Genomic DNA, 55,505 nt, shown 5'->3' on the forward strand with positions numbered 1-55,505 from the left:
TGGCACGTCTCCAAGTCTTATCCAATCCCTCAAGATAGTATTGGTATAACTGAGATTCTATATCCTGATAGGCAAAGTTTGAAAAATATAATGTCAGTGAGTTCTGTGTATGTTCAAGTGTCATGCGACCTGTATCGTCAAGCTTCGAGTTCAAGTCATTAGCCGAGTCCAGTCCGTCGTAGATAGAATTACCGTTTACATGAATATCACTTATATATACTTTGGATGCTGATTCATTTTCCTTGACATGTCTTTCATTTTCAGGATTCAGAACAACCAATCCGTAACAAGTTCCGAAAGCAATATTACCATTACTTAGCACCATTGCGCTGTTATCGGCACAGCTGTTGCTTTGTACGTTGTTGGTTAGAATATACTTCCTCACGTAGTTGTCTCTTGTATCTACTCGTGACAATCCTTCATCTGTTCCAGCCCAAATACAGCCGAAACGATCTTTTACTAATGAACGAACGTTGTTGTTGGATAGTCCCTCGGTCTTAGAAATCATTCTGAATGTCATCCTGTGTGGTCCTTTTGAAAAGTCGCATCTCACCAAGCCACCACCGACAGTACCAGCCCAGACAACATTGTCGCGGTCTGGCAAAATACAGTTGACCTCATCAACGGGGAATTTGCCGTTTATCACGTTGTATGCATAAAAATCATTATTGCTTATGTTGCGCTTATTGATATTTGCATAATAAAGTCCGTTGAATGTAGCTATATACATCTTGCCCTGAGGCGTAATTTTCATGTCGTGTATTCGGTTCTCGTTGAATTCTCCAGTGAGTAAGTTTTTTGCATTAAGAATTCCGGTATTACTATATCTTGTCATATAAATACCATATCCCCAACTGCCAATCCATATTCTGCCGTATTTGTCTTCTTCTACACTAAAGAAATCATTTGCATCAACATGTTTGCCATCTGCTCGCAAAATCATTTTCTTTCCGTTCAGATAAATGCCGTCACCACGTGTGGCAAGCCATTCGTTACCTTTAGAGTCAATAAAATAATCGTATATGCCGGCTTTCATCTTATGTTTGAAAGAGAAAGTCTTTGTCTTTTCATTAAAGCTGTATAGATTGTTGCACATGGTAGAGACGATTACATTTCCGCCCTTTCCCATGAAAATGTTTTTCATGTAGTTTGTCCAGTCACCTTTTTGCTTATAGTCAATCATGTAGTAGGCTGCATTATTGTCGGCAGGAGTTATTCTGCTCAATCCGGCATTTTCTGCACTAATCCAGATGCAGTCGGTATTGTCGGTCATAATGTCCAAAAGAAAATTGGAATGTATTATAGGGTTTTTGTCTTCGGCAGTGAAACGCTGCATTTCGCCGGTTCCATAATTATAGGTGAATAATCCTCCACCGTATGTCGCTATATAAAACAAGCCACTCTTAGCCCTGACAATTTTGAAGATACCGTTTTTCTCGTTAGTAGTTTGAAGGTTTGGTATCATCCTCAACATTCTGAAATCTCCAGTTGGTGGGAAAATCCATAGGTTGCCGCTCTTGTTGCCTACAAATTGATAGCCATCAATATATCCCTGCTGTGCACCCGCAGGTATTTGCAGTTTGTTGTCTTTCTCAAACATTCCGGCATTTATATCTAGCAGGAAAGTGTCATTATTGGTGAATATAATCCATTTTCCACGCCATACAATGGAACCTTTGATAGCTCCGATTCGTCCCATTACGGAAGCTAGCACGCATTTGTTTATCAGTTTACCGTTAGAATTGAATATGTAGGCTGTTTGGTTCTTTTTTGAAAATGCTAATATCTTATCTTTATATGAAATACATCCTAAAAACTCAATATTGCCTTCTAATGTTCGTGCTTTTCCATTGGGTGAAATGTTAACCATACCCTTAGTTGATGCAGCCCATATTGCATGCTTGTTGTCATCGCAAAGTTCTCTAATGTCGTCGCTATTAATTGCATGATTTTCTGCAGAGTAGTCTGTTACAGAAAATTTTCCATTAAAATATGTGATATGTCTTATTCCAGAAGTGTTGCTAAACATCCAAGTGTCACTTCCATAATGTTTTATTTTTCGATATGGTCGTTCGGTATCACCAATACCGGTATAGTCAACAAACTTGTTTTGTTTCAAGTCAAAACAAGCATGCGTGTATGTAGAAGTTCCAACCCATAGCAGGTTGTTCTTTTTGTCGATATATAATTGTCCTATGTGCTGTGTAAGACTTTTGTATCCGTTTTTGCCAAATCCGTTAAAGTTTACGAATCTATAGCCGTCATATCTTGTCAGTCCACTGGTTCCACCAACCCAGATGAATCCGTATGGGTCTTGTACCATAGCCTTTATCGTATTACCGGGCAATCCGTTTGTCGTGGAGATACTTTTTGCTTTGTATCTGTTTTCGGTATTTTCGGCATTGGTATTTGTGAATATTCCAGATAGGCATAATAATGTTAAACTGGCCAATAGTCTTGCTATCATAATGTTTTAATTGTCTAGTATTGTAGTTGGGCACAAAAATACTAAAAAAAAACGGAAACTGTACAAAAATACCGAGAATTGAATTATATTGCATTTCATGAATCAATTAATATAGCTTACTTTGCACTTAACAATCAAATAACAAATTACTAATGAAACCTTTTTTAAACCGGGTATTAACGTTAACTGTGATAATTATCTCATGCTGCGATGTCTTGTCTGCTCGTGAGAAGTTTAATTTCAATGAAGGTTGGTTATTAAAAATAGGTGATTGTAATGGGGCAGAACTTGTTAGAGCTGATGATAGTCGTTGGGCATCTGTATCTCTTCCACGTGCATGGAATGAAGACGAGGCTTTTCGCCTAGCATGTCACGATCTTTCTGATTCCGTGGTATGGTATCGCAAGCATTTTAATCTTGATAACATAAGCCGTCGCAAGTTCTTTATTGAATTTGAAGGCGTGAAATGGGCAGCTGATGTTTATATCAACGGTCATAAGTTAGGAATATCTGAGAATGGTGTTATGGCTTTCGGTTTTGACCTTACTCCTTATGTGAAGTCTGGTGATAATGTTATTGCCGTTCGTGTAGATAACAGTTGGAATTATCGTGAACGTGCCACTAATCAGCGTTATCAATGGAATGATAAGAATTTTAATGCCAATTATGGCGGTATACCTAAGAATGTATTTCTTTATTCTTCGGACTTACTTTATCAGACACTGCCTTTATACAGTAATCTGAATACTATCGGCACTTACATATATGGTTCTGATTATGATATTGCAGGGCATAAGGTGAAGGTGAATGTAGAAAGTCAGGTTCGCAATGACGATAACGTTCCACGCTCGTTTCGTTTCTTTGCAAATTTAATAGACCGTGATGGTAATAATGTTGGCTGTTTCGACGGCGAACGCTATACTTTGCAGCCTGGTGAAACTCGTATCTTAAAAGTTAGTGGATACATAAGCAATGTTCATTTCTGGAGTTGGGGATATGGTTATCTTTATACTGTAAATAGTGTATTGAAGTCTGATGATGGAAGTGAGATTGATAATGTTGCAACACGTACAGGATTTCGTAAGACTCGTTTTGCCGAAGGAAAGGTATGGCTTAATGATCGTGTGATATCCATTCATGGTTATGCTCAGCGCACAAGTAATGAATGGCCTGGAGTTGGAATGAGTGTACCGGCATGGCTTAGTGATTATAGTAACAAACTGCAAGTTGAAAGTGGCGGAAATCTTGTTCGTTGGATGCATGTCACACCTTGGAGACAGGATGTGGAAAGTTGTGACCGTGTAGGATTGATTGAGTCTATGCCAGCTGGAGACGCAGAACATGATGTTACGGGTAGAAGGTGGGAGCAACGTAGCATGCTCATGCGTGACGCTATCATATATAATCGTAATAATCCAAGCATCCTTTTTTATGAAGGAGGTAATGAGAGTATAAGCCGTGAACACATGATTGAGTTGAAGGCTATTCGCGACGAGTATGATCCTTATGGTGGTCGTGCTATGGGTAGTCGTGAGATGCTGGATATTGATGAGGCTGAGTATGGCGGTGAAATGTTATATGTTAACAAGAGCCGCAAGCATCCTATGTGGATGATGGAATATTATCGTGACGAGGGATTGCGCAAGTATTGGGATGAATACAGCTATCCTTATCACAAGGAGGGAGATGGTCCGCTTTATCGCAACGCTGCAGCTCCTGACTATAATCACAATATGGATATGTTTGCCGTAGGACAGGTAAAGTCTTGGTATGATTATTATCTTGAACGCCCTGGAACTGGTAGTCGTGTTAATGCAGGTGGAGCGAAGATCGTATTCTCTGATACCAATACCCATTGGCGTGGCGAAGCAAATTTCCGCACAAGTGGTGTTACTGATGCGATGCGCATACCTAAAGATGCATTTTATGCAATGCAAGTGATGTGGGACGGCTGGGTTACTCCAGAAAAGAACCATACTTATATTGTTGGACATTGGAATTATAATGCTGGTACCGTCAAACCTGTTTATGTCATTAGCAATGGCACAAGTGTTGACTTACTGCTTAATGGCAAGAAGATTGCAACAGGAACAAATAGTTATCGCTATCTATTTACCTTTGATAAGGTAGCTTATGAACCAGGAAAGCTGGAGGCTGTAAGCTATGATGCCAACAAAAAGGAATTATCAAGATACTCTATTGAAACAGCTGGGAAGCCGCATCATCTGAAACTTACGACTATACAGAATCCATTGGGCTTCAAGGCTGATGGTGCTGATATGGCTCTTATACAAGTTGAGGTTGTGGATAGTATTGGCAGACGTTGCCCGCTTGACAATAGAATGATTCATTGGAATCAATATGGTGAAGGTGAATGGATTGGAGGCATAGCTGCTTCTACAGAGAAAGGCAATTATATTCATCAGGTAAATCTTCCTGTTGAATGTGGCGTGGAACGCGTGCTTGTACGCAGTACAGTCAATGCTGGTAACATTTATTTATGTGTTGGGGCAAATGGATTGCCTATGATAAGCGATACTTTGAAAACTCTTCCTGTTGACAATATGAATGGTTTGAGTAAATACATACCTTCATTGATGTTAAGTGGACATCTTGATCGTGGCGAAACTCCGTTGACTCCTTCTTATAAAGATTTGAAGAATGAAATAAATATCGTCTCTGCCAATGCCGGAAGTAATTCCAACAGCGTGAAAAAGAGTTTTGATGATAACGAACTTTCTGAATGGAGCAGTGACGGAAAGCGTGAGAATGCTTGGGTTACCTATAACTTTGCTAATAAGGTAGCTATTGATGAAATAACAATAAAACTTACTGGTTGGCGCAGCAAGTGCTATCCACTGGCTGTATACGAAGGTAATAAAAAGGTATGGCAAGGTAGCACATACCCTACATTGGGATATGTACATATAAATATTTCAAATCCTCTGAAAAGTAATAAGGTGACTATTAAAATGCTTGGTCCTGCTATAGATAGTTCTAAGTATGGAGAGATTAAGGAACTTGCTGGAGGAAAGACGAATGAACTTGACTTCGCTTCATCAAAGAAAGACGATGTAAAACTGAGAATCGTGGAAGTTGATTTTCTGCAGTCAATAAAATAGTATAAATAAATTTATGTATATTTGCAAAAGTATTATTAATCGAACAAACAAAAATAAATCAATGAATGTAGTAAAGAGTATAAGAAAGACTGTGCTTGTGGTTGTTTTAGGTATGCTTGCCGGAAATGCGATGGCTGATAAATGGCCTGATGGTTCGCCAATGGATAAATGGTTTAGTGATACGACTCACGTAGATGTTACTACACTTGGTAAGCAGTATGTTATTACTGACTATGGAGTGCTTAATGATAGTAATGTTGTTCAGACTGAAGCTATACAGAAGGTGATAGATACAGCTGCTGCAAATGGTGGTGGAGTTGTTGTAATACCACAAGGTACGTTTCTTAGCGGTTCGTTGTTTTTCAAACCAAATACGCATCTTCATGTAAACGGTGTTTTGAAAGGCTCTGACCGCATAGCCGACTTTAGTATTGTTGATACTCGTATAGAAGGCGAGACTTGTAGATATTTTGCTGCGTTGGTAAATGCAGATCATGTTGATGGATTTACAATAACTGGACATGGAACAATAAATGGAAATGGATATAACTATTGGCGTGAATTTTGGATCAGACGTGACTGGAATCGTCAATGTACGAATAAGGATGCACAGCGTCCACGACTCACATATATCTCTAACTGTAAGAATGTAACTGTTCAGGATGTAAAACTTATTAATAGTCCATTTTGGACAAATCATGTTTATAAGAGCAGTCATGTGCGTTACTTGAATTGTTATATATATGCTCCTACAACTGGTGTGAAAGCTCCTAGTAGCGATGCAATAGATATAGATGCATGCACAGACCTAATTGTAAATGGATGCTATATGAACGTGAATGATGATGCTGTTGTTCTGAAAGGTGGTAAGGGAACTTTCGCGGATCAAGATTCTACAAACGGACCTTGCGAACGCATCTTGATACAGAATTGTCATTACGGAACAGTTCATGGATGTCTTACACTAGGTTCTGAAAGTGTGAACGATCGCAATATAATATTGCGCGACTGCGTTGCAGATAATGCCAATCGTGTGATTTGGCTTAAAATGCGTCCTGACACTCCACAACATTATGAATATGTAACGGTAGATAATGTAAGCGGAAATGTTGGCAGTTTTATTGTTGTTCGTCCTTGGTCTCAATTCTTTAATCCACAGAAGCGTGATGATATGCCGTTGTCGGAATGTAATAACATCACTATACGCAATATAAAAGCAAATTGTCGTAACTTCTTTGATGTTGGTACAAGTGACAAGTATCATCTGCTGTCATTCTCTTTTGTAAATGTGAATGTTACAGATGAGGCTAATGAATTTTCAAAAAGCTTAATTGATAATACATTTGTGAAGAACGTCGTTATTAACGGAAAGAAAATAAAATAAACCTAATAATAATAGTTTAATTATGAAAAGATTTGCATTTAAAATGTATCTTAAACCCGGTTGTGAAAAAGAATACGCACGCAGACATGCTGCTATTTGGCCGGAATTGAAACAGATGATTAAGGACTCAGGTGTGAGCAATTATAGTATTTTCTGGGATAAGGAAACCAACCTCTTGTTTGCTTATCAGGAGTGTTCAAAAGATACCAATAGCCAGGACACCGACAACGTAGACCCAATAACACAGAAGTGGTGGGATATGATGGCTGATATTATGGATACCAACAAGGATAACTCTCCTGTAAGCATACCGCTGGAGGAGTTGTTCCACATGGATTAAAATATAAATAGCCTGACGTATTCGCCAGGCTATTTTTCATTCTTATTGCTGTATGTATCTCTATTCCTGATTCTTTGTAACAAAGAAACATAATCCTTAATATCTTCCAGCTCTAGATTCTATCCAACCACCTAAAAGCATAAGCAAGTTATCTCTAGTTTTACTTGTTATAGCTTTTGCAGGGAAATCCATCTTTATACCTATAGAAACGCCTTGGCGTAATGATTCTTTCACGAATGTCTTTCGACCAACCATTGGTCCGTCTGTAAAGTGAGCGTTATATTCTGTGCTGCCTCCTAATGGGAAGCGTAGATCCCAATTACATGTCAATGAAAGCGTACTAATAAGACGAATGTCAAATCCAAATCTAGGAACAATACTTATTGGTGAGCATTTCACGTTCCAGTCTACATGTAAATGACTGTCAGGGTATCCTTCTGTAAGTTGATAATCTCCATTGCCTTTTCTGTCCCAGTTCACGAAGTTTGTGTATATACTTGCTCCGATATGTGGTTGGAAAATCCATTTCTTAGGAAAGAAATAAAATTTAGCTCCAGCTTGAAGACCCATTTGATTTACCTTTGCCAGACCAATTCCGTTTGAATAATCAGTAAGTATTCCGTTTTGTTCAAAATACACTCCACCAATCAAGGCAAGTCTGGGTTTTAAATAATAGTCTGCAGTAATAGCGAAAGTATTACCTTGATCGTCAGAAGGGTAAAAGTCACATGTTGTTTCATCATCATCCTGTAATGTCGTCTGTCCGAATTCCACTTGCAGTCCCCATTTCTTTTGTCCTTCTTCTTGTGACATACATGGCATTAATGTCAACAACGCCACGATTGTCAACACTGTTTTTTTAGTTTTACTAGTCATTGTTATTAATTTTGACGTGGCAAAGTTACATATTTTTAAATATTTAGCCAAACATTATAAATAATTCTTTGGGAATAGGGCATGTATAAACGTTATCTTGCTTGGATGTCTGTTGCAACATATTTGTATTATAATAACCTATTGCAATATAGGATGAATTTTACGAAGATATTCTAATACATCCTTGGAAGTATGAAACTGACCTTTAGATCTTTTTTCAATGTTCTTTAGAAATTCATTATCGTAAATGTCCATTAGAGTTTGTCCTGTAAATTTACAAACCGTTAATCGCATTCATTTGCATCAAGAAAACATATGCTTATACATAGACCTTTTAGTGTGTGTTTTTTGCTATATTTTTTTTGACGAAAAAACATACATAACATACATGTTTTAATGTAAGTGGCTTGTAGCCAGTATGTTGGCTAATGTATGTTTTTGCTTATCATACATGTATCCTACATTAGCCTTAAAGATTAAATACTGTTCTTTGTTAATTTAGGGGATGATATCTTCTATACATTTATTCTAATTTATTTTTTTTCTAGTAGACTGTCCAATTTTATTCCTTGAAGTCATCACCACAACAAGTTGATGAAGAGCTATAAATACAAGAAATTATAAGTAAATCAGTCAGCGTTTTGAAAATGAAATCACCTTTTTCGTTGCGCTGTTGAGTAATATGGGCCTTATCACTCTGCGGTGCATGTAGGATAACAGAGTGATAAGGCCCTTATTACTCTGTTTTATGTATGATATTGACTTATCATACATAAACTAATGCGTTGAATAATAGCTTGTTACGTCAAAACATGTAGGAAAACGGTACAAAACATTCAAAAAAAAATATGAAGAGAATTATCATAAGAAGCGGATTAATATACTTCTGCCGATAAAACATTGTCTTGGTGTCTTGAAAATAATAATAAAGATAGAATTTCTTAGTATAAAATTGAGAATAGTTAGATTTTTATTATATTTGCAGAACATTATCTTAATAAATTGTTATAATAATGGAAGAAGAGGAACTATTAACTTTTGAAAGTAATTGGGATTTATTTTTAAAATCTCATAAACCTTATGTTGAAGCTAGTAAGTCTAGTATTTTGCATTTGTTGAGAAGGGATATATATCGTTGTATGGGATATACTATAGAAAGCAATAAAAATAAAACGTGATTAAAGATAATAAAATTAGTGCTATAATATGGTCTAGAAGCGGAACTTGGTCTTCTTTGGGAACAAAGACTCCGTTAATCTCAAAAACGACCACAGATGTTTATAAACCTGAGTTATCATGAGTATTATAAAAGCATTCACTAGTTTTGCTATAGCCTTGACAACACTATGTTCTTGTTCAAACGAGGAAGAATATACTCCACAAACAGCATCTGCCATTTGCAACTCGTTAAACGTATCTTTGGTAGATAAGAGTGGCGAACCGATGAATTATGTTGACTTGCTTGCAAACGGAAACGTTTCTGTTACAGAAAAAGAGTCAAAGCGTAAAGCCAAGATTGAAATCGTTGAATATGAAGGCAAAAAAGTCTTAAGTTTCAGCGTAGATTTACCCGATGTAAAGTTTATGACGTTTAACGAGGACAGAACAGAGGGTATTGGCAAAGTAGACTTATTGATGAACATTAAAGGAACAGAGTTACCTTTGACTGTAAACTTTAAGTATCATGCATCATCAGACAAATCCGTGATTGGAACAAACTCTATGCGTATTCAATCTATAGAGTATGCAGGTAAGACAATTACGCCAACAGAGAAATTGAGCATATATTCCATTAAAATCAGTTATGATGGCAATAATACAATCATAGAATCTATGCTCTAATAGCATTGTTCCAAGATAATTAAGGAAGTGTAGACGAATTAATCATTTTTCTTAAAAGAGCTGGAGTTGACTGAAGGCCGTGGTAATGGTATTCCAACAATTCAGGATGAGTTGGCAAAGAATGATTCGCCACGAGCTACTATCGAAACCGACGCACAGCGTTCGTTCTTCTTAATAGATATTCCTGTTCATGAAGGATATGGAAATATTGTTGAGTTACACGATGCTAGTGTCAATGTTAACCAAAAGGAGTATGACATCTTGCGCTTCTGTAAAGAACCACAATCAAGGAGAGATATTTTTTCTCATATTGGTGTTATTTATCACTCAAAGAACTACACGAGATTTATAGAACCGTTGATAGAAATGGGCTTCTTGGAGCTTACAATACCAGATAAACCCAAAAGTCCGGATCAGAAGTTTAAACTGACGGACAAAGGGAACAACTTTATATCTTCAAACAAAGAATAGAAATAAAGTAATATTCTCTAATTCGTGAAGATGTTGTTACCAAGGTACTGATGGGTAACCATAGCTATCAATGAGTGGTGGTGGTGACACTTCTGATTGCGCAGCTTCGTGGTTATTATTAACCTTCAAAATTGATTTTAATTGATTTTTGTGGGGAATATGTGGGGAAAGGTTTAAACTGAAAAATAGCTAATCGCTTGTGTTTGAGTAATTTAGCGATTTGGTTTGCCATTAAATGGTACCCAGACCCGGGATCGACCCGGGATGGATTGCTTCACTGGTGTTTGAGACCAGCGCATCTACCGATTCCGCCATCTGGGCGTGACGTCTTTTGTTTAAGATGTTGCAAAAGAATATGATAGGCTTCAATAACAAGATTGCTCCTTTCTATATGCCATGTATGGATGTTGAGGAAATCGATGGTAAGCATGTACTTGTGATATGGGTACCAAGTGGTAATAATATTACTTAAATCAAGTTTGATGCGGCTTATTTTCTTGTGTAATCCGCAAAATGTGCGGCTTACTTTGTAATTTTAGCCGCAAAAGTTTGCTTCTCTCTATTTTATTATTTAAATTTGCGATTATAATTAGATTAAATATGTTTATTTACGAAAGAGAAAACTGGACAGATTTTCGTTGGGATGCTAACCAACTGATAGATCTCATGGCGCAAGTGAACCGTGAAACTGGTTTTCTTGCTGGAAGATTGAGTGCTATTGGATTTGATGCACAACTATCAACAGCCGCCGAAACTATTGCTAATGACATCGTAGCTTCATCGGCAATTGAAGGTATTATCCTTGATTCGTCTGAAGTGCGCTCTTCTGTAGCTCGAAAGTTGGGTATCGAAGTCGCCAACGAAAAGTCTCCAACACATTATGTAGATGGCATCGTAGAAATGATGCTTGATGCCACAGCTAATTATCTTGACCCGCTATCTGAAAAACGGATTTTCTCTTGGCATGGAGCGTTATTCCCCACAGGACGAAGTGGACTTTCTGAAATTCATGTTGGAGCTTATCGCACAGAGCCAATGCAAGTCGTGTCTGGCATGTTTGGCCGCGAGAAAGTGCATTATTGTGCCCCTGGAGCTGAAAAAGTGCCTGTAGAAATGAAGACTTTTATCGATTGGTTCAATGATAAAGATGTTAAGCCATCATATATCAAGTCTGCTATTGCACATTTCTGGTTTGTGAGTATTCACCCTTTTGATGATGGAAATGGTCGAATAGCGCGAGCTATCTCTGATATGATTCTTGCCCAGACCGAAAGTAATGGTCAGCGTTTCTATAGCGTTTCTTCTGAGATAAATAAGGAAAAATCGGCATACTATGATGTGCTTGAGCGCACCCAGCATGGTGAGGGCGATCTGACCGAATGGCTTGCATGGTATCTTAAATGCATCGACAATGCTGTAATGGATTCGTATACAATGTTAAGTGGTGTTCTTCGCAAGTCGATTTTCTGGCGTACACATTCACAGGTTCCTATTTCTGCACGTGAGAAAAATGTACTTAACACATATCTAGACGGATATGATGCCAAGCTTACGATTAAGAATTATGCTAAGTTATGCAAGATATCAACTGATACTGCCGCCCGTGATATTCACAATCTTGAGGGTAAAGGTATACTTCGCATGGCTCAAGGCAGAGTAAGGGATGCTTCATATTCTTTGGTTTATTCACATGATGTGTTGCAATATGAGAAACTGACTACTGCCGAGCATGACAACAACCATTATATATCTGCTAAACTTGCAGATCACAGAATAATTGAGGAGCGAATTTCTGATATCGATTGGCTAAGATTTTCTCAGCAAGAAGTCACCTTGCAGGATTTAGTTGACAAGTATTTTGCATTCCAAAAATGAGATCAAAAAAACTATCTGTTTTTCAACTTAGTTAATAAGCGGTAGCTATATTAAAGAAAAAATCCTGTAAATCTTTGATTTACAGGATTTTTGTACCCAGACCCGGGCTCGAACCGGGATGAATTGCTCCACTGGTGTTTGAGACCAGCGCGTCTACCAATTCCGCCATCTGGGCGTGACGTCTTTTATTAAGACGGTGCAAAGGTACATAATAATTTTGAATGTGCAAAGTTTTTATAGGAAAAGTGTTGATTAAGGATAAGGTTTGATTAAAAAACAAAAAATACTTTGCAATTTCGTTTTTAATATTTAATTTCGTACCAAAATAAAAAGATGACTATGAACAAAACACTTAATAATAATTATTGTGTGATATTAGCTGGCGGTAAAGGTCGAAGATTATGGCCTTGCAGCCGTGAAAGCTATCCAAAACAATTTATTGATTTCTTCGGTTCTGGGGAAACACAATTGCAGCAGACTTATGAACGCTTTGCCAAGATTATTCCCCAAGAAAATATTTTTATAAATACCAACGAGACATATATTGATATCGTCAAAGAACAGTTGCCTAATGTTTCTGAAAGCAGGATCATGGCTGAACCTATATATCGTAACACCGCTCCGGGGGTTGCATGGGCTGCACATAGAATATCGAAAATATGTCCAGATGCAAATCTGATAGTTTCTCCTTCTGATCAAACCGTAATCAATGAGGATGCATTTAAAGATAATGTGATTGAAGGCTTTGAATTTGTTGAGAAAAATAACTGCTTGCTAACAATGGGTGTGAAGCCTACTCGCCCTGAACCTGGCTACGGATATGTGCAGATTGGTGATAATACTGATTTTGAAGATATCTATAAGGTCCAGTCGTTTATAGAGAAACCTGAACGTGAATTTGCACGTGTATTTATGGAGAGCGGCGAATGGTATTGGAACACGGGTATATTTCTCTCTAATGTGAGATATCTTGCCGATAGCCTTTATAAGTTGTTGCCTGTGGTATTGCGTAAGTTGGATCAGAATAATGAAGACTGGAAAATAGAGGATGAAAATCTGTTTGTGAAGGAAAACTTTCCTTTATATCCTAATTTGTCAATTGACTTCGGAGTCTTGGAAAAGTCAGACAATGTGTTTTTGAAAAAATGCGACTTTGGTTGGGCTGATCTAGGAACATGGCACGGGATATACGAGTCTATGCAAAAGAGTGAAAATGATAATGTTGTGATAAACTCTGAAGTGATATTGGAAAACTCACATAGCAATGTAATTAAACTCCCCAAAGATAGGCTTGCCGTTATTAATGGTCTTGATGGTTACATCGTTGCAGAAAAAGATAATGTACTGTTGATTTGCAAGAAAGAGGATTCTTCTGCTTTGGTAAGGAAATATGTTACCGAGGTGCAAATGAAAAAGGGTGATAAATTTATCTAATGTGATAATATAAAAATAAAGAAGGTAAGAATAAGCAGTGTATTACTTTATTCTTACCTTCTTTGTTTTTTGGGGTGTTTACAATTTTTGAAATTCTTTGTAAATCTTATTAGCGGCATCCTCAAACTCAGTTTCTGTTAGTTTTACGTGATGCTTAAAGTCGACATCAGCTTCGCTGTTCATTGGCAGCAAATGGATGTGTGCATGATTCACTTCAAGACCAAGTACGACTTGAGCGACTTTCTTACAAGGAAACGCTGCTTTGATAGCCTTTGCTACTTTCTTCGCAAAGACCTCAAATTCTGCCAATTCTGTATCTTCCATATCAAAGATATAGTCAACTTCCTTGCGTGGAACAACTAAAGTGTGTCCCTTTGTTACTGGGTCGATATCAAGAAAAGCGTAGAACTTATCACTTTCTGCGCATTTGTAGCTTGGAATTTCTCCTGCAGCAATCTTTGAAAATATAGTGCTCATCTTTTTTGAATTAAAAGTTAAGGAATAATGCAATGATTATTATATGCTGATTTTGTCGATACGCAACTTTATTACGCCTCGTGGAATTTTTACCTCTACGATGTCGCCTACCTTATGATTAAGTAATCCTTGTGCAATAGGTGTCTTGATACTTATTTTGCCCAGTTTGAGGTTGGCCTCGCTCTCGCTGACGATAGAGTAGGTCATCTTTGATTTTGTTGCCATGTTAGTCATTTCCACCTTCGACATAATCTGTACGGCGTCAGTGCTGAGGCGAGATGTATCAACGATCTTAGCCTCGGCTATGGCAATTTTAATCTTGTTTATTTTATCTTCGAGATGAGCTTGTGCCTCTTTAGCGGCATCATACTCAGAATTTTCACTTAAATCACCTTTGTCGCGGGCTTCAGCAATTGCGGCTGATGCCTTAGGGCGCTCTACTGATTGGAGCCTTTTAAGATCTGCTACTAATGTATCGTAGCCTTCTTGTGACATGTAAGCCATAATGTTTTAATTTATTATTATTAATATTACGAAGTTTTGGCGAGGACAATAAAATAAAGAATTCCGACATCATGTGGTGTCGGAATTCTGTATCCTATAATATGCTCGCTATGCTTTTTTCTTTCTTTTTGCAAAGTTAGATATTATATTTGAATTAAACAAGTTTTTAAGAGATATTTATATTATAATGTAATGCAAAATGGGAACTGTTATCGCACACAGGCTTGATTTATATCATGAAAACCTAAATAAAAATATAATTTCAGTCTTAATAGCTTGACGCTAAAGAATATTTGGAATATCTTTGCAACGTGTTTTTCATAGTATTAGATTTAAGGTTAACAAAGGTTGGGACTCAGCGGAGTCCCTTTTTTTGTTTTATGGCTATTGATGGAACTGGTAGTTGTTGCTATCGAAAAAGCCAATAGCCGCTATCGTAATAAACACGCATCATTATTTTCGTAGGTAACGATATGGTATTACCTTTGCTTCGAATTTATAAATAAGTATTTCGATTAAATAAGTATTTCGATATGAATAATCAGGTTATAATGTGGAGTGTAGTCGTAGCTGTATTGTTATTGATGTTTTGTTTCAGGATAATCAACAAGTTTCATAATTCAATAAATCATCACAATATTATTGAGATTGGAGACGATTACTCAATATACGGCGCAGAAGATGACGTTCTCTAATAACACTCCTGTTGATGTACGTGATGCTTATGTGTTCCTTGCTGAATATGCAGCATGGTTGTTAGGATGTGGCGCAACATGCATTAGGATAACCAAGAACGTTACACGAATTGCTGAGGCCTGGAATCTCAAAACAGAGATTACAATCATGCCTAGTTCTGTACATCTGAGTGTTTTCGATAATGATACAAAGCAGTCGTTTATTTATTTGAAGCGAAAGCCAAGAACTGGTATTAGTTTTTATAAAAATACACGACTTAGCGAACTTAGTTGGGCAATATCTGACGCAAAGGTGAGCTTTGAAGAAGCACGTGAACGCTTTAATAAAATTATAACAGCGCCGTATACAAATAAATGGCTTGTGCTAGTACTTACTTCGCTAGCGAATATGTCTTTTTGCCGTTTGTTTGGTGGTGATCCAATGGCTATGCTTATAGTCTTTGTAGCAACATTCGCTGGATTCAGATTGAAGCAAATGATGCTAGAGGATGGATTTGATGACAGAGTGGTATTCTTCGTCTGTTCTTTTTTCTCAGCAGTTATAGGCTCAGCAGGATATGTATTCCATATTGGAACTACGCCAGAACTGGCCGTTGGAACAAGCGTTTTATATCTTGTACCAGGTATCCCATATATCAATTCGTTGAGTGATATGCTTGATGGACATTATCTAGTGTCTTTTAGTCGATTTATGGGAGCTGCAATGCTGACCTTCTGCCTGTCATGTGGACTTGCTGCAGGAATGCTATTGATGAATTTGAAGATATTCTAGCAGACGGATTGATCGTTCTTTTATGGGAAAAAGTTTTAGCATACAAAATATATAGTTATAGATGTTTTTCTTAGAAATTTTTCAGGATGCATTCTTTGCAGCTTTAGCAGGAATAGGATTCGCAAGTATAAGTAACCCACCAAAACAGGCTTATAAATACTGCGCTCTTATCGCTGGAATGGGGCATGCAACGCGATTTATACTGATGAACAGTAGTCTTCATTGGGGGATTATAAATGCAAGTTTCATAGCAGCTCTTGTTATAGGTTGTTTGGCTGTATTGCTATCAAGTTATGCTAAATGTCCACCAGAGACTTTTTCTTTTCCGTCTCTTCTTCCTATGATCCCTGGAATATATGCTTATCACACTATAGAAGGATTAGTTTTCTGTTTGTCAGCTCAAAAAGAAGAATTATTCAATCATTATTTGTATCTTTGTGCATCGAATGGATTTACTTGTTCATTTGATATCTTGGGTATGGTATTGGGAGTCACAGTTCCGATTTTCATATTTAAGAAGTTTTCATTCAGAGTTACACGATACTATAATTGAACGAATTTATGGAATTAAGACAGTTGAGATATTTCCTTAAGGCAGCAGAAACACTGAACTTTTCGGAAGCTTCTAAAGAACTTTTTATAACGCAGAGTACGCTCTCGCAGCAGATTAGACAGTTGGAGCGTGAATTGGGAGTGTCTTTATTCCAGCGTAATAGTCATGAGGTGCTGCTTACAGAAAATGGTGAGCATCTGCTTCCTTATGCTAGAAAGACTATTATAGATGCCGATACATGCGTGGAAAGCATGAACGACTTGAAAGAAATGATAGGTGGAACTCTGAACATCGGTGTTACATATACGTTTAGCCCACTGCTAACGGATTCCCTTCTTGAATTTATGAAGAGTTATCCTAAGGTGAAGCTTAATATTTACTATAAGCCAATGACTGAGCTTATGGATATGTTGCAACAGAGAGAAGTTGATTTTGTGTTGGCTTTCAAACCTACACGAAGATATGAACATATTGAGAGCCATGTGCTTTTTAATAATAGGCTTAATGTCGTGGTAAATGAAAGTCATCCGTTGGCTAGTCATAAATCTATTTCTTTGTCAGAATTAGAACGTTATGATATGGCACTGCCGGCTTTAGGACTTCAGGCACGCAATACATTTGATGATATATGTTCGCATACTGACCATGAATATAAGGTGAGAATAGAACTTAATGACGTTAGCATCTTGTTGAAGCTTATTAGAGAAACAAGTTATGTCACGGTACTTGCCGAAACTACAATTCATGATGAGGACGGACTGATAGGTGTACCTCTCGAGGGAGTCAATGATAACATGGAAGGGTGTGTTCATCTTTTGAAAAATGCGTATGTAAAAAACAGTGCACGCGAGTTTTATAGGCTATTATGTGAGTCAAATTCGATAAAAAAATACTCTGCATTGGCAGATTTGATATAAAAAAATTACTCGGCTATGGTGAAAACCAATAGCCAAACCTCAAAATAATCATTTTAGTGTATGAAAAAACCGTCATTAGATTGTGAAACCTGATGGCGGTTTAATTTTTTATACGTATTTATTGTTGATTACAACTCAAATTTGTAACCAAGTGTAATCTGAAATACGCTGTTTTTTGAGTCTGAACCATCGATAATCTTGGTTGTACCCCAATTGTAGCGACCGTCAATGACAAAGTTGTTGTATTCGTAAGAAATACCTACTGGAATTGAAAAATCAATAGTTTTAGCGTCAAAGCTGCTAGAATAGCTAAAACCGCCTTCACTTCCAGATAGTTTGCTGTTTACATTAAAACCTGGTTGGATACCCAGTTTAATAGCAAGACCTTTTGCTACATAAACATTTGCAAGAATTGGAACGTTGATATAATCCAACTTAGCTGTTGTTCCATTGTTTTTAGCACCTTGCATAGAATAAAGGGCACCAGCACTGATAGAGAACATGTCCGTAGCCTGATACTCAAACTCTGCACCTACAACACCGCTCCAGCGTGGATCGTTGTTGTCACCCCTTAGTAATGTTTGCAATGTTTAAACCAACTTTTGGTTGAATAGTTAATGAACCAATGGCATGTTGTGCAAAAGATGTTGAAGCAAACAACAACATAGCTGCAAATAAAATTTTTTTCATAATGGTTTATATTTATATTAATTTCGCTCCCTTTGTGGGAGTAACTCTCTAATATTAATTAGTCATTGCAAATATATATATATATTTATTTAGTTCCAAATTTTTATCGAATTAAATATTAGATTGTATTTTAGTCATTAAAGCCAAAAACGAGTTTAAGCTTAGTGATATTTTCTAATAAGATTCGTTGCTACCTATTATTATTCATATTCAATATATCCGCCTTTGGACTTTATGTGCTCAATGAGGCTTTTAAATATAATATCATTATTAAGTATCTCTGCATTACCAGTAAGGATCATTTGTTTTCTAGCCCTTGTAATTGCAACATTCAGTTTGCGGTCAATAATATGGTCATCTTCCTCAAAACAATTACTTGTAAGGAAGTCTAATTGATAACGATTCTGGATGGTGAACGAATATATTATTACATCTCGTTGACTTCCTTGGTATCTCTCAACAGTATCTATACTTATATCTCCTAGTTCTGGAATACCAAGTTTCTCAATTTCCTTTCTTATCATTGAGATCTGGTTGCGATAGGGTACTATCACTCCTACAGTTTTGTCAGCATTGAACTTAACACCATAGAATCTGTATATGCGTCTTAGTATATCTGTGACTATTTTAGCTTCTTCTGAGTTTACCTTGTCTGATATATTAGGTTCCTTACAGAATCTTGAAGGAATGAATACCATTCGGCGAGCCTTTAATGCATTATCAAGATAGTCAATTGATTCCAATGAATATTCAAGTTGCTTTTTTGTCTGATGTTCAAGAGGAACTGGTTGCAGATTTTCCTTATAATAAAACATCTTGTTAGGGAATTCTGCAATGTCAGGATGCATGCGTCCTTGACGTCTCAGCACACCAGTAAATTCATTTCTGTTATTAATATTCTCAATATGTATAAGCCTTTCAAATAATGAGTTTCGACAGTTGTCGAGGCAAATATTGTTAAGGCTTACATCATTTACAGATGAAATAGCAGAATCTTGTTGAACTACTGCCGGTAACTGTTTGTAGTCGCCAATAAGAACGAACTTGGAATCAGCTTGAGCCAATAGTCCGATGATGTTCGGTTCAAGGATTTGACTTGCCTCGTCAACAATAACAGTAGAGAAGTGTTTTAGATTGAACAGGTAAGACTTACCTTGAATTGTTGATGTTGTGCCAACAATTACTTTGCAATCTAAAATCTTTTGCCTTATGACATTTAATTTCGGACAGTTTTCTATTATCTGTGATAAGAGGTGTTGTCTGTATTTTGTGTCACAAGTAAACTCGTTGCCTATACGTATATAATCTATATCGTTGTCACTCAGCATTCCACATATTTCATCAACAGCTCTGTTGGTATAGCTCATAAGCAATATAGATTGGTCGGAACTTATAGATTCTCTCACCATATATTGCAGAGCCATACTTGTTTTTCCTGTCCCCGGAGGACCAACAAGTAAGAAATAGTCAAGTGCCTGTTTGGCTTTAAGTATAATTTCATCATACGATGGATTGTAGCTATGACTTAATTGTATGCTTTCATCTTTACGTGGTTGGCGTTGAGCCAAAAGTAAGTCTTTGAAGCTTTGTCGCGAAGTGATAAATTTATGAAGTGAACGGATTGCTGAAGTAGTAGATGCATCACTGCCACTGTGTTCTATCGCATAAGTTGTGTCGGTAAAAATAGACGAATCTTGTTGCCCGTCCGTTAGATGTACGGTAAGACTATTTGAATGTATTTCAATAAGATTACCCTTAAACAAGAGAGTCTTTCTTACATCTGGCTCTTCGTTTTCATTATATGCGTACATATATATCATGTCGCCCATTCTGAAGTTTGGAAGAAAGTCTGCGCCTTGATCAGGAACGCTGAATGTTATGGTATCATATCCGTTAAAGTCATTGCTTTTCTCCTTGTTTACTATTCGCAAGTCGGTATATATGTTTCCAGTCTCTTTCTTCTCTGCCAATGGCATATTCCACAAATCGGCAATGCTGTTGCCTACACCTTCTTGCGAACCTACTTTACTAGCCAGCTGCTCTCTATACACAAACGTCATCATTCTATTGAAGTATGCCTTCTCAAGACTTGATAGGTTATGCAATGGAGTTAACAAATCGTCAAATCTCGGCAATATCCAATTGTTGAAAAAGTTATTATTCAGTTGGTTTTCATTTAAGGTTTCGGCTGAAAGTTCTTCAATAACTCCGTCAAATCCATTTATCGCAAAACTGAATTCATTTGCCACTAGCTGATTTCTGAATTTAATAGCTTCGCGGAACAGCTTTTGATAGAAGTTTACAACTACAAGCCCCCCGGGTAAAGGATATTTAGAATAGAGCAGTCTTATATCAGTCTTGTTGCTGCCTACATGAAAATTTTGTTTAAGTACGCCATAATACAATAACAACTGTACATAATGATCTTCTTTCTGAAAACTTCCGTATTCATTTGGTTGATTACTTTGTATATTGAAGTTGCCTCCTGATTTTTGCTCAACAAGCAGAGAAAAATCAGTAGTCATAAGGTCGGCACGTCCTTGTATTCCAAGTTGTTCACAGATGAACGATGGCTCCAGTATAGCACTGCTTTTTCTATCCGAAGATAGATAGTCGTTTCTTATGTAATCAACAATTTGCTGAATGTTTCTTGTCTGTTTAATTGCTGCTACACGGAAATCCTCTTTTTTATTTAAATCGGGACACGTGCAATATTCCAAAGCCTTCTCTTTAAAATTTTTCTTGAATGTTTCAGCCCAGTCATATTTAGTCTTACTGTTTATGATGTCGTCAAGAGCGCTTCCTGCGAAGTTACCTATTAGTATCGCTTGACTGTTGGCTGCCGAAGACATACTGTTTACTGTATATGACAACGGATTATGCCCATATTCGGTGAAGCATCTTGCAATGCTACTTATATCTATAAGAAAGTCTGGCTCAATCACAATTATAGAAGTTTCACTGCTTCCATCATATTCTTCCAAAGGGGATGTAACGTCTATAAGATTTATCTGCATACCTTTTTTTAATATGTCATTAAGATATGCTTGTTCTTCTTTTAGATGTATGCTGATTTCACGGTTTGTAGAATCCTGATCAATTTCGGCAGTGAGATATTTATCTTCAAAGCTCTTTACGATGCATCGTATATAACGATAGTCTATATGACGATATTCTTGCTGCGGTTTATCTTCGACAGGTAGTAAGCCTACCAACGAAGAAGGAATATCAGTATCAAAAACGGCTGAAATAAATATAGCCAATGCACGGCAATCATACATAAGGTCGCTTTTGTCAATAGCCTGTGCATGATTACTGTTACGTCTCATTCGTTGAATGGCAATCGCATCATTCGTTGCTACATGATGTTTCTTGCAAAGAAAGTCTACCTGAGAAAATAAGTTACCGAAAGCAAGGTTGTTGCCTGTCAGCCCCTGACTGCATGCCAGAACAAGAGTCTCGTGAAGCATCTTGTTTATAGGTGAGCCTTCATCCGCGCGAATAATATCAAGGATGCGGTCAAAGAGTTCATTGCTTGATATGAAATTAGACATCTGTACTCTTTTCCCAATCAAGAAGTTGCTTCTTTAGTTCTTTTCCCCAATGGTATTCCCCAAGAGTTCCGTCTTTATGTATGATGCGGTGACAAGGCACAAGCATTGCAATAGGATTCTGAGCTACAGCACTGGCGACAGCTCTTACAGCCTTCGGCTCGCCAATACGTTCAGCCAGTTCCTGATAAGAAATAGTCTCACCTTTTTGTACTTTCATCACTTCTTTCCACACCTTAAGTTGAAATTCCGTACCATGAAGGTCTATGTCTATTTCATGGTCGTATCCGTCAAAGATAATTCTCTTTACGGTATCAGCCATCATATCATCTTGTGTAGTAGGAGTGTACACACCCCAGTGAGAAGCGAGTTCGTGGATAACCTCCATTTTATTATATCCTAAAAACTGTAGGTCACAGATACCCTTTGACCTGCGTGCTACTACAATTGTTCCGAATTTACATTCAGCGAAACCATAAACTATTTCTGTATCCATAAATTATTGTCCTCCAAGTCTTTCAAAAAATATTATTACCTCTTCCCATGTCTTAAATTCCTCACTACCGTACTCAATTGCGGTACCCATGAAATTCTCATCGGGAAATAAATCAACCATATAGTCTCCATAAAGCAGATGTTTCTGGTTGGTGAATATGATGTGGTTGTATGCTGGTGCAGAAATGTATTCCTCAACCCAATTCTGAACTTTTTCTGTATATTCGTGATTGTTAGTTGGTGCCTCTGCCACTATATATACGTTATAATTTTCTATCAGCATTTCGTAAGCCTTATGCATGCTACTTACAGGTTTGCCGTAGCTGTCATGCATGGCGTTATAGTTGATATAGATAATTGGGCGTTCCTTTGCTTGTTGTCTGTCGTCAATCCATCTTATTATAGGAATAAGATAGTGTAACGCGACCTTGTCAATCAGTCTGTGCTCACCATGAAAATATATTGCATTTGGATAGTGACTTCTAAAAATATCGAAAGTGTGCACAACAGGATCGTTGTCTCCAAACATACCGATAACTCTGTTTTTGTCATCATTATCAATGTCGGTGAAACTTTGTTCTGTTAGATCTTTATATTCTTTAATCAGTGACTTGTTAACTATAATTTCATTCACTCCGTCTTTACGTGGGTTTTGAAATTCTTGTCGTCCTGTCATACTGCTCATGGTGTCACCCATTTGAAAAGCAGGATTAACAAGTATTCTGTCAAAGCCGTGTAGCATTTCTGTTAACATACCACCCATGGAAGTTCCGATAATCAAGTCTGGTTTCTCGTTTTCAGCCATAGACTTCAACAACAGCATCGCTTCTTCTGGATGTACAGGAATATCTTCTGCTATGATTTTAGCTTTAGGCATCAGTTCCTGAAGCATCTTCACTGTTCCGCTTTGTGCTGAAGAAAGGAAACCGTGAACATACATAATCTTCTTTCCCGCCATAAGTTCGGGAAACTGCTTGATATAAGGATTCTCCATTGTTTTAATCTTTTCTTAATGCAAAGATAGTGCCAGCGAGTACAAAATCATTAAGTTTACTTACATGTTTTGTTGAGTGCCGCCTTATCTTATGCAAAGATAATGCCAGCGAGTACAAAATCATTAAGTTTACTTATATGTTTTGTCGAGTGCCGCCTTATCTTATGCAAAGATAGTGCCAGCGAGTACAAAATCATTAAGTTTACTTACATGTTTTGTCGAGTGCCGCCTTATCTTATGCAAAGATAATGCAAGCCGAACACAATACAAAATAAAAAATGTTTTTATTTTAAAAGATAGGTATTAGTGAATCTCGTATTGTAATAATAAAGGTATTACATTTATCGTTACTAGAATAATTTATTGATATTTCATGTAACCTATTGCTAAAACAAAAATGAATACATTGTAGACATGCAGAATTCTAAAAAAGAAAAAGCAGAAGATATAGACTAATATAGCATTAGTCTTATAATCTCTACTTTTTGCTTATTATTTATTTACTTGTTTATTTTTTCACCATGATTGTTTAACAATATGCCATTGTTGTTTTCATTACATAGGAATACATTTTTATTAATGGCAATAATTTCAGAGAAGATAGGTTTCGTCAGTGGTTTGCCGTTATAGTCAATCAAGCCATAAGTACTAGTATGACCTCCTACACTATAGCTGTTACATGAAGCTACAGCCATAATATGTGTACCTTTCTTATTAAGTTTACTAGTACGATATAGAAGTGGCTCAATTCCGTCACAAACAAATTTGTCCTTTACTGTAAGATCAAAATTCAGTCTTTGCATAGTACAATCTTTGTTTTGAATAAGAATCCCTGAATCGTCAATATCCATATAAATATATTTGCATGGTAGTATCATCTTTCTGAAGCCTTTCATCAGCCCATATCCATCTTTATTCTTAACAATCCAGTAATCATTGACTCCACGTTTTAAATCTACATAAATAGGAGGTATAGCCCATTCTCCTTTTTTATTAATAACGCCAAAATGGCAATCACCTACAGCCATTATGCAATAGCCATTATGAAAACAATACCCGTCGGCATTATTTGAAAACTCAAATGATTTTTTGAATGCACGCTTTCCATGATGATCTATAAAAAACAAATCATTGCCTTTTTGTACTGCAGCCAAACTATCACTGAAGATCCAAGCTTTGTCATAGTAAGGGCGAATCACAATTTTGCCAGTATATGCATTGAAATATCCTCGCTTTTCTCCTTGTGAAAAACATATCAAACTATCTCCATCAAAAGGTTTGGCTACCAATCCTACATCTTCTATCAGTTTTTCATTAGTATGGTAGTTATATATATAACCCATCCCAACGCTAGGGTTGTGGAAATATATATTGCGACTAATATATCTTTCGTCTGAAGTTTCTTGTGCTTCATTCTCAGCTTCGCTAGTGGTATCTTTGTTTTTTATATACTCATAAGCGCATACTATAGATAGGGCAATTAAAGCAAACAACATTATTGCTATACATGTGATAAAAGCTCTTCGAATGAAGGTCCTAAATTTAAATTCTCTCGGAGAAACAAATAACCAGTGAAAACCTCGTAAAAAGGTTGACCATACAGTTTTAGCAATATTCTTCATTGTTGTCGTTTATTTTAAACTTTAATAAAGTTATACATCACGTTTATTATAATCAAAACTAATAATTTATGTGAGAACATTATGTCTTATTTCTATTGCAAATTTAGAGTTTACTGTTCGAATATAAAAATCGCCAAATCCAAAAGAAACCCTAAACTTGCCATTTCTGTGCTTGAATTGATAGAATGTGTGCTTGAACTGGCATTAATTTTCAATAACGCTAAATTAGCATTTGAATTAAATTAGAATTGGGTTATCTTTATTATTAACAAGATTAGAATACTCCCTAATTTTAAGGACAAAAAATATCAATAAAACTTGCTTTAAAAGAAATATATTCTTATTTTTGCAAAAATATAGACTAAAGTAAACTCTCTATAATGAAAACATTTCAGATTGAAATTGCAATGTTTGTTTATAGGGAGTTGTTATTTTTGTTTGTTCTCAAAGTCTTACTTTAAATACACTTAAGTGATTATGAAATATTTATTGAAAACTATTATCATTGATGACGACAAACTTGCCACTGAACAATTAAAAACGGAATTAGCAAAATGTTCAAAGCTGAATATTTGCGGTAATGCCTATACTGGAGCAGAGGGTAGAATACTATTGCTTGACTTTAATCCTGATTTAATATTTCTTGATGTAGAGCTACCTGATTGTATGGGGTTTGATTTTTTGCATTCTGCAAGAAGTCTTCTCAAAAAAGAATGCCATGTGGTCTTTTTCACAGCATATAATAGATATTTGATAAAAGCATTGCGAGAAAAAGCGTTTGATTACCTATTAAAGCCAATAGATCAAAAAGAACTTTCTGTCGTATTAGGGAGAGTGCTTGATGAAAGCTATGCCAAGCAGGAAAATGTTGAATCAAGAACCGAGAGTGAACAGGTGATGCTTAACACTGCGAAGGGTGAAACACTAATGCTATCCCCTAATGAAATTTCCTTTTTTGCATACAATGATAAGGCTAGATATTGGACAGCATTCTTAAGCAATGGTAAAAAATATGCTTTGAAACGAAGTACTAAGGGTGACAAACTATTATGTTTTTCAGACTCCTTTATGATGCCATACCCATCACATATAATAAACATTCGTTTGTTAGCTTTTATAAAAGATGGACATTGTATAATGAAACCTCCTTTTGAAAAGGTAGACGATATTAAAATAAGCAATGCTAAATTAATTGATTTAAGGAAAATATATCCTAATATCTAACAATAATGACCTTACGCAAATTCTTACCAGTGCTAGCATTGGTTATAACAATATGCTCTTGTAATAAAACAGGATGCCAGAAACATTACAACACAGCAACCGATTCCATAAAAACTCAACTAGATACACTTCTTGGTAGTGAAGGTAATAAAATAGACAGTTTGGCGGACTTAGGTATGCATAAATCTAAAGATAGCACAGACTATTATTATTTTATGCTTTATCATGGATCATCTATGATGTGGAAAAATGATGTTCATGGGATGAATTTGTTACTTAAGAAATGCAAGCGATATGCTGATGCTGCAAAGACATCCCCCAAACTCAATGACTTGCTTGCTAAATATTATGTTTTGATTGGAAATAGGGTTATGATGAACTTTGTTTTCAAGGATGCAATAAAGAATTATAATTTAGCATATTCATATCAAGAGAAAGGGACGAAGAAATTATACAAGACAACTATCCTTACGGATTTGTCTGATGCTTATTTGGCTATGCCAGATTATGCGAAAGGAGCTTCATGTCTTCGTAAAGTACTTCTAATAAGTGATTCCTTAAATAATATTGACGCAAAAATTCAAGCAACTGTAGGATTAGCTCAGATATACACAGGACTTGCCAACTATCCAGAAGCTGAGACATACTTTGAAAGTGCAAAAAAACTCCTTCCTTATATGCATGGAAGGCAACGCTTTTTTTATTATAACACGTTGGGAAACTATTATTTTTATAAGGGCGATTACAAGAATACGCTTAAAGTATTTAAGATCATTAATGCTAATCTCAATACAATGACAGGTAATGATTTCGATAGAAATATTACTTGGTTGAATCTCGCCGATGCATATATCAGAAATGGAATGATTGACTTGGCTGAAATATATCATAATAAGTGCAAAGATTTTTATGTAAAAACAAATAATAAGACTGCCATTTATTATTTAGGGACACAAAATATAGCCATGCTCCTTCAGCGAAATCGATTAAAAGAAGTGAGGAAATTGTTGAAGAATAATACCGATTCATCTGTAATCAGTCAACAGATTTGTTTGAGATATAATTATCTTGTAGACTATTATACTCGTATAGGTGATGACCATAATGCTCTTATTTGTCTTAAACGACTTACACATATAAATGATTCTGTGAAAAGTGAAACACAGAAATTAGCCACTGCTGAATCAGCATTTCGTTATCAACAAGATTCAAAGGCTTTGAGACTGAAACTTGATTTGTCAAGAAGTCAGGAACATTACCGTACATCGCAACTCTTGCTTGCTGTGTCATTGTTTATTATATCATTATTAGTTTTAGCCTATTGGGGAATATACAGATATAATAAAAATCGCCATAAACGTCTTGTAATAGATGCCAAAAAGCGTATATTGAAATTGCGTATGGAGGAATTGAGAAACAGAGTTTCACCTCACTTCATTTTCAACGTACTAAATTATGAAATATATAATAGAAAACAAGGTAATAAGGAAACAGATATAAAACGTTTGGTTAATCTTATAAGAAGTGGTTTAGAACAGTCTGATGAAATCTGTGTTCCGTTATGTCAAGAATTGGATTTTATTGATAATTATGTTGATTTACAGCGTTATGGTTTGTCAAATAGTTTTGAATATAACTTGGAAATAGATGAAAATGTAGATGATGATACTTTGATTCCATCAATGATAATTCAAACAGCTGTTGAAAATGCAATAAAGCATGGGTTGCGTGGATTGGAAGGAGATACAAGACTTGATATAAACATTCGCAATATTGGCAAGATAATGCAGATACTTGTTACAGATAATGGTCGTGGAATAAATGCTTTTGAAGCAAAAGATGATAGCACAGGAACCGGAATGATAGTCATACGAGAGACACTTGCCATGCTGAATGAACGTAATGAGGCTAAAATGGTGTATGAATTGAATGAAAATCCCAATGGTAAAGGCTGCCAAGTTAAGATTATCGTTCCTTTGGAATACAATTATTCACTTGATGTCTAACATGATAGAAACCATTGACGACATAGTTTAATGGTGCTTAAAGTTTGTTGATATCTTATTAAACTTATGACTATATTAAGATATTGCGTGTATGAGATAAAAGTCCGTGAAAGCTTTCACTTCCACGGACTTTAATATTTAATGCTAGTTATTAAAATACTTAACTATTATCTTATAAATAGGAGTTCACGATATTTAGGAAGTGTCCAAAGTTCATCGCTAACAATGAGCTCCAGCTTATCACACTGATATCTTATATCTTCCATTCTTGTAGCAATAGAGTCGTGGTATACAATAGCACGTTTACGTGCATCGTCAATCTTGTTGGCACTTCTACGTGCGTCGACAAGTTCCTCAACGCCAGTTTCAATCTTTTGAGTGCGTTCTGCAATTTCTTGGATGATCTTAATATTGCGTGCTGTGAGAACTTGTCCCTCTTCGCGGCCGAAGATATTAAACATGCTTTGAACGTTATTCGCCAATTGACTTTGATAATGAGTGGCGACTGGTACGATGTGATTCATCACTAGGTCACCCAGAACGCGAGCCTCAATTTGAATCTTCTTAGTATAAGTCTCCCATTTTACTTCGTTACGGGCTTTAAGTTCATAGTCCTTCATTACATTCATGTCCTCGAACATCTTTACACTCTTGTTATCAAGATAGCGATCGAAGCAAATTGGGCATGAAGCCTCGCAGTCAAGCCCACGCTTTGCAGCCTCGACTTTCCATTCCTCACTATATCCGTTGCCGTCAAAACGTATAGGCTTTGTTGCCTTAATGTCTTCACGGATAATATCTACTATTGCAGAATTCTTTTCCTCTCCTTTTGCAATTAATGCATCTACACGCTCCTTGAAGTGAGTAAGAGCCTCGGCAACAGCTGCATTCAATACTATCATTGCACTTGCGCAGTTGGCTTCGCTACCTACAGCACGGAACTCAAAGCGATTGCCAGTGAAAGCGAATGGTGAAGTACGGTTACGGTCGGTGTTGTCAATCATAAGTTCAGGAATCTCTGGAATATCAAGTTTCATTCCTTTCTTTCCTGCTACAGTGAACAAATCGTTCTTGTCAGATTTCTCTATATGATCAAGTAAAACACTAAGTTGCTTACCAAGGAAACTGGAAATAATTGCTGGTGGTGCTTCGTTAGCTCCTAGACGATGATCGTTTGTAGCACTCATTACGCTAGCTTTAAGCAATCCGTTGTGACGATATACTCCCATAAGAGTTTCGACAATGAAAACAACAAAGCGTAGATTGTCCTCTGGTGTTTTTCCAGACTTATGTAAAAGAATACCAGTATCTGTAGTAAGACTCCAGTTGTTGTGTTTTCCGCTACCGTTTATTCCGTTAAAAGGTTTTTCATGTAGTAAAACTCTGAAGCCATGCTTGTTAGCAATCTTTTTCATAAGGCTCATCAATAGCATATTGTGGTCTACTGCAAGATTGCATTCCTCAAATATAGGAGCAAGTTCAAATTGTCCAGGTGCAACTTCGTTGTGGCGAGTTTTGCATGGAATACCAAGTTCAAGAGCTTGAATTTCAAGATCTTTCATGAAAGCCTGCACGCGCTCGGGAATAGTTCCGAAGTAATGGTCGTCCATCTGTTGATCTTTAGCAGAATCATGTCCCATAAGAGTGCGTCCTGTGAGCATGAGGTCTGGGCGAACAGAGTATAAATCTTCATCAACAAGGAAGTACTCCTGTTCCCAACCGAGATTTGCACTTACCTTTTTAACATCTTCATTGAAATAGTGGCATACCTCGGTTGCCGCAATATTTACAGCATGGAGTGAGCGAAGTAATGGTGCCTTATAGTCAAGAGCCTCACCTGTATACGAAATAAATATAGTTGGTATACACAATGTATCATCCATGATGAATACAGGAGATGTAGGATCCCATGCACTATATCCACGAGCTTCAAAAGTGTTTCTGATACCACCGTTAGGAAAACTGCTGGCGTCAGGTTCTTGTTGAACAAGGAGCTTACCTGAAAAATCTTCAACCATTCCGCCTTTCCCATCGTGCTCTACGAAAGCATCATGTTTCTCGGCTGTACCTTCAGTAAGAGGCTGAAACCAATGAGTGTAGTGAGTAACTCCATTTTTCATTGCCCATTTCTTCATGCCGCTGGCTACTGCATCTGCAATACTGCGGTCTAACCGTGAGCCGTTGTCAATCACGTCAATCAACGTTTCATAAACGTCGGCAGGTAGATATTCGTACATCTTCTGACGATTGAACACATACTTAGCGAAATACTCAGAAGGTCTATTCTTAGGTATTTCTACGTTGAGTGGTCTTTTCTTAAAGGCCCCAGCTACAGCCTCAAATCTTAAGTTTGCCATTGTTCTTTAGTTCTTTATTGTTAATTCAAATTGAATTCGATTAAGTTTGCAGTATCAAAAAAAGGACCCTCACAATGCGTGAGAGTCCTTCACATAATATCTTTACCAGAATTTGTTGTTTTCCCTACTGTACTCGAAGCCGACAGAAGCCAACTTGTTTTCAAGATGTGTGCGGTCTACATTCATATCATCGCACAGTTCATCAAGAGAAGTGTAGTCATCACGCAACAGCATGTTTAATGTGCTGAAGAGAATCATTGGGTCATTTGGCAATTTATCCATTTCAATACTTTTTACCTTATTATAAGTGCAAAAGTAATAAAAAGCAATGAAACAGCCAAACATTTTATCATTTAGCAACAAAATCTCTTTATAAGTTTAATATATATCAATCCATTTGATTAGAATCGGTAGACAGCAAATGTTTTAGCAGGTATTTTTACCGATAGCGTATTACCTTTAGCTTCGACATTTGTAGTCTGTGGAACTACATTTTCTTTGTTGCTCAATGTGTTTGTAGCCTGTAGATCGTTACTGTGCAATGTAATGAGTTTGCCAGAACCTAGGTTCTTTATACCATTGAAAGTGATATTGATGTCTTTGTCTGCATCACCTGTATTTGCAATCTTTATGATATAATTTTTGGCTTCCTTATCATATACAGCACTTGCATACAATCCGTCAGCACCTTCTATAGGCTTGCCGTCTTCAAGCAAGCTTAAAACGTTTGTTCCTCTGTTTGTGCCGTATAGCATTTGTACATACCAGTTTACAGAACGTACACTTTCAAGATTGTTAAACCATATTAGGTCTGGGCGCCATTGCCAACCCTCTACATGTGCGAATAGTGGAGCATAAGTTGCTTGGTGTACAACATCTGCATTTCGTTCAAGACCTGTCATGAATGCTGCTTCAGATAGTGCTGCTTCAAAATTATTCATTGCAACAGTAGGCTTATCACCTTGTCCTTTAACATGGCTCGCATATTCTCCAGCAAATACTTTCGGTCCCTTACGGCTGTATTTATCGTAACGTCCTGCATTCTTAAGGAACCATTCCGGGCTCATATAATAGTGCTCGTCAACAAGGTCCACGCCTAAACGTCGCATTTGTTCCCAGCCATAGTCAAATTCCTTACCACTAGCTGAAGGTCCGGCTGAACCACAGATCTTAATATTTGGATATTTGGCACGAATTTGCTTTACGAACATTTCCAGACGTTCTGGATACATAGATCCCCATTGCTCGTTTCCGATTCCAATCTGTTTGAGATTGAAAGGTGCAGGGTGCCCCATATCTGCACGTAATTTTCCCCATTTGCTTGTAACAGGTCCGTTGGCAAACTCAATAAGGTCTAAGGCGTCGTCTATATAAGGTTGTAACTTGTCAAGAGCGACGTGGGCATTCTTGTCGTTGTCGCTATTTTGGTATTGACATGCCAGTCCACAGCTTAAAATAGGTAAAGGCTGTGCACCAATTTTTTCAGAAAGCAGGAAGAATTCGTAGAAACCAAGTCCTAAAGTCTGGTAATAGTTTGGATACAGACGGTGAGGGAATGTATAGTTCCAGCGATTCTCATTAAGTGGGCGGTTTTCTGGAGCACCTACAGTGTTCTTCCATTGATAGCGAGTTTCAAGGTCAGTACCTTCAACGATACATCCACCAGGAAAACGGAAGATACCAGGATGTAGGTCGGCAAGATCTTTTACGAGGTCTGCACGCATTCCATGCCAGTTGTCTTGTGGCATTAAACTGATATGATCCAAATCTACGCTTTCTCCAGACATAAGGAAAATTCTCATGAAAGCTTTCTCCATAGTCTTGTCAGAAGATAGTGTAGCTGTATATTTTTGCCATTGGTTGTTGGTCACAACAATTGTGTCTTGGCATATTGGCACATCGTCTTCACCAACAAGCTCGACACGGAATTTAGTGCTCTTACCTTGTAGTAGATTAAGACGTGCGTAGATTGAAAAGTCATATTTCATACCTTTCTTTATTCCCATACCGAAGAAGCCGTGATTTTCCAATCCCGACTGTTTTTCGCGATGACCAGAAGGTGACACTGTTACATAATGAGGATTTCGGTCAAATGCAGGCTTAATGTCGTTAACAGCGACATTACCAAATACATTCCAACCCATAAGTCGGTCTGGAAATTCAAATGAACGGTTTTCTACCATTTCGGAATACAGTCCGCCATCAGCACCGAAATTTATATCTTCAAAGAAGATTCCGTACATTGTTGACTGAACTGGTGCACCAGGCTTGGTGTTTACTGTGAACTGATGCTGTGCGTTGACACCGATAGAAGCCAGTGCCGACAAAAGCATAGTAGATAGTAATCTGTTTTTTCTCATAATTTGGGTTATTGCTTTTAGATATATTAATAGTGATGCAAAAATACGAAAATCCACCTCAGAAGAGGTGGACTTTCTATAATAATAAGGTGGATATTTTATAATTTGTATTTATGATACACTAAATTGTATTATTTTACAACTGATAACGAGAAGTTGAATTCTCTATCCTGATAATGCAGACGATATTTTTCAAGTGGCCATGCACCCCAACTGTTTGTACCTCCTACACCCATTTCGTCGCCATCAATGCAAAGATTAGTGTATTTTGATTTAGGTACGTCAGGACTGTGACGCTGGTCTTTCTCTGCACCGTCGTCAAGATCGTTTATTGCATAATGCAATGCACTTGCATAGAAAAGATTATTGCTGTTTATACGCAGTCCCAAACCTTTATCATTTGTCTGAATCCACTTGCGAACATCAGACTTAGTACCATTTTCCTGAGGGCGGATATATGGATAATACTGTTGCTCTGCTGTCTGTGAATATATGCCTACACATGCAAAGTCCTTGCGATCTTTGTAATTTTCGACAGGTCCACGACCATAATATGTGCTGTTGTCCATAGTGTATGGCATTTCCATTACCATACCGAAACGGAACATATCTGGAATTTCTGCACCCTTTGTTGTGTTGAGCTTCTGATTAACGTTTATTGTTCCGTCTGCATATACAACATATTTTAGTTCGAGTTGAGCCTTTACCTCCGGCATGTCGTAAACAGCTGCTACTTCGGCAACCTTGCTACTATTTTCAGTCTTTACTTCATTAGCATTTAGGGATACAAGATTCATCTTTGGATTATGCCATACTGCGAATTTCTGCTGCATGTCAGCACCCATATCATTATCTGTTACAGCACGCCAGAAGTTTGGCTTTAAAGTTCCTCCTTCTCCAAGATAGTCTGTACCATTAACATTGTATTTGGTAAGAAGTCCAGTAGTCTTGTCAAATGCTAATTGAATGTCGTTATTTGTTACAGTTATTACAGGACTGTTTTTCTTATCTGTAACATTGACTTTACCTTTTCCTGAATATGTTGCAACGCTTAGATTTTCAGAAGACTTCTTAACCAATAATTGCTGATAAGCAACTGTCTGATTAGCGTCAATAAGTGGTTCTGCTTTCTTAAGTTTGAAATCAATATTCAAATAAAGTTCATTACCTTCTGCCTTGTATGGAAGAGTATATTCTTTTGTCTGTTGTGGTGCAACGTCAAGGTCGTCAATTTCTCCACTGCTTACGGCTTTACCATCATTAAGCAGCGTCCATACCATTTTGTAGTTGCTAAGATCACGGAAGAAATATTCATTATGAACATTAATCTTACCGTTCATTAAGTCAACTGGGTTAGCCCAAATGTCCTGATACTGATATGCTAGTTCGTAAGCGTGAGGATTTAGCTGACGATCTGGACCAATTATACCGTTACAGTTAAAATTATTATCTGATGGATCATATTTGTTATAGTCGCCACCATAAGTATATTCTGTGTCTTTAGACCAGTTAGTAGTCATTTCCTCATAATCTGCAAGAGTACGGTCAGCCTTGTAATCGAGTTTGCGATGTAATCCCTGATCAACAAAGTCCCAATCGAATCCACCTTGGAATTTCGGATACTTGCGGATTAACTGCCAGTATTCAGCAAGATTTCCTCCTGAATTACCCATCGTGTGATTATATTCACATTGTATTAGTGGGCGAGTATATGTTGTGTCCTTTGAGTATTTCTCGCAATCACTTACGGAATAATACATTGGGCAGAAAATATCTGTATTCTCTCCAGTCTTTCCAGCCTGCTCAAATTGCACAGGACGACTCTGGTCAAAATTCTTTATCCATTTATATGCATCAACAAAATTCTTACTATTCTTGGTCTCGTTTCCAAGACTCCAAACAATAATACTAGGATGATTGTATTGCATAGAAACATTATGCTGATTACGTTCCATAATTTGTTTCGCAAATAGTGGAGTTCCAGAAATAGCATCAGGATGATATCCAAACCCATGGCTTTCTTGATTAGCCTCTGCAACTACGTAAAGTCCATATTTGTCGCAAAGATCATACCAGCGAGGATCATCTGGATAGTGACATGTTCGTACAGCGTTTATATTTAGACGCTTCATAATCTTTATATCTTGAATCATTCTTTCAAGACTTATATTATAAGCTCCGTCTGGATCCATTTCATGTCGATTTGCACCTTTTATAAGTATTGGTTGTCCGTTAACAAGCAACTGGCTACCTTTGATTTCAACTTTGCGGAAACCAAGGTTCTGCTTAATGACTTCCTTAACATTCTTCTTCCTGTCCATAACAGTTGCGACCAATGTATATAAATAAGGTGTCTCTGCAGTCCATTTCTTTACGTTGCGAAGCATAAATCTGGCACTTCCAATGTTGCGGTTCTTAAAATTTGATTCAGTTTTAAGAACGCTTATGCCATTAGCATTGAATATTTCAAAGTCAATGATGGGATTCCCCTTGGCATTAACCTTAACCAAAGCCTCTCCGTCTTCATAATTATTTGTAAGATTAGGAGTAATATGCATATCTTCAACATGAACATTATTGTCACGTGCGTATAAATAGCACTCTCTTGCGACACCAGAAAGACGCCAGAAATCCTGATCTTCACAATATGAACCATCGCTCCATCTGAATGTTTGGAATGAAATAAGATTTGTACCTTTCTTCAGATATTTAGTTATGTCAAATTCTGCAGCAACTTTGCTGTCTTCCGTATAGCCAACATAGCTACCGTTAACCCATAGATACATGTTTGATGTGACAGAACCGAAATGTGCAATAACTTGTTTGCCATCCCAATTGTCTGGAATGTTGATAATGCGTCGGTAACTTCCTACATGATTATCCTTTGTTGGAATCTGTGGAGGATTATCTTGAAAATGTCCACGCCAAGCAAAACCATTGTTAACATATTCAGGATCACCAAAACCGTTGACTTCCCATATACCTGGAACAATCATGTTTCCCCAAGAAGAATCATTAAAATCAGCCTTGAAAAAGTCTGTTGGTCTTTGGTCGGCATTTTCAACCCAGTTAAATTTCCATTTACCTTCAAGAGAAAGATAGTTGGTTGATTGATACATGTTGCCTTTTTGAGCCTCTTCGACAGAATTGTAGGCAAAAAAGTTTGTATGAAGTTTGAATCGATTCACTTCATTTACTTCCATATCATGCCATTCCGTATAAGTAGGCTGTTGTGCTAACGCCACAGTTACGCATGCCGAATATGCAAGACAAGCTAAAATTGTTTTTTTGTTCATGTTGATAGGTTGATTATCTTAATTTTAAACGGTTGTCTTAAAATATTTATGCAAATATAACGAAAATACCTAGCATCGGCAAATAAAAAAAAATAAAATATATATAATGGTATAAATGTCACGCTTATTATCCTTTTTATTAATTTGTATGGTCTATAGAATATGTAATTCTGTATATATATATGTAAATAAGTATTATACTAAAGGCTTCCTGCTATATGTTTATTGACATAGCTAACAAATTAAACGGATAAAGATGAGTTAATATGCATATTTCATGGTTATCATTAGCAGTTGTAAAAGTATATTATTTTTCAGTCAAATAATGTCTCTCTATCATATTTAATGAATTAGCTATTGATAATAGTCATAGTAGAATCTTAAAGGGAATAATAACCAAATTAATAGAAAATGGTGCTACAAAACACATTGTGTGCGGGCACATACTTGATTTATATCAAAAATACATCGTATTTTCACTAAAAGATGTACTTTCTTATTGCACGTATTAGAATATTGCCTATCTTTGCATTGTCAAAAGACAAAAAACAGGTAATAAAGGTACTTAGATTGATTCATAGGATATAAAAGGTATTAGTTAAGGTAGAGGCAAGATTGCAATAAGGATAAATGGTATTAGTGAAAGGTAAAAAGGAAGATTGTAAAGGATAACAAGGATTAAAGTTTTAGGTTTTTAGTTATTAGTTTTAGGTTTAAAGATTGTTAGTTACGGAATGACGGTGGCGCCGATTGGCGGCCCACCAGTGGTCGGGGAGAGAAATCTTCACCGATTTTTTTTTGTCTATTATTAATCCTCCATCAACATTTCTGCAGTTTCTTGTGGAGTATTAAACGGCATTCCAAATTCAATATCAGCATCTGATAGAATGTCTAATGTGCTTTTTGCTTCTGCTTCATCAAACCGAGGTTCCCCGTTTTCTTTTTTTGCTTCCATCATAACTTTCAAAACAGCCATACGGTATGCTTCAATTTCTTCATTCTGTTCCATAATACTATTGTTTATATAAGTTTAAGGTGCTAAGTTAATGCTTTTTTTATATAAATGAAAGTGTATTTCCCTTTTTATTAAAATAATGTTTGCTTTGAGTTGTTTTACTGTATCTTTGTTTATACCAAATATGATGGTTATTTAAAGATTAGAATAATGATTAATAAACTTTGTCATATTAAGAATAATAATGATGATTGTTAATATAAAATCGGTATGTAGATATATTTTATAAGGATAAGTTTAAGGCTCAATACTCAAATGAATTTGAATCCATAGAGTATTGAGCCTTTCCTTATTTGCGAATTAAATTAATTCAATTGTCTGTTGTCAATGTCACATTGTTAAGTCCACTATCTACAGGCTTCCAATTGGCATAAGTTGTCTTTTGATAGTTTAAATCTACAATATTTATTTCTTTCATCTTGCGCCATTTAATTCCTTTTTTGTCAAGGCTTGAAATGCGGTTTGCCGGTAGATTTGTTACTTCAATCCGTATTATATTATTACCTTTATGCAAAATATTTTTGCAGTCTAGTATATATGGCACAGCCCAAGCGCAACCGATAAATTCTCCATTGATATAAACTCTTGCACTTTCACGCACATCGCCTAGATTGATGTTCCAGCGTGTTTTTGCCTGTGCCGTGTTGAGTTTTACGACAGTTGTGTAGACACCAGTTCCCATTGTTACTGAAGTTTCGCTGTCTAGATTCTGCCAGTATTGCAATGAGTCTAGATCAAATGTCTTTGAAACCTTTGGTGCCTCTTCAATGAAACTCAATTGCCATTTATGCTTTGTGAGTTTTATTTCTTGTCGGCTTAGTTTAACAGGCTCATTAATTATTTGTTCTTTAGGACTTCCGTTTCTGTATGTTTGCAGAATTGCAGATTCTCCACTTTTTAGTTTAATTCTGATTTTCCCATTATTTATTGTTGCCTTATTAATGTCTCCGTTCATCGGATTAAACCAAGCCGCATCTTTGAATTCTGTTGCTAATGGCATATCGCAGTCAACATCATTTGGTGTTAAGTTTGACATGAAATAATGATAACCTGTTGGATCACTTCGGCGTATCATTTTCATTCCAGTCTGAAGTTTAATCTGTTCAGGAACGGCACAAAGTGACATTTCCTTTGAGTTAACTCCTAATATTATATGTGCACCTTGTTTTTCAAGTTCAGCGAGATGTGCTTTCACTTCAGATGTCATAATATTGTTACCAGGTATTATCAGCGCTTTATATCTAGCTCCGCCAATTGTTTTCAATGTCCCGTTCTCGCAAGTTGTTGAAAGTATATAGCGGTCACTTATATAGTCACAGTCATAGCCTAATGAGTCGATTTTCATTATTGCACGAATGAATTCAGGTGCTTTCTTTGCCATACTGTGTATGTCAAATTGCATAAGTCTTTGTCCTTTTTCTTTTTCCCACATATCTCTTACTGGGAGATATACGATGAAGTCGTTGTCAGGCTGTCCCCATTGCAGAAAACTTTGGCATCTAGTGATATAACTCATAAGGTAAGGAGCATCACGCCAGATTGAATTAGTAGGACTCATGTCTACTGATGCATAAAATTTCCAACCTGGCCATTCTGCATCTTTAGGACTGTATGCCGTTCCATGAAAAAACATATGGTTTACTCCTGCACAGAACATTAGGTCCATGTCTGGTTTCATCTGGCTCAATGATGTACGAAAGTGCTCGGTAAGCCAAGTGAATGTTTCACTTGATGTGAACTGTTTTCCTGTGATATGGGCTGCTGAAGGAGCATATTTCAGCATACTTAGGTCACTGAAATTAGTTCTTGTCATTCCTGGATCTTTGCGCAATCCTTTTATTTTGAAGTCAGATAATCCAAATCCTTCTATCTCAGGGATATCAACAGCGGCGTAACAATCAATGAGGTTTGCTGGACTTCCATGAGCCTGATTTCTTGTTATGGCTCCGTGGCTGTGCGCCCATGCTGTCCATTGATTCGTGAAATTTTCCAATAGCATATCGCTTAATGTTTCACGATAATCGGATAACGTCTTACTGTCCCCGTCAAGTAGTTTGTCGAAACAAGTCTCTAGTTTGTATCCTCTACGTTTCGCAAATTCATCAAGTAATGTAGGTGTCCAATCTGCGCCATATACCTCATAGCTATCATTGAAGAATGTATGAGGATATGGAGTCTTTGTTGCATTAAACGCACTGTCAATATGTGCCAGATAGTGCATCACAGAATTTCTATCAAAATGGTCAATCACATATCCTTCACCACCAGGAGCCGCACGTTTTACCATCTGTCGTGTTCGGCTTATATATAATGCTATAACTCTTTTCTTTCCTTTGATGTCGGATTTGAAAGCCATCGCCTTTTGGAGTGTTGCAAAAGACTTCTCCTTACTAGGTAATGCAAATGCTATATCTTTTATTTTAGTGTTGAGGCTTACGAGTGTGTCTATAAATACAGCCTTGCACGCTGCTTCGTTTATTGGAACCCATGGACCACCGAAAGGCCAGCCTGTACCAGTAGCCATGTCAACCTCTATATGATTGTTTTTTGCTTGACATTCTGTATATTGCAAAGCCTTCATCCATTCAGGAGAGAGATAGCGTAACTCGTTTTTCTCATTTCCCTGTACTCCATATATTGGAGTTATTTCTACAGCTCCCAATCCATGTGATGCATATTCTGCTAGATTCCATTTTAAGTTGGTCGAGTCTACAGCAGATCCAAACCACCACCAACGTGTGCCGGGACGTGATTCCGGTAACTGTTTAGGCCATGATTGTGAATATATGCTCAATGTTGCTATAGCGCATATAACACATAAAAATATTCTTTTCATTTTTTGTTTAGTTTGTAATATTCAGAAGCTCCGAGCAGGAAGCAACCTGTACCATAGTCTTCAAAATCAGGTACGCTTGTATATGTAACAGGCTGACCAGCTGAAGGGTCTTTTCCTGTTCCTTGATTCCAACCTATAAAACCATTTTCGTGTGCACATTCTTCAAGTGCTTTCCATGCTTTTTTGCAAGCTGGAAGATATACTTTCTTGTTAAGATATCCCTTATTTATACCCCAACTCATTCCGTAAAGAAACAGTGCTGTACCAGTCATCTCTTTTCCTGCGTAGTTTGTTGAGACAAGACTTGGATACCAGAAACCATCTTCGTGTTGGCAACTAAGTATACCTACACTCATCTTCATGAAATCGTTTTTAAGTTGTTTGTAATATTTGTCTTTAGGTGAGAGTTCATTCATCACCCTTACAAGTGCTGCATATACCCAACCGTTACCACGACTCCAATAACAGTCTTTACCGTCATTTTCTTTATATGGTGGTACAAAATCCTTGTCTCTCCACCATAATCCGTTTTTAGTATTGAAGAGTCCGCCACCACATGTGTTGCGACTCCAGTGATATGCATTCATTGCATAATCGATGTATTTCCTATCTTTTGTGATATTATACATTCTTGCATAAACAGGCATAGACATCTGTATAGCGTCAATCCAAGTCCAGTAGTCAACTTTTCCTGATGAAATTTGCTTATCAAGATTTTCTTTCACCTTGTCTAGCTTCTCATTGCCACCTTCCATTTTGTATCTGTCAAGATATGTCTGCGCACAGCATTGGTCGTCGGCATCGGTTGTTGTTGTACCATTGCGTGGAGTCCATTTGTGAAAGTTTGCCCAAGTATCTGTATAGTCAAGATATCTTTGTTGTTTGTCGATTGCATATAAAGACATAAGACCTTCATAGTATACGGCACGTGTCCATAAACTACTTGCTCTTTCTTTCTTCACGAATGTAGGCACTGTCGGATCTGCATACTTTTTCATGAAATAATTATTTACCTTTTGGGCTGTCTCTAATATGTTTTGTTGTGCACAAGCTGTACCAAGAGACATAAGCATGATTAGCGCTGTCGCTGTAATCTTTTTCATGTTATATTGTTTTTGATTTTATATATGCAAAATTAGGATATTTAAGGTCCTTAATTACACAAAAATAGTTCAAAAAGTGGTATTATTGTTCAAAAGAAGCCTATGATGCTTAAAATTCAGCTTTGTAGAAGAAGGTAACTTCTTTTTTTGTGGTAGGATGTATAAAGGTCAGTTCTTCTGCATGCAGATATAATCGTTTGTCTTTTTTCCCGTATAGTTCGTCCCCTTTTATTGGGTTTGCTAGTCCTTCATTGTGAGCGCAATGCATGCGCAACTGGTGTGTTCTGCCAGTTTGCGGATACAGCTCCACTCGGTCAGCCTCCGTGAAGTGGTATTTTGTTATAGCTTCTTTTCCGTTGATATAATCAACGAGTTGTCTCGGACGGTCGTTTATATCAGGTCTCAATGGGAGAGATATTGTTCCGTCTTTGTCCTTGGTGTGCGGTGTACTTAGACATGCTACGTATTTCTTGTGAACTTTATGCTGTTTAAACTGCCTTTGAATGTCAAGATATGCATTCATCGTACGTGCAATGATTAGCAGACCGCTCGTCGCCATGTCTAGGCGATGTACGATAAGTGGACTATCAGCATTGTCTTTATATCTGCTTCTCATGATACTATACACGCTTTGTCTATTGCTTTTTCCTGGAACACTTAGCATTCCTGCTGGTTTGTTCACGATTGCAATATCTTCGTCCTCGTAAATAATTTCTAATGTTCTACTGTCTTCGCTATCTAAAGGATTAGGTTCTACATCTATGCCTTGGAGCATCCAGTTTAATATAGGCTTACATTTATTGTTGCATGCAGGATAGAAATGCAGATGATGGCGTATTTCTTCTTTTGGACTCTTTCCCCACCAGAACATTGCCATACTTATAGGCCGCATATTGTGTGAAAAAGAATATTGTAGCATTTTCGGTTCACAGCATTCTCCGCTTCCTGCTGGTGGAATTGTATGTAGTTCGTTATAATTATAGAATATGTCAATAAGGTCTTTTTGTTCGCCATTGGCATTCTGCATAATGAATTGCTTGAAAAGCCAACGTTGCAGGTAATCGCTTTTTTGGCGACGCTGTTGCTTTAATATATTTATCTCATTGTTTATGTTGTCAACAATGGCTTGTTTTTCAGCTATCAGTGATGAATATCTTTTCTTAATTCTATGCAGTTCAGCCTTCATGAATTGTGATTGGTGAATCATTTCCTGTGTCAAAGGTTTGTCATCAGGACGTTCTGCCTTCACCTTTTTTATATACTCTTTATATTTTTCTGTTTCAAGTTTTGCTTCATTGCATGTTGATTGTAATTCCTCTATCGCATTTCTTTTTCCAACACTGTTTTCACGTGATGTTATTTCCTTGTTAATGGATGATATCTCTGCTTCATGTTGCTTGAAATATCCGTCATGTTGCAAATAGTCAAATACGGCTGGAACATAACCTTCCCAGTCACTGCGCCCACATATCTGACCGCTATAGCCAGCAATGAATCCTAATTCTTTTTTATTTTCCACAATTAGGACACCAAACATCTTACCTTGTTCTATTTCCGAGCGAAATTCTGCATCGGCATTCTCAATCCAATTTCTAACCTTGTCAACTGCTTTTAAGCATAGTTGGTCAGGTTCGTAATAAAATGGATTGTTAAATCTATCAGGTATAGTATTTGGAGTATTCTCGAATTTGTGGAACATTTGATATTATCTTAGTTTTTCTCTATTTAGTATTTCAATAGTTTTTCCATCAATGCTTATAGCACCCTCTTTTTCAAAGGCACTTAAAACTCTTAGAAGTGAAAACTTCTGTATCCCAAATGAGTCTGCTATTTCCTGTCGACTGCGATGCAGGTGTATGGTGTTCGAATTTTGTTCTCCTGCGCGTTCCAAAAGAAGATATGCTACTTTTTCTCGGATAGTGAAAAGACTTAGCACTTTCATTTTGTGAGTAAGAAAAACATCAATATCAGAAAGTGAGCGAATAAAATTCATACGTATAGTCTCGTCTGTATCAATAAGTCTTTTCAATGTTTCCGGAGACATTCGCAATATTGTTACCTCTGTGTCGGTCTCAACGCTCACAGGCATATCTCTTTTATGTGAGAATATAAATGCGGGGGCAATAATATCACCTTCACTAAGCTGACTTACTTCAACTTGTTTTCCACTCAATGAAACCAATCGACATAAAAGTATTCCGCTTACTACGATGTCAGCGTATTTACACGGCATTCCTGCGAGTGTGTATACATCCCGTTTTGCATATTTTACTAATTTGTAGTTTGAACTGCCAAGTGTCAGTTCAATACTTATGTCGTTCATTCCTTCAAATAAAGGGCATTTATGCAATGCATGTAATACTTTGTCGTTTATCATCCTAATCAGATTTAATATGTATCTGCAAATATAATAAAGAAAAATGAAATTTGCAAGAAAGTTTTTATTTACCTAGCAGATGTTTTATAGCAGCTATAGGCTTATAAAAAAGCATTCTAGGTCCAGCCCATCTCATAACTATTCTTATTTGTTCGCGCATTTCTGGCTTATAACAATGTACAGGACAATTCTTACATGCCATTTTGTTTTCACCCCATTTGCATTTATCAAGACGCAGACAGCAATAGTCTATCAATTTTTGATATTGCTCGTCTGGTTTTGGCATGTTTAGTTTGTGGCGACAATATAAAGTTACCATCTGCCTGATCGTATTTTTATCTTTCTCAATCTTTTTTCCCATTCTGCAAAGGTAATATAATAAGGTGGAAATACAAAAACGTATTTTTGGTAAATTAATCAGTAATTTGGTTATTATGTATTTCGATTATTTGAAATACCTTTGCATCCGTAAGAATATAATTGATAGATATGTATATAGAAAAAATTAATAGTCCTAAAGATCTGAAGAGTCTTAGCATTGAACAACTAAAAGTTGTAGCTGATGAAGTTCGTGCAGGAGTTCTTAATCGTGTAAGTAATCATGGTGGACATGTTGGACCTAATTTGGGCTTTACCGAAGCCACAGTTGCTCTGCATTATGTTTTTAATGCTCCTGAAGATAAATTCGTTTTTGATATCAGTCACCAAAGTTATCCTCATAAGATGCTTACAGGACGTGCAAAAGGATTTCTTGATGTTAGTGATATGGATGCAATTTCTGGGTATTCTTCTCCACTTGAAAATCCAGAGTATGATAATTTCGAAATAGGTCATACATCAACATCGGTAGCTCTTGCTTCGGGGTTACAGAAAGCTCGTGATATAATGGGTGGAACAGAAAACGTTATTGCTGTAATCGGAGATGGATCACTCTCTGGTGGTGAGGCTTTTGAAGGCTTGGATACAGCAAGCGAAATTGGAACCAACATTATTGTCGTGGTTAATGATAATGAAATGAGCATTGTCGAAAACCATGGCGGTCTTTATAAGAACTTGAAACTGTTGCGTGAGTCCAACGGTCAGGCTGAGTTGAATTTCTTTAAGGCAATGGGGTATGATTATATGTATGTCGAAGATGGTAATGATATATCTAAACTTGTTGAGACATTCAAAAAGGTGAAGGATATTGATCATCCAATAGTAGTACATATACATACAGAAAAAGGTCATGGGTATAAACCTGCTGTTGAAAATAAGGAAAATTGGCATTGGAGTATGCCTTTCAATATAGAAGATGGTAGTTTAAAGAATCCTAGTGGTGGAGAAAATATTTCTTCGATGCTTGGTGATTGGCTACTTGAAGAAATGAAGCGTGATGAAAAACTTGTTGTCATAGCAGCAGGCGTACCAAGATGTTACGGATATGATAAGCAGAAAAGAGAACAAGCTGGTAAGCAGTTTATTGATGTTGGTATTGCTGAAGAGGAAGCTGTTGCTTTGGCTTCTGGTATGGCAAAGCGAGGAGCGCATCCTGTGTTCAGTGATTTTGCTACATTTTTTCAGCGTACTTACGATCAGCTGTGCCAAGATTTAGCTGTGAATGGTAATCCTGCCGTATTTAATGTTCTTGGAGCAACAATATATGGAATGAACGATTTCACTCATATTTGTTTCTTTGATATTCCAATGATAAGTCATATACCTAATCTGCATTATCTTGCACCGACAAGTTATGAGGAACTTATTGCTATGGAGAAATGGGCTATTAATCAGGATAAATACAGTATTGCAATTCGTGTGCCTGAAGGACCTGTTGTTCATAGTTGTGAGGAGTATGACACTGACTATAGCGATCTGAATAAATTTAAGATGGCACATCGTGGCGAGAAAATAGCTATTATCGCTGTTGGCAACTTCTTTCAAAAAGGAGAAAAAATAAGACAGTCTCTTGCTAATGACGGAATAGATGCTACTCTTATTAATCCTCGTTATCTCTCTGGAGTGGATGAGAATATGCTTGATGGACTGAAAAAAGACCACCAGATTGTGGTTACTATTGAGGATGGTAGTCTTGATGGTGGATTTGGAGAACGTATTTCACGTTTCTATGGTCCTACAATAATGAAAGTTCTGAGCTTCGGAATTAAGAAAGCACTTTATGATCGTTATGATGCAAATAAGCTGTTGCATGATAACAATCTTACAGATGAGCAAATTTTAGTTAGTGTTAAATCAGTTTTGAATAATTATTAATAAAAAATGATAGTTTGGCATTTAAATGCTTGCTATAAGCCGTCTTAAACCACATGCCGAAAGGCTTGTGGCTTTTTTATTCCTTTTTTTATAAATAATTATTCGAATAAAGTTTGGAGCTTTAAATATATTTTTATACCTTTGCGATGCATAAAAGAAGGAAGAAGCTTTGATGAAAATGGAATTATTTGGCTTATAAATATTTGGCATTAGTTTTTATTGCCAGAGATATAAATGAAACATTATTTTTTGTTTTGAAAACGACTCATAAACTTGATATTAAAAATATACATGGTGGAATAATCGTGTGAATGTGCATTCTATGTTGTAAAGATAAAATGTTTAAATGTCTATTGTAGACTTTAATAATTTACATGCATATCGAATGATAAAAGAATTTTATTTACTTGAGTCAATTTAAGTATGGGGCGTATTGCAGCTGTGAAGCTGGTACGCCTTTTCTATTTCCACAATATTATCATCCAGCAAACGTTATATAATTGATTTTATAATAATTTAATATGAAAAAGCAAATTATATGGTCTTTAATTTTTTGTGCGACATTTAGTGTTGCGCATGCCGCACGTATTAATTTCAACAAACTTTTTAATAGCGGTATTTCTTATACAGGTAGAACTATCTCTGATACAAAGGGAAATGTAAGCTATGATTGGATTGGCACGTACTTGCAAACAGACTTTACCGGTGGGTCAATAGCTGTTGATATAGCTGAGGCTGATACCAGTTATCACAATGTTTTCATTGATGGGCAGCTTTTGAAAAAAATCAAAGTTTATGGCAAACAGCCTCATACAGTGGTTCTTGCAGAGAATCTTTCAAAGGGCATGCATCGTCTACGTTTGCAGAAATGCACTGAGGGGCAATATGGCATGACGACAGTATGTGGATTGTATCTTGCTAATGGTGGCTTAACATATAAAGTGCCAGCAAAAAAAAGATTTATAGAAGTATATGGTGATTCTTATACATGTGGATATGGTACAGAGGGCTTGAAATATAATGAACATTTTAAGTTGTCTACCGAAAATTGCAATAAGGCTTATGGATGTATCATAGCCCGATATTTTGATGCGGATTATGCACTAGTAGCTCATAGCGGACAAGGGATGGTGCGTGATTGGGCGGATAAGAATCAGATGTCAGGTATTAATATGTATATTCGCCATGACAAAGTGATGGATCAGCATGATAGCACTAAGTATTCATTTGATTCATACAAACCAAGTCTTGTTATGATAAATCTTGGTACTAATGATTTTTCACCAACCGCAATTCCTACAGACGAACAATATGTTGGACAATACCTGAAGTTAATAGCAAGTTTACGCAAACATTATGGTAATGTTCCAATATTATGCATCACCCCACATTCTGCTACTCGTTATCTTAGTGCAGCTTTGCAGTTATTGAAAGAGCATGTTGCTGACGACAAGAATGTTCACATGGCTAATTCTTTAGCAAATATTATAGTTGATGATACCGATTTGGGTTCCGATTGGCATCCTAATTACATAGGGCAACGCAAGATTGCCATGACTCTTATTCCTCAGATATCAGCAATAATGGGATGGCAGTTGAGTGAGGATGTTGTAAAATAACAAAAGATACATTAATTACAAAGGAGCACATTTGTGCTCCTTTTTTTATTTACTGATATCAAAAATTATAGCTTAAAAATCAAAAAACTGTGTAAAGGAAAAAATGTTAAACATATCTTTGTAACATAATAGTCTATTATAACAATATCTAATTAAACCTAAAAAATAACATGAAAAAAAACATGAGTGTTTTTGTAAAAAATCATTTGGATAATTTCCAAAGGTTATCGTTTTTTATTTTGTTCATGCTCTTCGCTATAGGAGCATTTGCGCAAAATAAAATTACAGGAATCGTGACTGATATAACAGGTGAACCTGTTATTGGTGCAAGTGTTGTGGTGCGGGGAACGACTAATGGTTCTATTACCGATCTAAATGGTAATTTCTCTATCATAAATGCACCTCAGAATGCTACTTTGGTAGTGTCGTACATAGGATATGAGACACAAACTATTGTTACAAATGGTCGTCACGAATTGAAAGTTTCTTTGGCTGAAGATAAAAAAACTTTGGAAGAAGTTGTCGTTGTTGGTTATGGTGTTCAGAAAAAAAGTGATGTTACTGGTGCTTTGAGTCGTATCGGACAAACAGAATTGAATGCTATGCCTGTGAAAGATGCTTTACAAGCTATGCAAGGTAAAACAGCTGGTGTGGATATTACTACAAATCAGCGTCCTGGTGAAACTGGTGGTATTAGTATACGCGGTGTACGTTCATTAAATGCTGATCAAGGACCATTGTATGTTGTTGATGGAATGATTATTCAGAATGGAGGTATTGAAAACTTAAATCCACAGGATATTGAGTCTATAGATGTATTGAAAGATGCTTCTGCTACTGCTATTTATGGTTCACGTGGTGCTAATGGTGTTATTTTGGTTACTACAAAGCATGGACGTAATGGTAAAGCTGTCATTAGTTATTCTGGATCTGTTACTGTTGAAAATATGTATGACGTGACTCATATGATGAATACTGGAGAATGGATAGCTTATGCACGTCAGGCCAAAATGAATCAAATTAGTAAAACAGGACAGAATTTGTATGGTTCTGATACTCCGTCTTATAATGCGGATAAAGCCATTTGGGGATCTATTGGTGCTTCTTGGGCTAATATTGAGGCTGGGTGGTCGGCTGATCATACTACTTGGAATGGTGATGATGCTAGTACTTATGATTGGACAAAATATGGTAAGCAGACCGGTGTTTCCACGGAACATACGCTTAGCGTAGCTGGTGGTACAGATAAAATACAAGCTTATGGTTCATTCGGCTTCTTGCGTCAGGAAAGTACCCAGCCTGGTCAGTTGTATAAACGCTATACTGCAAAGGTAAGTGTAGATGCAACTCCTCAGAATTGGTTCAAAATGGGTGCTAATATTAACGCTGCTTTTGGTGATCAAGAGTATGGATATAACTTTACTAAATCAGTTACTGGTTCTGGAGATTATTACTCAGCTTTAAAATCAATGTTACCTTGGACTGTGCCTTATGACGATAATGGATTATATATTCGAAATCCGGCAGCTGGCGATGTAAATATCATTAATCCTATTAATGAGTTGCAATATACGGAGAATAATCGTCAGCAGCTTACATTAAATGGCAGTTTCTATGCAGAGCTTAATGCTGGCGAAATGTGGAAACCACTTACAGGACTTCGATTTCGTACCCAGTTTGGACCTGAATTTAGATATTATCGTGATGGTATTGCTTATGCTGCCGATGGCATAAATGGTGATGGTAATAATACTGCTAGTTATAATACGAATCAAACTCGTAGTTGGACTTGGGATAACTTGGTCTACTATGATCGTACAATTGCACAAAATCACAAAATAAATCTAACATTGCTCCAATCATCTTCTGATTATCATTATGAGCTAGGAGATATGAAAGCTATAGGCACTGCTACAACAGACGAAAAATGGTTTAATTTGTTTTCTGCAGGTAAATTGAACTCTTTCGGTACTGGACTTACAGAGAAACAGTTGGAATCTTATATGGCACGTTTTAACTATAGTTATAAAGATAAATACTTGCTCACAGCTTCAGTTCGTCGTGATGGTGCGTCACAGTTAGCTGAAGGTCATAAATGGGCTAATTTCCCTTCTCTGGCTCTTGGATGGCGCATTGATCAGGAAAATTTTATGAAAGGTATAACTTGGATTGACGGTTTGAAACTTCGTCTTGGATATGGTGTTACAGGCAATGCAGCAATATCTCCTTATGGAACTAAGGGAGCTATTACAACTCTTTATTATAATTATGGTAATACAGATTCTTCTATTGGTTATGTTGCATCTGATCCGTCACAATCAAGTCCTGCAAAAATGGCTAATTCTAATTTAGGTTGGGAGCGTACTTCACAATATAATTTTGGATTGGATTATAGTTTCCTTAAAAATAGAATTACTGGTAGTTTTGATATATATAGTACAAGAACTAATGATCTGCTTATGGATATGTCAATTCCTTCTCTCACAGGCTATACTTCAACTTATGCAAATGTTGGCAAGACCAAAGGATGGGGTATTGATTTTCAGTTGAATACTATTAATATCATGACTAAGGATTTTCATTGGATGACAAACATCACATATTCTATGGATAGAAGTGAAATTAGTGAACTTGCTAATGGGGTCACTGAGGATTTAAACAATGGATGGTTTGTTGGAAGACAAATTGGAATTGTAGGTTATGATTATGTCTATGATGGTATATGGAAAACGTCTGAGGCTGCAGAAGCTGCTAAGTATAATCGGAAACCAGGACAAATCAAAGTAAAAGATTTGGATGGTGATGGTAAAATTGATGCAACGCATGATCGTTGCATACGTGGTTATCTACGTCCTAAATGGAGTGGAGGTATGACAAACACATTTACTTACAAAGACTTTGAACTATCATTCTTCATGTATGCGCGTTGGGGATTCATGGTACGTACTGGTGCGCTTACTCTTGATGGACGCTATGCACAGAGAAAAATAGATTATTGGGTTGCCAATACCAATGAGGATGCCGAGTATTATGCTCCTGGTTCAAATGGCGAGGCTGCCGATACTTATAGTTCTTCAATGAATTACCATGATGGTTCGTTTATAAAGATGCGTAATATTAGTTTTGGCTACAATGTTCCTAAAAGATACCTTGATAAGTTGGGTATTGGCGCACTAAAGTTATATGTGCAGGCATTAAATCCTTTTATGATTTATCATAGAATTAAATATCTTGATACAGATTTGTCAAGCTATGACAATAATACTGTTACTTCGGGATCTGGGGTCTCTACACGCTCTTGGGCATTTGGCTTGAATTTAAGTTTCTAACTCAAAATTAAAGAATACAATGAAAAATAATATATATTTATTAGCATTTATGGCAGCTTCGACATTAGGGCTTGCTACATCTTGTAGTAGTGATTTCTTAGATGAAAAGCTTACTACACAATATAGTACTGATCATTTTAAGACTCAGTCTGGATTAGACGAGTTGTCTATAGGTACATACCAGAAATTGAAGTTTCAGTTTAATTATACATGGGGAATAAAGGCTTTTAATTGGGGCGTTGATGAATTTACAGATGCTAATAATTCTGGTCCAGACTATAATAATTATGGCGAGACTTTAAATTCTACTAATACAGAAGTAAATTCCCCTATATGGGATAATTATTTCAGTGGTATCGAATCTGCTAATACAATGATAGCTAACATACCTCAATATTATGATAAGTCTGACGCAAATTACAATACACGTCTTGGAGAGGGATATTTCTTCCGTGGATTTTACTATTATAGATTAGTACAGCAATATGGTGGAGTTCCTTTAAAATTGCAACCATCTGCAGGTGTAGAGACATCTTTTACCCGTGCTTCAGAAGATGCTTGTTTTGCTCAAATTATATCTGACTTGGAACAAGCTTATAATTTATTGCCAACAAAACAGGATGGTACGGGAAAATTGACAAAATGGGCTGCTGCACATTTTCTTGCTGCTGTTCATCTTGCACGTGCAAGTGAATTATATTCTTCATGGAATAAAGACTATGTATCTTCAGATCTAGACGCGGTTATAAAATATGGTAAGGAGGTTGTTACTGCATGCCCTATTTGTTCAAATTATGTGGATTTATGGAATTACACTAAGGCAAATGATGTAAATGAAAAAGTTAGCGAAGTTGTTCTTGCAGCACAGTTCTCTGATGATCAAAATACATGGGGACGTTATGGAAATCAGATGCATCTTTATTATCCAGCTGTTTATCAGGATATGTCAGGTACAAAACGTGATATTTCAGGAGATCGTGAATTCTGTTACGCACGTTCTACTAATTACACAATGGATGTCTTTGACCGTGTAAACGACTCTCGCTTTTGGAAATCATTTACTACATGTTATGGTTGTAATAGCAGTTCTGATGCCCCAGTATGGAATGCTGCTGCCATCGCAGCTGGCGTTTGCCCATCTGGTGCTGCAGCCAATACAAAAAGATTTATAGGAGGTCAGGTCGCTACAAAGTATATTGTAAATAATGCAGGTGATAACAGATATGTAAAATATGGAACGGCAGAGGCTGATGTCCTAAAAAAAGGAGTGTTGGATGCAACACATACTTTCGTACGTTATTTTAAAGATGAAAAAAACTCTTGGCTTGATGCTCATGGAAATGAAGGATATTATGGCGCCCAGAAGCGTTTTGTTGCTTTGAGTAAGTTTCGCGATGGATATCGCATAGCAATAGCTTCTCAGTTTGGTACACGTGATGCGATAATAGCCCGTAGTGCTGAAGATGCTCTTATGGTTGCTGAGGCTTACATCAGGCAGGGCGAAAGTCATTATGATGATGCCCTTACCTACATAAATATGTTGCGTGACCGTGCTGGATATGCTTCAGGTGAAGATCGTGCAGTAAATGTTGATGGAGGTCAGGCTTATAAGAATAATGCTTATTGTAAGGATAAGGGTGGTGGCTATTCTGCTGATGGTGCAATTTTCTCAAGTGAGAATACATATTACGAATCTAATAATATTAGTGCCACAACAGAATCTACAAAGAGTGCAATGCATTTGAATAGTGTAAGTGATGTATATAACTCTGTTGTTGATAGTCCAATATATCAAGCTTTAGGTTGTACGACAAACGCTCAGAAGATGCTGTGTTTTTTACTAGATGAGCGTACTCGTGAATTGTGTGGAGAAAGTTTACGTTGGTATGATCTTGTACGTACAAAAACTCTAGAGGCACGTTGGAATGCATTCAATGATGGCTCTGTTCGTGGAGTCGGTAAATTTGATGCAGCTAAGCATTATTATCGTCCTATTCCTCAGACATTCTTAAACTCGATTACAAATGCTAATGGTGTTTCTCTTTCTGATGATGAAAAACAAGCTATGCAAAATCCTGGATATTAATGTTGATTATAAATGAGAAATTACTGCATCTTATTGGATGCAGTAATTTTTTTATCTATCTACAGACTGTGCAGATATAGTCTTGTAGTACTTCTCTGATAATATTGTATGGCGTTATTTCATAAGCCAGTTCTTTTTCAGCCAGTTGCGTATTGGTATATCATATAGTTTGAGACATGCGTATGCTACAGCTATAGCCATTACAAATACTGATATACTTACAAAAATATGTGCTCCCAATGGGGCATCTGGATGATTGTGCATCCATGCTACTTGTAGGTAGACTAATGGGTAGTGAATGATGTATAAAGGATATGATATTTCTCCAAAAAACTTACATACGGTAACTGATCTACCTGAGACATTACTGCCTGCTCCCATTAATACAATTAAGGGGAACAGAACTATAATTGTTGTTGATTCATATATTCCATTCATCCACATCTTGTCTGTGCCTCCTATTCTAGGCATCACTAATAGTGCTGCAATAAGTAATGAACACCACCAGAATCCAGCTCTTACCTTTATCAGTTTGTTGATACGTGATAGTAGCAGACCGGCAAAAAATGGATATAGTAGGCGAGATGCTCCTATACATATTTGGTCGGGGGTTAAACTCCATCCTCCAATTACTGTATATGCAGCATAATTGCGAGCTTGAAGTACATTTAAAACATCCCAGTTCATTGTTAAATTTAATGTGAGGAATGCTGCAAAAACCAAGAATATAGCTAGCATCGTCTTCGAAAAATGACGTATGATAGTTGCATATAGAATGTTAGCTACATACTCCCATTGAAGAGACCAAGCTGGACCGTTCAAAGGATTTGTTTCTCCCCATCCTCGTATATCCATCTTCGTTGTGGCAGGTAGCATAGTGAAAGCAAACAACATTATCATTATCAACTCTTGCCATGATGTTTTGCTGATAAGTGGAAATCCTGAGCAGTCACTGAAATAGAACAATAAGGCACCTAAAGCTGTACCCATTATGACCATAGGGTGTAGACGTACAAGACGTCGTTTGAAAAATCCCCATGTTGTCATTTTGTTCCATCGGTCGTCATAAGCATAACCGATAACAAATCCTGACAGAACGAAAAAGAAATCTACAGCTAGATAACCATGATTCAATATCTGAAAAACTGGCCCTTTTGAATAAGTCTCAAACAAATGGAATGCTACTACGATCATTGCCGCAACACCGCGTAGTCCGTCTAGTATTTCATATCGTGGCTTTGATGCCAAATAAGTTGATGCCATAATTGATTGTTTAATTTGTGTCGGCAAAATTATAAGAAATAAAAATCATATAATTGTATTATTGTTTATTAGAATTGTCTTATATTTGCATCTCGTATTATAATACCAACTACATATGAATGACAACATCTTACATTCTTTTTCTTACAACGATGTTCATATTGCTCCTAAGAATCAAATTGATTTGCACCAGCAATCTACATGGGAATTATCTTATGTATCTCTGGGCTCAGGGATGCGAGCTATAGGTGATAAGACCGAGATGTTTAATTCTGGAGATGTTGTCCTTATACCTCCAGAAATACCTCATTGTTGGTCATTTAATGATTCTGAAACTGATATAAATGGTCATATAGCAAATATAACTGTAACTTTTGATGATATTTTCTTGAATAAATGTGATTCTACATTTCCTGAAATGTCTGCTGTGATAATGAAGATACGTGAGAATGTTGATGCTGTTAAATTCGGTAAGAGAAAAGCTGATATAATCATATCTATTTTAAATGGCATGAAGAAAGAAAATAATGCAGAGAAATTAGCTTCGCTAATAAGGCTCCTTAGTGTTTTGTCTGATGATAAGGATATTTATATTGTAGGACATAATAATAAAATTGATGCTAGAGAGTATCAGCTTAATCTAATAAAAACTTTTGTGCTATGTAATTTCTATAGGTCAATAACGATTGATGATGTAGCTCGCAATGTGAATATGAACCGTACTTCGTTTTGCCGTTTCTTTAAGAATAATATGGGAATGTCGTTTGTGAATTACCTCAATGATTATCGAATCGCAAAGGCATGTGAATTGCTTAAGAAGTCTGACCTTAACATTTCACAGGTCTGCTACAAGTCGGGTTTCAATGATATTCCATATTTCTGTCGTGTGTTTCGTCGCTTTAAAAGTATGTCTCCAGGTAAATATCGAATAACGAATAAAGTATCTACATGAAAGTGATATTAGCAAATGATTGGCAGAAAAACAATATGTTAATCTTAATTCAGTTTTGTTGTACTAGAAGTCTATATATATTATGTTCGTGCACGTGCGCGCACTTGTAATTTTTGGAAATTCCAAGCGTCTAAGTGTCTAATCCTTGACCTTCAGATATTTAGACTGTCTTTTCTCAATATCCATGCGTCGTTCAAACTGCGGAGAATTATTGAGCAACAAAAAACCGCTTTTTTCATGATTACTTTTTTTTTATATGAAAAAGCCACTTTTTTTGCAGTATAGAATCAGCTCCAAATTCGTGCGATTTTGCGTTTCTATATAGAAACGCATGAATTTCCGTCATTT

At 36.7% G+C, this 55,505-nt stretch carries 38 protein-coding genes, 2 tRNA genes and 1 pseudogene (1 of these 41 only partly in view); 19 read left to right on the top strand and 22 right to left on the bottom strand.

Annotated elements, in window-relative coordinates:
• Positions 1–2,467, bottom strand: partial view of a hybrid sensor histidine kinase/response regulator transcription factor gene (locus tag B045_RS0110485; protein ID WP_018464220.1) — the 5' portion only. The gene continues 1,787 nt to the left of window position 1, outside the view; only the first 2,467 of its 4,254 coding nucleotides appear in the window; it begins with the start codon at positions 2,465–2,467; its stop codon lies beyond the left edge, outside the window.
• A gap of 152 nt (positions 2,468–2,619) precedes the next feature.
• On the opposite strand from B045_RS0110485, the gene B045_RS0110490 reads away from it, so the two are divergent.
• From B045_RS0110490 to rhaM, 3 genes are all read left to right on the top strand, one after another.
• Positions 2,620–5,589 (top strand): sugar-binding domain-containing protein, encoded by a 2,970-nt coding sequence (locus B045_RS0110490; protein WP_018464221.1) that lies wholly within the window; start codon positions 2,620–2,622, stop codon positions 5,587–5,589.
• 112 nt (positions 5,590–5,701) lie between these two features.
• Entirely contained in the window at positions 5,702–6,973 is a 1,272-nt protein-coding gene (locus tag B045_RS0110495; RefSeq protein WP_238312067.1) for a rhamnogalacturonidase, read from the top strand.
• Between the two features lie 22 nt (positions 6,974–6,995).
• Positions 6,996–7,313 (top strand): L-rhamnose mutarotase, encoded by a 318-nt coding sequence (rhaM, locus tag B045_RS0110500; RefSeq protein WP_025883503.1) that lies wholly within the window; start codon positions 6,996–6,998, stop codon positions 7,311–7,313.
• 96 nt (positions 7,314–7,409) lie between these two features.
• Here rhaM and B045_RS0110505 read toward each other — a convergent pair whose 3' ends face one another.
• The gene (locus tag B045_RS0110505; RefSeq protein WP_018464224.1) at positions 7,410–8,189 is read right to left on the bottom strand and encodes an outer membrane beta-barrel protein; all 780 of its coding nucleotides are present in this window, start codon (positions 8,187–8,189) and stop codon (positions 7,410–7,412) included.
• Positions 8,190–9,202: 1,013 nt separating this feature from the next.
• Between B045_RS0110505 and B045_RS15350 the strand changes: the two genes are divergently transcribed.
• The 3 genes from B045_RS15350 (at position 9,203) to B045_RS14940 (ending at position 10,502) form a co-directional block, all read left to right on the top strand.
• A complete protein-coding gene (locus B045_RS15350) occupies positions 9,203–9,367 on the top strand; it encodes a hypothetical protein (RefSeq protein WP_018464226.1) in 165 nt (54 codons plus the stop codon).
• Between the two features lie 118 nt (positions 9,368–9,485).
• Positions 9,486–10,031 (top strand): hypothetical protein, encoded by a 546-nt coding sequence (locus B045_RS0110520; RefSeq protein WP_018464227.1) that lies wholly within the window; start codon positions 9,486–9,488, stop codon positions 10,029–10,031.
• A gap of 66 nt (positions 10,032–10,097) precedes the next feature.
• Entirely contained in the window at positions 10,098–10,502 is a 405-nt protein-coding gene (locus B045_RS14940; protein WP_018464228.1) for a Fic family protein, read from the top strand.
• A 236-nt stretch (positions 10,503–10,738) separates the two neighbouring features.
• On the opposite strand, the gene B045_RS0110530 is transcribed toward B045_RS14940, so the two are convergent.
• Positions 10,739–10,823: transfer RNA gene (locus B045_RS0110530), tRNA-Leu, on the bottom strand.
• A gap of 279 nt (positions 10,824–11,102) precedes the next feature.
• Here B045_RS0110530 and B045_RS0110540 point away from each other — a divergent pair.
• Positions 11,103–12,377, top strand: coding sequence for a Fic family protein (locus tag B045_RS0110540; RefSeq protein ID WP_018464230.1), 1,275 nt, complete (start codon positions 11,103–11,105; stop codon positions 12,375–12,377).
• Between the two features lie 93 nt (positions 12,378–12,470).
• Here B045_RS0110540 and B045_RS0110545 read toward each other — a convergent pair.
• Positions 12,471–12,552 (bottom strand) — tRNA-Leu (locus B045_RS0110545).
• Between the two features lie 164 nt (positions 12,553–12,716).
• Here B045_RS0110545 and B045_RS0110550 point away from each other — a divergent pair.
• Positions 12,717–13,811, top strand: coding sequence for a mannose-1-phosphate guanylyltransferase (locus B045_RS0110550; RefSeq protein ID WP_018464231.1), 1,095 nt, complete (start codon positions 12,717–12,719; stop codon positions 13,809–13,811).
• A gap of 78 nt (positions 13,812–13,889) precedes the next feature.
• Here the strand turns inward: B045_RS0110550 and B045_RS0110555 are convergent, their stop codons facing one another.
• Entirely contained in the window at positions 13,890–14,288 is a 399-nt protein-coding gene (locus tag B045_RS0110555; RefSeq protein ID WP_018464232.1) for an HIT family protein, read from the bottom strand.
• Between the two features lie 39 nt (positions 14,289–14,327).
• Positions 14,328–14,792, bottom strand: coding sequence for a transcription elongation factor GreA (gene greA, locus B045_RS0110560; RefSeq protein ID WP_018464233.1), 465 nt, complete (start codon positions 14,790–14,792; stop codon positions 14,328–14,330).
• A gap of 533 nt (positions 14,793–15,325) precedes the next feature.
• Here greA and B045_RS15355 point away from each other — a divergent pair.
• The 4 genes from B045_RS15355 (at position 15,326) to B045_RS0110575 (ending at position 17,729) form a co-directional block, all read left to right on the top strand.
• Positions 15,326–15,487, top strand: coding sequence for a hypothetical protein (locus B045_RS15355; protein ID WP_154650154.1), 162 nt, complete (start codon positions 15,326–15,328; stop codon positions 15,485–15,487).
• A complete protein-coding gene (locus B045_RS0110565) occupies positions 15,474–16,259 on the top strand; it encodes a threonine/serine exporter family protein (RefSeq protein WP_018464234.1) in 786 nt (261 codons plus the stop codon). The genes B045_RS15355 and B045_RS0110565 overlap by 14 nt, the downstream gene beginning before the upstream one ends.
• A 61-nt stretch (positions 16,260–16,320) precedes the next feature.
• Positions 16,321–16,812 carry a threonine/serine exporter family protein gene (locus tag B045_RS0110570; protein WP_018464235.1) on the top strand — a complete coding sequence of 164 codons (492 nt, stop codon included), beginning with the start codon at positions 16,321–16,323 and terminating at the stop codon, positions 16,810–16,812.
• An 8-nt stretch (positions 16,813–16,820) separates the two neighbouring features.
• Positions 16,821–17,729, top strand: coding sequence for a LysR substrate-binding domain-containing protein (locus tag B045_RS0110575; protein WP_018464236.1), 909 nt, complete (start codon positions 16,821–16,823; stop codon positions 17,727–17,729).
• Positions 17,730–17,857: 128 nt separating this feature from the next.
• On the opposite strand, the pseudogene B045_RS14570 reads toward B045_RS0110575, so the two are convergent.
• The 5 genes and pseudogenes from B045_RS14570 to B045_RS0110600 form a co-directional block, all read right to left on the bottom strand.
• Positions 17,858–18,419, bottom strand: a pseudogene (locus B045_RS14570) (porin family protein).
• 200 nt (positions 18,420–18,619) lie between these two features.
• Positions 18,620–21,973 carry a DEAD/DEAH box helicase gene (locus B045_RS0110585; protein ID WP_018464238.1) on the bottom strand — a complete coding sequence of 1,118 codons (3,354 nt, stop codon included), beginning with the start codon at positions 21,971–21,973 and terminating at the stop codon, positions 18,620–18,622.
• Positions 21,966–22,466 (bottom strand): methylated-DNA--[protein]-cysteine S-methyltransferase, encoded by a 501-nt coding sequence (locus tag B045_RS0110590; RefSeq protein ID WP_018464239.1) that lies wholly within the window; start codon positions 22,464–22,466, stop codon positions 21,966–21,968. Before B045_RS0110590 ends, B045_RS0110585 begins: the two co-directional genes overlap by 8 nt.
• 3 nt (positions 22,467–22,469) lie before the next feature.
• A complete protein-coding gene (locus B045_RS0110595) occupies positions 22,470–23,459 on the bottom strand; it encodes a YqiA/YcfP family alpha/beta fold hydrolase (protein WP_018464240.1) in 990 nt (329 codons plus the stop codon).
• Between the two features lie 500 nt (positions 23,460–23,959).
• Positions 23,960–24,955, bottom strand: coding sequence for a WG repeat-containing protein (locus B045_RS0110600; protein WP_018464241.1), 996 nt, complete (start codon positions 24,953–24,955; stop codon positions 23,960–23,962).
• Between the two features lie 603 nt (positions 24,956–25,558).
• On the opposite strand from B045_RS0110600, the gene B045_RS14575 reads away from it, so the two are divergent.
• Entirely contained in the window at positions 25,559–26,305 is a 747-nt protein-coding gene (locus B045_RS14575) for a LytR/AlgR family response regulator transcription factor (protein ID WP_018464242.1), read from the top strand.
• Positions 26,306–26,310: 5 nt separating this feature from the next.
• On the top strand, positions 26,311–28,311 hold the full coding sequence (locus tag B045_RS0110610; protein ID WP_018464243.1) for a tetratricopeptide repeat-containing sensor histidine kinase: 2,001 nt from the start codon (positions 26,311–26,313) through the stop codon (positions 28,309–28,311).
• Positions 28,312–28,478: 167 nt separating this feature from the next.
• On the opposite strand, the gene B045_RS0110615 is transcribed toward B045_RS0110610, so the two are convergent.
• The 10 genes from B045_RS0110615 to B045_RS0110660 all read right to left on the bottom strand — a co-directional run bounded on the left by B045_RS0110615 (position 28,479) and on the right by B045_RS0110660 (position 44,016).
• Complete coding sequence (locus B045_RS0110615) at positions 28,479–30,668, bottom strand: glutamine synthetase III family protein (RefSeq protein ID WP_018464244.1); 2,190 nt, start codon at positions 30,666–30,668, stop codon at positions 28,479–28,481.
• Between the two features lie 102 nt (positions 30,669–30,770).
• On the bottom strand, positions 30,771–30,950 hold the full coding sequence (locus B045_RS0110620; RefSeq protein ID WP_018464245.1) for a DUF4250 domain-containing protein: 180 nt from the start codon (positions 30,948–30,950) through the stop codon (positions 30,771–30,773).
• Between the two features lie 119 nt (positions 30,951–31,069).
• On the bottom strand, positions 31,070–33,028 hold the full coding sequence (locus B045_RS0110625) for an alpha-L-arabinofuranosidase C-terminal domain-containing protein (RefSeq protein ID WP_025884274.1): 1,959 nt from the start codon (positions 33,026–33,028) through the stop codon (positions 31,070–31,072).
• Positions 33,029–33,159: 131 nt separating this feature from the next.
• Positions 33,160–36,324, bottom strand: coding sequence for a glycoside hydrolase family 2 TIM barrel-domain containing protein (locus B045_RS0110630; RefSeq protein WP_018464247.1), 3,165 nt, complete (start codon positions 36,322–36,324; stop codon positions 33,160–33,162).
• 808 nt (positions 36,325–37,132) lie between these two features.
• On the bottom strand, positions 37,133–37,333 hold the full coding sequence (locus tag B045_RS0110635) for a hypothetical protein (RefSeq protein WP_018464248.1): 201 nt from the start codon (positions 37,331–37,333) through the stop codon (positions 37,133–37,135).
• A gap of 316 nt (positions 37,334–37,649) precedes the next feature.
• Positions 37,650–40,175 (bottom strand): glycosyl hydrolase, encoded by a 2,526-nt coding sequence (locus tag B045_RS0110640; RefSeq protein ID WP_018464249.1) that lies wholly within the window; start codon positions 40,173–40,175, stop codon positions 37,650–37,652.
• Positions 40,172–41,278, bottom strand: coding sequence for a glycoside hydrolase family 88/105 protein (locus tag B045_RS0110645; protein WP_018464250.1), 1,107 nt, complete (start codon positions 41,276–41,278; stop codon positions 40,172–40,174). The genes B045_RS0110640 and B045_RS0110645 overlap by 4 nt, the downstream gene beginning before the upstream one ends.
• A gap of 109 nt (positions 41,279–41,387) precedes the next feature.
• Positions 41,388–42,977: an RluA family pseudouridine synthase gene (locus B045_RS0110650; protein WP_018464251.1), complete on the bottom strand. Its 1,590-nt coding sequence runs from the start codon at positions 42,975–42,977 to the stop codon at positions 41,388–41,390.
• Between the two features lie 6 nt (positions 42,978–42,983).
• Positions 42,984–43,655: a Crp/Fnr family transcriptional regulator gene (locus B045_RS0110655; RefSeq protein WP_018464252.1), complete on the bottom strand. Its 672-nt coding sequence runs from the start codon at positions 43,653–43,655 to the stop codon at positions 42,984–42,986.
• A gap of 64 nt (positions 43,656–43,719) precedes the next feature.
• Positions 43,720–44,016 (bottom strand): nitrous oxide-stimulated promoter family protein, encoded by a 297-nt coding sequence (locus tag B045_RS0110660; protein WP_018464253.1) that lies wholly within the window; start codon positions 44,014–44,016, stop codon positions 43,720–43,722.
• 128 nt (positions 44,017–44,144) lie between these two features.
• Here B045_RS0110660 and B045_RS0110665 point away from each other — a divergent pair, with 128 nt between their 5' ends.
• The 4 genes from B045_RS0110665 (at position 44,145) to B045_RS0110680 (ending at position 52,942) form a co-directional block, all read left to right on the top strand.
• Positions 44,145–45,908, top strand: a complete 1,764-nt coding sequence (locus B045_RS0110665) for a 1-deoxy-D-xylulose-5-phosphate synthase (protein WP_018464254.1) — start codon at positions 44,145–44,147, stop codon at positions 45,906–45,908.
• Positions 45,909–46,429: 521 nt separating this feature from the next.
• Positions 46,430–47,527 (top strand): SGNH/GDSL hydrolase family protein, encoded by a 1,098-nt coding sequence (locus tag B045_RS0110670; protein ID WP_018464255.1) that lies wholly within the window; start codon positions 46,430–46,432, stop codon positions 47,525–47,527.
• 170 nt (positions 47,528–47,697) lie between these two features.
• Positions 47,698–50,856 (top strand): SusC/RagA family TonB-linked outer membrane protein, encoded by a 3,159-nt coding sequence (locus B045_RS0110675; protein ID WP_025884279.1) that lies wholly within the window; start codon positions 47,698–47,700, stop codon positions 50,854–50,856.
• Between the two features lie 19 nt (positions 50,857–50,875).
• The gene (locus B045_RS0110680; RefSeq protein WP_025884281.1) at positions 50,876–52,942 is read left to right on the top strand and encodes a RagB/SusD family nutrient uptake outer membrane protein; all 2,067 of its coding nucleotides are present in this window, start codon (positions 50,876–50,878) and stop codon (positions 52,940–52,942) included.
• 114 nt (positions 52,943–53,056) lie between these two features.
• Here the strand turns inward: B045_RS0110680 and B045_RS0110685 are convergent, their stop codons facing one another.
• On the bottom strand, positions 53,057–54,205 hold the full coding sequence (locus tag B045_RS0110685) for an acyltransferase family protein (RefSeq protein ID WP_018464258.1): 1,149 nt from the start codon (positions 54,203–54,205) through the stop codon (positions 53,057–53,059).
• Between the two features lie 115 nt (positions 54,206–54,320).
• On the opposite strand from B045_RS0110685, the gene B045_RS0110690 reads away from it, so the two are divergent.
• On the top strand, positions 54,321–55,157 hold the full coding sequence (locus B045_RS0110690) for an AraC family transcriptional regulator (protein ID WP_018464259.1): 837 nt from the start codon (positions 54,321–54,323) through the stop codon (positions 55,155–55,157).
• Positions 55,158–55,505 lie beyond the last annotated feature (348 nt).

Origin of the sequence: Segatella paludivivens DSM 17968 = JCM 13650, assembly GCF_000373185.1 — a bacterium.
Taxonomy (GTDB): domain Bacteria; phylum Bacteroidota; class Bacteroidia; order Bacteroidales; family Bacteroidaceae; genus Prevotella; species Prevotella paludivivens.

What these genes read in the sequence shown, in the direction of transcription:
- B045_RS0110495 (WP_238312067.1), top strand. Translation starts at nt 5,702, where the DNA reads ATGCTTGCCGGAAATGCGATGGCTGATAAATGGCCTGATGGTTCGCCA.
- B045_RS0110570 (WP_018464235.1), top strand. Translation starts at nt 16,321, where the DNA reads ATGTTTTTCTTAGAAATTTTTCAGGATGCATTCTTTGCAGCTTTAGCA.
- B045_RS0110640 (WP_018464249.1), bottom strand. Translation starts at nt 40,175, where the DNA reads ATGAAAAGAATATTTTTATGTGTTATATGCGCTATAGCAACATTGAGC.
- B045_RS0110670 (WP_018464255.1), top strand. Translation starts at nt 46,430, where the DNA reads ATGAAAAAGCAAATTATATGGTCTTTAATTTTTTGTGCGACATTTAGT.
- B045_RS0110490 (WP_018464221.1), top strand. Translation starts at nt 2,620, where the DNA reads ATGAAACCTTTTTTAAACCGGGTATTAACGTTAACTGTGATAATTATC.
- B045_RS0110505 (WP_018464224.1), bottom strand. Translation starts at nt 8,189, where the DNA reads ATGACTAGTAAAACTAAAAAAACAGTGTTGACAATCGTGGCGTTGTTG.
- B045_RS0110585 (WP_018464238.1), bottom strand. Translation starts at nt 21,973, where the DNA reads ATGTCTAATTTCATATCAAGCAATGAACTCTTTGACCGCATCCTTGAT.
- B045_RS0110575 (WP_018464236.1), top strand. Translation starts at nt 16,821, where the DNA reads ATGGAATTAAGACAGTTGAGATATTTCCTTAAGGCAGCAGAAACACTG.
- B045_RS0110565 (WP_018464234.1), top strand. Translation starts at nt 15,474, where the DNA reads ATGACGTTCTCTAATAACACTCCTGTTGATGTACGTGATGCTTATGTG.
- B045_RS0110540 (WP_018464230.1), top strand. Translation starts at nt 11,103, where the DNA reads ATGTTTATTTACGAAAGAGAAAACTGGACAGATTTTCGTTGGGATGCT.
- B045_RS0110690 (WP_018464259.1), top strand. Translation starts at nt 54,321, where the DNA reads ATGAATGACAACATCTTACATTCTTTTTCTTACAACGATGTTCATATT.
- B045_RS0110610 (WP_018464243.1), top strand. Translation starts at nt 26,311, where the DNA reads ATGACCTTACGCAAATTCTTACCAGTGCTAGCATTGGTTATAACAATA.
- B045_RS0110615 (WP_018464244.1), bottom strand. Translation starts at nt 30,668, where the DNA reads ATGGCAAACTTAAGATTTGAGGCTGTAGCTGGGGCCTTTAAGAAAAGA.
- B045_RS0110645 (WP_018464250.1), bottom strand. Translation starts at nt 41,278, where the DNA reads ATGAAAAAGATTACAGCGACAGCGCTAATCATGCTTATGTCTCTTGGT.
- B045_RS0110655 (WP_018464252.1), bottom strand. Translation starts at nt 43,655, where the DNA reads ATGATAAACGACAAAGTATTACATGCATTGCATAAATGCCCTTTATTT.
- B045_RS0110675 (WP_025884279.1), top strand. Translation starts at nt 47,698, where the DNA reads ATGAAAAAAAACATGAGTGTTTTTGTAAAAAATCATTTGGATAATTTC.
- B045_RS0110600 (WP_018464241.1), bottom strand. Translation starts at nt 24,955, where the DNA reads ATGTTGTTTGCTTTAATTGCCCTATCTATAGTATGCGCTTATGAGTAT.
- B045_RS14575 (WP_018464242.1), top strand. Translation starts at nt 25,559, where the DNA reads ATGAAATATTTATTGAAAACTATTATCATTGATGACGACAAACTTGCC.
- B045_RS0110590 (WP_018464239.1), bottom strand. Translation starts at nt 22,466, where the DNA reads ATGGATACAGAAATAGTTTATGGTTTCGCTGAATGTAAATTCGGAACA.
- B045_RS0110625 (WP_025884274.1), bottom strand. Translation starts at nt 33,028, where the DNA reads ATGAGAAAAAACAGATTACTATCTACTATGCTTTTGTCGGCACTGGCT.
- B045_RS15350 (WP_018464226.1), top strand. Translation starts at nt 9,203, where the DNA reads ATGGAAGAAGAGGAACTATTAACTTTTGAAAGTAATTGGGATTTATTT.
- B045_RS0110680 (WP_025884281.1), top strand. Translation starts at nt 50,876, where the DNA reads ATGAAAAATAATATATATTTATTAGCATTTATGGCAGCTTCGACATTA.
- B045_RS0110550 (WP_018464231.1), top strand. Translation starts at nt 12,717, where the DNA reads ATGAACAAAACACTTAATAATAATTATTGTGTGATATTAGCTGGCGGT.
- B045_RS0110555 (WP_018464232.1), bottom strand. Translation starts at nt 14,288, where the DNA reads ATGAGCACTATATTTTCAAAGATTGCTGCAGGAGAAATTCCAAGCTAC.
- B045_RS0110595 (WP_018464240.1), bottom strand. Translation starts at nt 23,459, where the DNA reads ATGGAGAATCCTTATATCAAGCAGTTTCCCGAACTTATGGCGGGAAAG.
- B045_RS0110660 (WP_018464253.1), bottom strand. Translation starts at nt 44,016, where the DNA reads ATGGGAAAAAAGATTGAGAAAGATAAAAATACGATCAGGCAGATGGTA.
- B045_RS0110685 (WP_018464258.1), bottom strand. Translation starts at nt 54,205, where the DNA reads ATGGCATCAACTTATTTGGCATCAAAGCCACGATATGAAATACTAGAC.
- greA (WP_018464233.1), bottom strand. Translation starts at nt 14,792, where the DNA reads ATGGCTTACATGTCACAAGAAGGCTACGATACATTAGTAGCAGATCTT.
- B045_RS0110665 (WP_018464254.1), top strand. Translation starts at nt 44,145, where the DNA reads ATGTATATAGAAAAAATTAATAGTCCTAAAGATCTGAAGAGTCTTAGC.
- B045_RS0110635 (WP_018464248.1), bottom strand. Translation starts at nt 37,333, where the DNA reads ATGGAACAGAATGAAGAAATTGAAGCATACCGTATGGCTGTTTTGAAA.
- B045_RS0110620 (WP_018464245.1), bottom strand. Translation starts at nt 30,950, where the DNA reads ATGGATAAATTGCCAAATGACCCAATGATTCTCTTCAGCACATTAAAC.
- B045_RS0110520 (WP_018464227.1), top strand. Translation starts at nt 9,486, where the DNA reads ATGAGTATTATAAAAGCATTCACTAGTTTTGCTATAGCCTTGACAACA.
- B045_RS15355 (WP_154650154.1), top strand. Translation starts at nt 15,326, where the DNA reads ATGAATAATCAGGTTATAATGTGGAGTGTAGTCGTAGCTGTATTGTTA.
- rhaM (WP_025883503.1), top strand. Translation starts at nt 6,996, where the DNA reads ATGAAAAGATTTGCATTTAAAATGTATCTTAAACCCGGTTGTGAAAAA.
- B045_RS0110650 (WP_018464251.1), bottom strand. Translation starts at nt 42,977, where the DNA reads ATGTTCCACAAATTCGAGAATACTCCAAATACTATACCTGATAGATTT.
- B045_RS0110630 (WP_018464247.1), bottom strand. Translation starts at nt 36,324, where the DNA reads ATGAACAAAAAAACAATTTTAGCTTGTCTTGCATATTCGGCATGCGTA.